This window comes from Chryseobacterium sp. GW821-FHT04C04, from assembly GCF_059420365.1.
In genome coordinates, this window is the sequence record NZ_JBWKTO010000009.1 from 57,672 (window position 1) to 103,147 (window position 45,476).

A 45,476-nucleotide genomic window follows, 5' to 3' on the forward strand; every position below is an offset into this window, starting at 1 on the left:
TATCCAAAGGTACAGAGGACCCGCTGTTTTGGAATGTTATTCTGTTATTTTCAACGATGATATTTAAAGTTCTTTCTTCATTATTATATTTAACTGCATTTTTAAGAAGGTTAGACAACAGAATATCGGCAAGATCCTGATTAAAATCTGCAATAAATTGTCCTTTCTCAATAATGCTGACTTCTACTTTTTTAAAGGCAATAAAATCTTCGTAATTCTGAACCAATTGAGTAATCAGATTATTAAAATCAACATCTGATGTTTTATTAAACTGGCTGTTTTCAATTTTGGAAAGCATTAATAAAGATTTATTTAAACCTACCATTCTTCTCAGATCATTTTTAACCTCAGTAAGAAAAGTAAGGTTCTTTTTATCAAGGTCGTCATTCTGGATCAGAAGATCTATTTTATTGATAACAATAGCCAAGGGAGTCTGAAGTTCATGGGAAGCATTTTCAATAAACTGTTTCTGCTGGTAGAAAACAAGTTCATTACGTTCAATCATTTCATTAATTTCCACATTCAGCTCTTCAAACTCAGTGATCTTGTACTTCTGCTCTTCCTGAGAAAAAGGAATTCCAAACTGATATCTTTTAAGTTTATCCAGGATTAAGTAGAACGGTCTCATGGCTTTGTTAAGCAGATACCCATTGACCGCCACAATACTTACTACCAAAAGGATATAAAGCACGATCAAGGCAGTCGTAAGGTCGTATATCAGCTCGTCTTCTTCTACAGTTGAAGTTCTGATAACAAGGCGCTGATGTTTTTTGAACTGATCGATAAAATCTGCCTCAAGAACTCTGTAAGGCTGGTCCTTGTCGTCATACTCCATGTAGTACATCTTATTGTAAAGACGACTTTTATTTTGATACTCTTCAGTTTTGATTGGATTGATTTTAAATTCATTAAATCCAAACTCATTGTTCTTCAACAGCTGAGGGTTAAGATAAACAGCTTTAATGATCTGTATTTTCCTGTCTCTTAGCCCATCATCCACATTATCATGCACTTCATCCAGGATATATGCATAAAACAGCCCTGCCCACACTGCGATAATGAGCAGAAGGACCATAATGAGGTATTTTATGGTATAATATTTTAATGAACTTTTCATTAGATAAATTTATATCCTATTCCATACACGGCCTGGAAATCAGCTTCTGCATGGAGAGTTTTCAGTTTTTTGCGAAGATTTTTAATCTGTGAATAAATAAAATCCAGACTATCTGCCTGGTCTATATAATCTCCCCAGATCGCTTCTGCTAATGTCGTTTTCTGCAAGGTCTTTTCCGGATGAATGACAAAATAATATAAAAGATCATATTCTTTCCGATTAAGCACAAGCTCTTCGTTGCCTATTTTTACGATCCTATTCTCCGGATCAATGCTTATATTTTTATATCTGATGATATTCTCACCATCCTGGTTCTTCCTCCTTATGACAGATCTGATCCTTGCCATAAGTTCTGCAAGGTGAAAAGGTTTTGCAAGATAATCATCAGCTCCTATTTCCAATCCGGTCACCTTATCATCTACTGAATCTTTAGCAGAAAGTATGATCACCGGATCTTTCTTGTGCATTTTTTTGATTTCTCTCAGCAGATCTATACCATTTCCATCAGGCAGCATAATATCAAGCAAAATACAGTCATATTCATAAGAAATAATTTTCTCCAGCCCGTCACTGTAATTTTCTGCATATTCTACAATGAAATGTTCTGCTTCCAGAAATTTCTGTACAGTATCTTTCAATTCCGGCTCATCTTCTACTATTAAAATCTTCATGCTTTCTCGATCTATATATTCTGCTGCATCATTAATGTATATCAAATATATGAAATTATAAGGAGGGAAGCCGACTTCGAAAGCCTACGAGAAGATCATCAATATAAGTGTAATATGATATATCACTGATACTATATCCAGCATACACCAATAATCTCTGCTCTCTTCCCTCATGTTCATTCTCATCATTAATTAATTTGATTTCACGTAACGGCCGTCAGCATCAAAAACGAGACATAGACCGTTCATAAGTTGGATTTTATAAGCATTATACTTTCTTTCAATAGAATCTATCACGCTGCAAGGATGATTCCTTGTCATAAATGAAACCATATTTTTTCTAATCTGTGCAGAAGAAATCTCTCTTCCGCTGCTGTTTATTAAATTCCAGTTAACCATACTCTTAAGATTTAGTGTTAATTTTTAATTCTGATTTAATCGTCAATTCTTTTGAAATTCCCGTTTCTGTCAAATTCAAGTTCCAGCCCGTTGGAAAGTTCTGTTTTGTAAGACCATCTTTTCTTTTCGATTTTAACGATATAAGTATTCGGGAAATTCTTGGTACTGTAATTTCTGATCGATACAGGAATGAAACCATAAGGTACTTTCTGATGCTTACCATCAATTTCTTTCCAGTTTCCACTGCTGTCGAACTCTATTTTCATTCCATTCGCCAGATATACTTTGTACTCGTCTACCCCATAGATTTCTCTGTCTTCTATTGCTGAGTTTACAGCTATTCCTTTAAAATGGGAAGCAAGAAAGTTTTTGGCTGTTTTGGGTAACTGATTCGCATTGATCGCTCTGTCCTGTGCGGAAATTAATCCTCCCATTAATAAAAACATGATCATCAATACTCCTGTGATTTTCTTTACATTTTTCATAACATTAAGTTTTATTGTCATTATTATAAAGCAAAGGTCATAATCAATTTAGGAAAGAATTGGGAAAAATGATTTCAGTAAAAAAATAATGGGCTTATCTCAGAAGTTTGTGTTTTTATGACGTCTTTTGAAAACAAAAAAGCCATTAAGATGAACTTAATGGCTTGTATATACTGTATTGATGATTTTACAAGTATTCTTTAATCTGCTGAAGATGGGTAATGGCTTTTAAACCTTCTTTCTTCTTGTCTTCTTTATAGACATCAAAAAAAATGGCATCCATTCCAAAGTCTGTTGCTCCCATAGCATCTGCGATCCAGTCATCTCCAATCAGGATACTTTCTTCTTTTTTAGCTTCAGAAAGCCCTAGAGAGTATTCAAAAATCCTTGGATTGGGTTTTCTTACTCCCACTGCATCTGCACTGGTAATCGTCTTAAAATAAGGTGCGATTCCGGACAGCGTACATTTTCTTTCCGTTACCTCCTGAAATCCATTGGAAATAATGTGTAATGTATAATTCTTAGCTTTCAGATATTCAAGAACATCTTCTGCTCCCTCCACCAATTCGTTATAACCCACAATATTATCAAGGAAATTTTCTTCAAAATAAAGGGCAAGCTCTTTATTATCTATTCCAAAATGTTTAAATGAATCATAAAAACGGTGTTCTCTCAAATACTCTTTGCCAATAATTCCGTCTCTGATCTTTTCCCACAACTCTTCGTTGATATCGTGGTAAACAGAATGAAACTCTTCAAAGTCAATATGATACTTTGAAGTAATTTCCTGTTTTTCAAAAAGGTCTTTGATGGTAAGATAGGCATTCCTGCGGTGATCCCAGAGTGTATTATCCAGGTCAAAAAAAACATGCTGCATTTTCATACAGCACAAAGTTAATCATTTTAATTTTTTAAAATAGGGTAATTTTTGCTCTTGCTTTTCACAATTTCAAGACTTTTGGAAAAATTAAGCAAAAAATCAATAGTTTGTTTCTTAGGTTTCAAAGTTTTCACTTTTAAGGAGTCATTTTTTTTCATAAGCGAAGTATGTTTTCCTTAAAACGTGAAATTTTCCGAAATATTATTTATCTGGTTAATATTATGTTGTTTTCATCCATGATTTTTCTCAGGTTTATCAGCGCATACCGTACTCTTCCGAGAGTGGTATTAATGCTCATATCCGTATGATCTGCAATTTCCTTGAAGCTCAGACCATCAAAAAACCTCAGTTTGATTACCTCCTGCTGGTTTTGCGGTAAAAACTGTAACATCCTCAACAGGTCTTCCTGAATCTGGTTGGTGACTAGCTGGTCTTCAATATTTTCCGAAGGCTCTCTGATCAAATCGAAAATAGAATACTCATCGGTTTCAAAAGTAGTTTCTGAAACTTTAATGTTTTTCGCTTTTGATCTGAAATGATCAATAATTAGGTTGTGGGAAATTCTTTTCGCCCAAAGAATAAATTTACCTTCTTCGTTATAGCGTCCTTCTTTCAGCATGACAATGATCTTCATGAATGTATCCTGAAAGATATCGTTGGCCAAATCTTCATCATTAATTTTGTAAAAAATGAATGTAAACAGTTCTCTCTGGTGTCGGTGAATGAGGATTGACAATGCCTCCTCGTCTCCTTTCTGGTAAAGGGAAATTAGTAAACTATCCGATTCTGATTTCATAACTCTTCTCAATATAAATATTTGCAGACAGACATTCCTCCAGATATTTTATCTGGCCTTTGCTGTATAAACAAAACAGTTGTAGAGTAGAGTCTCTTCTATAGGCGGTAGTACAATTATTATGATGTAAATATAATAATTTTTTAATAACTGTTAACCTATTATTAAATTTTCAAAAGAAAAATTTAATAAAAATCACTTAAACATGTCATGAATGAATACAGTAGGGATATTTAATGTAAAATTAATATTTAATCCTTTCATTTCTTTTCCGTTCAATCGGGCATCTCCGATAGGAAAAGCATAGCCTCCTGTAAGGTCCAGCATCCCGAATAGGGTCACTCCTATCTTGGGAGCAATGTATTTATTGGTTCCTTCAGCACCTGCTAAAAAGTAATAGGAGTGATAAAAGTCTACATTTTTTGCAAAATTAAGGAGAATGTCAGCTTGTAGTTTGGGCATAATCGCAAACTTAGAGTCTGCAACTCCCATCATGGCAGATCCTCCTAATCTGTAAATCACATCATCATTTTTAAGGAAAAGCAATTTACCTCCTACTTCACCAAAACTTTGATTCTGGTAAGTATATCCCACACTGATCATCTTATGCATGGTGTATTGTGCTTTTACCAGGGTACTTAGCAAAAATAGGGATAGAACAGCAATTACAGTTCGAAAATTCATCATCTTTCTATATTATTAAGGTGTAAAATTAAAAAAAACTGCCTTACCCAAAGATAAAGCAGCTTATTTATTATTCTCTAAAGGGAAAATTAAATTCCGAAAGCGGTTTTAATCTCCTCTACTTTGTCTAGTTTTTCCCAAGTAAAGAACTCAAGACCTTTCAATGTAAGTTCTTTTTTATGTCCTTTATTGAACGTTTTATCAGCTACATAGTGCTCTTTACCCATATGTCCGTAAGAAGCTGTTTCCTGATAAATAGGATTTCTTAATTTTAAGTTCTGCTCGATAGCATAAGGTCTTAAATCGAAAATTGTAGAAACTTTTTTAGCGATATCACCATCGTGAAGATCTACTTTTGCCGTTCCGTAAGTGTTGATGTATAAACCACAAGGCTCAGCTACACCAATCGCATAAGAAACCTGTACCAAAACTTCATCAGCAATTCCTGCCGCCACTAAGTTTTTAGCAATATGTCTTGTAGCATAAGCAGCGCTTCTGTCTACTTTAGAAGGATCTTTTCCAGAGAAAGCACCACCACCGTGAGCTCCTTTACCTCCATAAGTATCAACAATGATTTTTCTACCCGTAAGACCAGTATCTCCGTGAGGTCCTCCAATGACGAATTTACCTGTAGGATTGATGTGATATTTGATCTGGTCGTTGAATAAAGCCTTGATTTCCTCAGTTTGTTGTGCCACTACTCTAGGAACCAAAATATTTTTAATGTCTTCACGGATCTTGTTCAGCATTTCTTCTTCATTTCCGAAGTCATCATGCTGAGTAGAAACCACGATAGAATCAATTCTAACAGGTTTGTGATCATCAGAATACTCAATCGTTACCTGACTCTTTGCATCCGGACGAAGATAAGTGATTTCCTTATTTTCTCTTCTGATTGCAGAAAGCTCTTTAAGGATGGTATGGGCAAGATCCAATGCAAGAGGCATATAGTTTGCCGTTTCATTGGTAGCATACCCGAACATCATTCCCTGATCTCCAGCTCCCTGTGCATTTGCTTTAGCTTCGAAAGACTCGTCACTTACTGCTCTGTCAACTCCCTGGTTGATATCAGGTGACTGCTCATGGATTGCGGAAATAACTCCACATGAATCTCCATTGAACATATATTCTCCTTTTGTATACCCTATTCCATTGATTACTTCTCTGGCAATCGTCTGTACATCAAGGTAAGCATCGGATTTTACTTCTCCTGCCAATACCACCTGTCCGGTAGTCACAAGAGTTTCACATGCTACTTTAGAATTTTTATCGTATGCTAAAAAATGATCGATAAGTGCATCGGAAATTTGATCGGCGATTTTATCCGGATGTCCTTCTGAAACTGATTCAGATGTAAATAAATAAGACATATAATTCTTTTGTTTTTAAAGATTTAAAAAAATAATTTTGTAGAAAAATATGAAATAAAATTGCCCAGAAAAAAGAATACTATACTGTTTTAGCATTTTTTTATAGAGGTTGCAATCAGGTCAAATTTTTCCTCGTAATAAACGTCAGCAAAGTTAAGTACTATTTTCGTAATACTCAAAAATTTTGTTTATTAATTATGATATTATTTAAATTAATGATTTCTATCACTTTAAAGCATTTTCACTACTGCGGCTTTATGCTTACAAATTCTTTAGGACTTGCATGATAATTCAGTTTAAGTTCCAAAGCAGTTTTGATAGAATGTGACAATTCATCAATAATTTTTTGCTTAAAGGTAGGCTTGTAGTAAATAATACTGATTTCTCTGTATGGGAAAGGCTTTTTAAATCTGAAGACATTTTTCTTCTGCTCTTCAGAAAGCTGGCTCAACGCCAGTTCAGGCAGGATGCTGATTCCCCCTACTTTATCTACCATATGGACCAAAGTCTGGATATTAGAAGCCAGGAAGTCTAAATTTTTAGGTTTCAGTGTATTTTCTTTCAGATGACAGATATTCTCAAACTGATTTCTAAGGCAGTTTCCTTCTTCAAGGAGCCATACCTTTTCTACATTCAGATCTTCAGGAATGATATAAGAATTCTTTTTATTGGCTTCAGTATTGGAGCTGTAGATCATCAGTTCTTCATTGAATAAGAAATCCTGATAAAACTCATCCGCCGTATCATAAGGAGTAGAGATAATTCCCGCATCCAGTTCTCCGGCTTTCAACGCTTTAATAATATTATCAGTAGTCATTTCTTTTACATTCATCTGGATCTTTGGATTGTCCTCAAGGAATTTGAAGATTTCCGTAGGCAGAATAAAAGATGAAACAGTAGGAATGATTCCCAGGTTGATGGTTCCCCCAAGAATATTATTCAAAAGATTGGCTTTGTTTTTCAGCTCATTGACAGATTCTATAATAACCTTAGCCTGATCAATAATCTGCAGCCCTACATCTGTAGTACGAATCGGGTGGGTAGTTCTGTCGAAAACCTTCACATCCAGTTCATCCTCAAATTTCTGTATCATGGCACTTAACGTAGGTTGGGTAATAAAACACGCCTGAGCGGCTTTACCAAAATGTTTATACTTATCAACAGCGATAAGATACTCCAGTTGCTGAATGTTCATTTGATTAATATTATCTATTACAAAGATATAACGTTTTTGCTATTAGCAATTAAAAATTCAAGTAAATTTGACATTCATTACCTTTACACTCGGATTTAGAAAAACAAAAAACATTTATACAAATCATCAATGATATGGATTCTAAAAAATTAACGTTAAGTAACGGCACGCCTTATTTTGAGCATCAGGATTCACAGACGGTAGGACCAAGAGGCCCGGTATTGCTGCAAGATTTTATTCTTCAGGAAAATCTTGCCCATTTCGTTAGGGAAAGAATTCCTGAAAGGATTGTGCATGCCAAAGGAAGCGGAGCATACGGAACTTTTACCGTAACTCATGATATCAGCCAGTACACGAAAGCAAAACTGTTCTCACAAGTTGGAAATTCATGCAGAATGTTTGCCCGGTTTTCTACTGTAGGAGGAGAAAAAGGAAGCGCAGATACCGCAAGAGACCCACGAGGATTTGCCTTAAAATTTTATACAGAAGATGGAAACTGGGATCTTGTAGGAAATAATACGCCGGTATTCTTTATTAAGGATGCAAAAAAATTCCCGGACTTTATTCATACTCAGAAAAGACTTCCAAAAACCAATTTGAAAAGCGCCACCATGATGTGGGATTTCTGGAGTTTAAATCCTGAATCTCTTCATCAGGTCCTTATATTAATGTCAGACAGAGGTACACCTTACGGATACCGACATATGCATGGCTTCGGATCTCATACTTTCTCTATGATCAATGATAAAAATGAAAGAGTATGGGTGAAATTCCACTTCAAAACAAAACAGGGAGTAAAAAATTTCACAGATGAAGAGGCGGGAAAAATGGCGGGTGAAAATCCGGACTTTGCACAGGAAGATCTGTGCAATGCTATTGAAAATGGAGATTTCCCAAAATGGACGATGTATATTCAGGTAATGACTGAGGAACAGGCAAAAGATTTTAGATGGAATCCTTTTGATGTGACAAAAGTATGGTTCCATGATGATTTCCCTTTGATCGAAGTAGGAGAAATGGAGCTTAATGAAGTTCCTGTTAATTATTTTGCCCATGTGGAGCAATCTACTTTCTCACCCAGCAGCCTGATTAACGGAATCAGCTTCTCACCAGACAAAATGCTGCAGGGAAGATTATTCTCTTATCCTGATGCACACCGATACAGAGTTGGAGTGAACTCGCACCAGCTGGAAGTAAACAGATGTCCTTTTGCAGTCAACAATTACCAGAGAGACGGCTATATGGCAGATTCAAGCCAATATCAGGATAAGCCTAATTACCATCCTAACAGCTTTGATGACATCCAAGCGGATTCTAATTATAAAAACTTCGAGTATGAGCTGGATAGTGCTCATGTTGCAAGCTATAACAGAAATGATAACGACAGTGATCATTATACTCAGCCGGGACTTCTTTATTCAAAAGCAATGAATGCAGAAGACAGAGATCATCTGATCAAAAATATCATAGGCAGTATGAAGGGAATCAGCGGGCCAAAAAAAGATGAGATCATTAACCGACAATTATGTCATTTTTTCCGTGCCAATATTGAGCTTGGCATGAAAGTAGCTTCTCAACTAAACGTCAATATTGATGCAAATATGATGAATCATTCCAAATAATCATATTGAACAATAAATAAAAAAAAAGGAAAAAAATCTTATTTTTTTTCCTTTTTTTTGTAAAAAATTCATAATTTGCAAAGGATGATATTTTAAAGTGGAAAAATGAGTTACGAAAATATATTATTAAAAAAAGAAGATAAATTATCTATTATTACCATAAATAGACCTGAAAGTTTAAATGCTTTAAATGCAAAAACAATCCAGGAAATCAGTGCCGCAATGGATGAGCTTAATGCTGATACTTCCTGCAGGGTAATTATTCTTACCGGAAGTGGAGAAAAATCCTTCGTTGCCGGAGCTGACATCAAGGAATTCAGTAATTTCGGACAGGAAAAAGCTGAAGAATTAGCGAGAAACGGACAAAATACATTGTTCAATAAAATTGAAAACATGTCCAAACCTGTCATTGCAGCCGTAAACGGATTTGCATTAGGGGGAGGTTTAGAGCTTGCCATGGCATGCCACATCAGATATGCATCGGAAAACGCCAGACTGGGGCTTCCTGAAGTAACGCTGGGATTAATTCCGGGATATGGAGGAACACAGAGGCTTCCAAAGCTTGTCGGAAAAGGTATTGCCAACGAAATGATCTTCTCTGCCAAAATGATTCCTGCTCAAAAAGCAAAGGAAATCGGACTGGTAAACGAAGTATACTCTATCGAAGAATTATTAACAAAAACGAAAGAATTAGCAAACACCATTGCCTACAATTCACCAATGGCAATATCTAAGGCAATAAATGCCGTAAATTTATCTGATACGGATAAAGGTTTTGAAACTGAAATTAAATATTTTGGAGAACTTTTTGAAATGGAAGATAAGAAAGAAGGAGTTACTGCGTTTCTAGAGAAGAGAAAGCCTAACTTTTAATCTTTCAAAAGATTTTAATCCAAATTATTTCGAAAAAAAACAATGCTGCGGTATGAATAAGTTTGATAAAGCTTATCTAAAAATGGCTCAGGAATGGGCAAAACTCTCCTACTGTAAGAGAAAACAGGTGGGAGCTCTTATCGTAAAAGATAGGATGATTATTTCAGATGGTTACAACGGGACTCCCTCGGGATTCGAAAACTGCTGTGAAGATGGAGAAGGGAAAACACACTGGTACGTATTGCATGCTGAAGCGAACGCTATATTAAAGCTGGCCGCTTCTACTCAATCTGCAAAAGGGGCAACGTTATATCTGACGCTGTCTCCCTGCAAAGAATGTAGTAAACTTATTCTGCAGGCAGGAATTGCAAGACTGGTGTATATTAATGAGTATTCGGATGACGATGGAATATCGTTCCTGAGGAACCATAACATTGAAATAGAACAAATATCGGACTGTGAACTAAAAAAATAAGCACAAATGACTTGGGATGAAAAGATCAAAGATTTTGAAATATTTCTTCGTTTCGAAAGAAATTTTTCAGAAAACACACTCGACGCCTATGTTCGGGACATTAAGAAATTAAAAGATTACGCAGAAGAAGATCTGGCAAACGTCGGTCCAGATTCAATCGATTACGAGAACCTGCAGGAATACATTTTCAATCTTTCCAAACAGAAATTCAGTGAGAGATCGCAAGCAAGATGGATATCTTCCATCAAAGCATTTTTCAAATTTCTGCTGGAGGATGAGTATCGAGAAGACAATCCTGCAACGCTACTTGAAGGTCCTAAATTGGGACTATATCTACCTGATACCTTAAGCCTTACTGACATCAACAAAATTATTGCTGCTATTGAGATGAATACCGATCTCGGAAAAAGAAACCACTCCATTATAGAGGTTCTATATGGCTGCGGGCTTCGTGTTTCCGAACTGATTGATCTGAAGATCTCCAATATCAACTTTAAAGAGCAATATATCAAGGTACACGGAAAAGGAAACAAAACCCGTTTTGTTCCTTTGGCCGATTATACCGCTGATTTGCTTGAAAATTATATCAAAGAGGTACGTTCAAAAGGTAAGATCAACAAGAAATATGAAGACACTCTGTTTTTGAACAGCCGTGGAACATCGATGTCCAGAGTAATCGTATTTCTTATTATTAAAGAACTTACAGATAAAGCTGGGGTTAACAAAAAAATATCTCCACACACCTTCAGACATTCTTTTGCCACTCATTTATTACAGAATGGGGCAGATTTACGTTATATTCAGGAAATGCTGGGACACTCCAGTATTACCACAACAGAAATCTATACGCATCTGAAAACCGAAGAATTAAGGGATGTTATTTTAAGTTATCACCCGAGAAATATTAATATTGCTCAATGAAACTATTGAAATATTGTCCAAGCTGTGGCAAAGAGACTCTACATTGGGACGGCGAAAAAAAATGGAGTTGTCCGGAATGTGGTTTTACCCTGTATAACAACGTGGCAGGCGCTGTAGCGGTTGTCATCAAATGTGGTGATGAAATTTATCTTACCAGAAGAAACAGAGACCCTAAGAAGGGGAAACTTGATCTTGCCGGAGGATTTGTTGACCCTAAAGAAAGTGCAGAAGAAACCTGTAAAAGAGAGCTTTTTGAAGAACTTCAGCTTGATATTGATATTTCAACCCTGAAATACCTTACCAGCCTTCCGAATATTTATCAATACAAAGAAATTGACTACAATACAATCGATCTCTTTTATGAGTATACTGTTTCGGAAAAGTTTCAGGTAAATCTTGAACTCTCAGAGATCTCAGAAGCGGTTTGGATTCCTTTACAGGATCTTAATCTTGAAGATATTGCTTTTGATTCTCAGAAGAGATTTTTTGAGGGGTATTTAAAGAAATAATTTTTGTAATATATTCTCTCGTAGATTTTGCAAATTGAGCAGATTGGAAAACACAATCCCCTGCTGGATCGGCAAAATCTGCGAGAGTTTTTTTATGATGTAAATTAATAGGTTTTATTCTTCAGCATTTCTTCAAAATACTGAATCAGCAATGCTCTTTCCGCCTCTGAAAGGTTGGCTTCTTTATGATAGACAATATATCCAGGCATTGGCATTGTCTTGTTTTGGATAGTCTGAACAATCTTAGTAAGCATACTCTCCTTTAAATCCTTATTATATGTTTCCCAGGTAGAAAAATTAATATGCTCCCGGCCTTCATTCACATGGCTTTTTACAGACCATGATACGGGGGCAATAAAAGCATATTTCGGATAGACTGTTTCATTGGAATGACAGTCATAACATGCATTTTTAAGCAGTGTTGCTATCTTTTCGGGGGTTTTCTTTGCAACAACGAAGTTCTTGGCAGAATCAACAGGCTGATTAGTCCTGTCAATAGGAACAAACTGAATAAGGGCAAAGCCCACTAATATCCAAAATATGATTTTCTTAGCCATCTTTTTCTGCTTACTTTGCCGGAGTTAGAACGGCATTACCGGATTTAAATTCTTTTTTCAGCGGTTGCTTCACTTCAGTAGGTGCAGCAGGTACAGAAGTTTCTGGTACTGAAGTTGAAGTTGAAGACGGTGCTGAATTGGTTGATGTTCCTTTAGGACTATCAAGAGTTCTGGCATCCTTCAAATCCCAATCTTCTCTTGTTTCCCACAATCCTCTGACAACTAATTTTTTATAGAAAATATAGGCATCTTCGGCGAAAATATCATTCGCAAAATCGGCTTCATCCCAATACTTGTTTTCATTGTTATCAACCAGTATTCTTACAATGTATTCTCCTGGCTTCAGAATATCAAATTTTACATTATTTCCTTTTAAGTATTTCTGATACGCTATTTTATCGGAAGAATCTACCAGCTGGATCCAGTAACTGGTGGCCGGCGCATTCTGAATAGAGAATTCAACACTTCCAAACTGATCTACTTTAGCAATATCAAAATCAAAACGTTTTGATTGGGTATTTTTTGCGTAGAATGAAGATACAGTTTCCTTAGGAACAGTAAGTTCATAGCTTTTTCCCATCACAAAATCCGATTGAACATGAATCTGGTAAGGGTTAGTTTCTGAAATTTTAGCGGTGAATGGTAACGTTGTTAAGCTGTCACCTTTAATTTTTAATGTCCACTTTGAAGGATCAATTTTATCTACGATATAGTTTGATGCAATTTTTAAGTCTGCTTTTGGAGCCAATGAAGTTCCGTCGTTATCACTAAAGACATCCATCGCATTTTTCTTATTGTATTTGTAAAATAAAGATACGCTGTAGGCACTATCTTTTTTCACCCCTTTATTATGAGTAAATGTGAGTTTTTCGTTGGCTGTCTGCCCCACATCATCTTTTACCGCATCAAACCATATTCTTACAGAGTCGGATTTTGGATTGTGCATTATTTTGATATCCTTCAATTTTTCATTCAATGACTGAACTTTTACTTCATCAGGATGACCTTCAAATGTCATTAAAATACCCCCTGCAATTTCTTTCATTTCTGAATACTTCACAGCCTTTTTGGAAGGATATACCTTTAATTTTAACCCAGAAATAGACTTTTCAACATCTACAGGATCTTTCTGAAACCCAACCTTTTCTTTTCCAGGATCATACATTGAATTTCCGTTCTCATCATCAAAAGCTATAATTTTATACTTTCCAGGGGTCAGATAATTTAATTCATAATATCCATCTTCATCTACCTTGGTAATATAGTAAGGCTTTTTCTTGTAATCCATCGTATCTTTTACCTGATACAATCCAACTACCAGTTTATTTTCAGTTGTTGTCTTCTTTTTGATATCAAAAGCGTCACTTACCTCACCACTGATATAAAGATCATCCAGTTTATCTCCTGTAGAAAAAGCAAAATTGAAATACCTCAATATGTTCGACTCGTTATTATCTACAATTGAATTTCCGAAATTGAAATTATAAGTCGTATTGGCCTGAAGCGTATCTGTCCATTGGATCAGTACAAATTTATTAGCAATATTGGAAGGAAGAATCCTTGTTATATTTTTAATAGGCGGCGAAATAATCAGATTTTTATTGATATCCTTCAATGTCACATACTCATCAAAATCCAGGCGGAGTTCGTGAATATCTTTTTTAACATTAATTCTTGTGGTATCAATGTTTGCACTTAAAAACCTTGGTGCTAGAGTATCTTTAGGCCCTCCGACAGGAGACCCTACTCTTGCACATGAGTGTACAAGAAAACAGATAACGAATAATAAAAGAAACCTTTTCATGAAAATGTTTAAGCAAAAGTAAACATTATTCTCCAAAAACTTCCTGTCCGGAATTCAAAGTATCTTTATTGTCGTTCATAACTGTATGAAGCTTCTCCTTTTGTAAAGGGAAATCTTCGAATAATCCGGACAATGCAAGGGCTGTATATACTTTGTTTGAATATTTGTTTCCAATCGCAACAATGGTCACTTTAGATTTTAAAAGGTGGGCAAATACCGAGTTGGTCCCATGCCACCATCCATTGTGATAAGTCAGTTTTTCTCCATTATCAAATATTTTCATTCTGAATCCCAGTCCATAATTATTCATTCCCATCTTTTCATTGCTATAAGGCGTAAATACCATCTGCATCAATTCGGGTTTCAGGAAGTTTTTTGAAAACATTGCTTTTGAGAAATTGTACAAGTCTCTTGGTGTAGTGTACACATTTTTATCTCCATAAATAAGATCAAGTCTGTCCAAGGGATAAAGCTTGTTTGCTCCATAATAAAAAGACTGTGAAGCTGTAGGAATATCTTTTTCCTGGAAAATGTAAGTATGAGTCATTTTCAACGGAGTGAAAACCATTTCTTTCATGGCCTGTGGAAAAGGAGTTTTGGTCACTTTTTCAATCAATAAAGCCAATAAAGCAAAGTTGGTATTGCAATACATAAATCCTGTATCCGTATCTCTCGCCAGGTCAGGTTTATATTTGATAATCATATTCAATACATCCTGATTGGTAATAAACGGCTTGGATATTTCTGCCGGAGCGGGCTGTATTTTAGTAATAAAATATTCGTATTTCGGAAGACCGCTTCTTTGATCCAGCAGGGTCTGAACGGTAACATTCGGATAAGGGAACCCTGGAAAAAACTGGGTAAGATGATCGGTAAGTTTTATTTTTCCGGCTTCTACAAGTTTCATCATTGCCATTGCCGTCAAAGTTTTTGAAACTGAAGCTACGTGCAAAGGGGTATTTTTATCAATCGGCATCTGGTTTCCTTCTCTTCCGAAACCTCTGTAATTTTCATAGAGAATTTCATCTCCTTTGGCCACAAGAATTCCACCGCTAAGGTCGCCTCCTTCCCAAATTTTCTTATAATACTGATCTATATAACTTACTGTTGTCTGCCTATTCAAAAGCTGCCCATCACCTTTTGTGAAAACACTTCCGAGGTCCACATCTCCATAGTTAGGAAGATTGGTCGTATTTTCAGCTGAAACATCTTTAGCTTCAGTCTTTTTTTTACAGGAAAATATTGATAAAAGAACAGTTAGGATAAGTATAAAATTACGCGTCGTCATGAGATTCAAAATGAGCGGCAATTTAATAAAACTCGAAAATAAATAATAAATAAGAGGGGGACATTATGAATTATTTAACATAAATAAGAGGAAAAGTAAAATTTTGAAGAGGTGAAACGGCTAAAATGTGAAATAAAAAAGAGGGCAAAGGAAGCCAATAAGTAAACTTACCAATTAACCTCCTCAGCTTTCTTAGCTTGTAAGTCTAGCAATACGAAGCTACAATTTTATCTACAATAAACTGAGCCAGCTTTTCTTTACTCTGATGAGTCCAGCCGGCGATATGCGGCGTTACAATTGCTTTTTCAGATTCGAGAAGGTATTTTAAGTCTTCATTTTCTACTTCAATATTCTCGAAAGAAGATTTTTCGTATTCCAATACATCCAGACAGGTACCTTTTACTTTTCCTGACTTCAAGGCTTCTACTAAACTTTTAGTTTTCACATTCTTTCCTCTTGCTGTATTCACAAAATAAAAGTCGTTTTTCATTTCTGCGATGAATGTCTCATCAATAAGATAATGAGTTTCCGAAGTCAAAGGAATATGCAAGCTTACAACTTCTGCAGACTGCTTCAGCTCTTCCAGAGAAACCTGTGTACCATACTCGTCTGAAAGACCGGGAAGTATATCATGGAAAATCACCTTACATCCGAATCCGGAAAGTCTTTTAGCAGTTGCTTTTCCCATATTTCCATATCCAATCAATCCTACTGTTTTTCCCAGTAATTCATCTCCTCTGTTTTCTTCACGTTTCCAGATGCCGTTTTTCACTTCCTGAGAAGCAATAAAAAGTCTGTTCATGATGACAAGCAGCATTCCTACCACATGTTCTGCCACAGAATCTCTGTTTCCTTCCGGAGAATTGATCAATTGTATACCCAGCTTTTCAGCAACAGGAATATCAATGTTTTCCATTCCGGCGCCTACTCTTGCAATAAACTTCAGGTTCTTCCCTTTTTCCAGAAAGTTTCTGTCTAATGGAATACGGCTTCTGATGATAATCCCGTCGTAATTCTCAATCTTATCACAAACCTCATCATAGGACGACGTAAAATCCTCTTCCAAAATAAAATTTTGAGCCAAAAGCTGCTCGGTAATAAGAGGATGATTTTTATCTAAAAGAAGTATTTTCATTTTTAATTTAAACACAAATGACACAAATTGATTTCACAAATAACACAAGTTATAATATTCCATTAATAACTCTTTTTACACCATTTTTAAATTGAATTGTATTGAAGTTAATCAACATTCCAAGCTTACAATGGCTTAAGCGGAGATAGGTAAGTATTTGTGCTAGGTGAATATCATGTAATGACTCCACAGATTTTATTTCCAGCACAAATTTTTTCTCAATCAGAAAGTCAAGCCTATAACCAACATCCAACTTTACTTCATCGTAGATTAATGGCATTGGCTTTTGCCTTTCTACAAGAAGATCATGCTTATTTAATTCATAAAACAGACATTCTTCATAAGCACTTTCCAAAAGTCCCGGGCCTAAAACTTTATGAACCAAATATCCTGATTCATAAACAATTTTTGATATATCATTTTCTGAAATATCCATTTTAATTATTTTTTCATTGTATGTGGCAGGAACCATTTGTGAAAATTCGTGCCAAACATTTGTGTTTTTTGTGTTTACAAGATTCTTATTTCTTGTCTTTCTTAGACTCCTGTGGTTCCTGGAATAGTTTTTTAAGCTCTACAGATTCCAAAGGCTTCATTCTTCCGGAAAGAATCAATGAAAGTTCTTTTCTACGGAATGCCGCAGCAAATCTTTCTTTTTCCTCTTCTGTTTCAGGAATCATTTCTGGAATAGGAATTGGACGGTTGAATTCATCTACTGCCACGAAAGTATAAATACCAGCATTGGTATGAATTTTCTTCTGATTGATTGGATCATCCAACCATACATCTACATACACTTCCATAGAAGTAGAGAATGCTCTGGAAACTTTGGATTCCAACACCACTACTCCTCCTTCCGGAATCGGATGATTGAAAGATACGTGGTTTACAGAGGCTGTTACTACTCTTCTTTCGCAGTGTCTTGCTGCAGAAATAGACGCACAACGGTCCATTTTTGCTAAAAGCTCACCACCAAAAAGATTTCTTAAAGAATTGGTTTCGTTCGGCAGAACGATATTAGTCATAATAGTCAGAGATTCTGACGCTTTTTTTATTTTTGCCATTTAGTCTTAGTGTTGTTTGGAACAGCCGGAGCAGATTGTGTTGCTTTTGCGGCAGGTTTTACAAGTGAATCTTTTTTCAAAGAATCTGAAACAGATGCTTCAGGGGTATGAGCCATTATCTTAATGGTATCTTTTACAATTCTGTGGGTAGAAGTCTGCACAGAAACCTTATTGAAAGATTTTTTCCCAAAAAGAAGTTCCTGTTGGGTAAATGCCAGATATACAATTCCCAGAACCGGAATTATCAGAAGGAAAATCCATAGAATTGTTTTCTTGAACTTAAAATCTTTTTCGCGGTTGACTGAAGCATTTACCTTTTCCCCATTGTTGATATCTGAAAATCTAATTTCTTCCAATCCATAGAAGTCCGGGTGTCCAGCTTCTATCCTTTTTCCTTTAAAATGGGTATGTCCTTCTTCAATGAAGACCGTTCCAAGATTTTGAATTTCAAGAACCTGCTCGGCCTGAAGTTTTTTCTTCCAAAAATCTGTCTGAATTTTCAGGTCACTTCTGGAAGCTTCCAGGGACATCTGTTTTTGTTCTGCAATAAAAACAGTAAGATCTTCAGTCTTTACTTCGTAGTCTATTGTCAATTCAATCTGACTGGCTGGAGGCAGGATACTCCCATTTTCGGAATTGATAATTGCCTTAGAATTTTTCAGGGAAAACACCCCAAAGCCTGGAACCGTGGCAGTTCCAAATTGTTTTAAATATTCTAAAATGTATGCTGAAATATTCATTTGGCAGCAAATTTATAACTTTTTCATGACTTTTTAAGATATTTAACGGATATAAAAAAAGACTGCCGAAACAGTCTTTTGAGTATTCTATATTAAAATGGGAATACTGTTATTTAAACTTCTTTTTTTAAGCTTAGCAATTAATATGAAAAGAGTAAAAAGACAAAATTATAAATGCACTTTCTGATATCCTTTCTGCTTTCTTGCTCATCTAACTTTCAGTTTATTGAATTTTCCAGCTTATTCCGAACATAAAATTAGTTCCTGCCTGTGAAAAGTATAATGGATTCCCTTCATCATTAATAGAACCATTGTTCACATATTTTTTATTGAACAGGTTATTCACCAACAATTTTAATGCAATATCATTGTTACCAATTTTAAACTGGTACTGCGCATTAAAGTCAGTAAGGAAATAATCTTTAAGCTCTAAGTTTTTATCTTCCGTATTATCTATGTATTGTTTTCCTACATATTGGTTCATTAAAGCAAACTGGAAATTTCGAGTTGGATTAAATTTCACGCCCAAATTAGCAATCATATTCGGAGAAAATGAAATCTGAGTATTTCCCAGACTTACCGGTGCATCTCCAACTTCAATATTAAAATCCTGATTTCTGTTCTGGCTTAACGTTAGATTTCCTGAAACTTCCCATTGTTTAGATAGTTTTGCCAATGCCCCTATTTCAACCCCTCTCCTGTAACTCTTTCCTGAATTGGTTCTGATAAATGCTCCCACATTATTAAGTTGGCCATTCAAAACCAATTGATTAACATAGTACATATAATAGACATTCGCTGTTAAGGATAAAAATCCAAACTGCTTTTCCAGGCCGGCTTCAAAATCATGAAGCTTTTCCGGCTTAACATCATTGTTGGCCATAATATCATCTCTGTTCGGCTCTCTATGGGCATGTGCATAGGATAAGAATATCTTTCCGCCATTGATTTTATAATTCACCCCAGCTTTTGGATTAAAGAACAGCCAGTTTTTATCCAAATCAGCTCCTTCCCCATCTCCTGCCATTAAAATCTTAGTATTATAATTGATGCTTCTAAGCTGCACATCACCGAAGAATTCAAAATTTTCCATTCTGAACAATGCTTTAGCAAAACCAGAAACTTCATTCTTCACAGAGCGATTTCTATAATATTCACTTTCGTCAATCTGCGGATAAAACACTCCGGTAACATTTCCGTAGTGTCTTCCATAATACTGATTGGCAACTGCTCCAAAGTTTAAATCAAGGTTTTCAAACTTACCGTAAAGCGTTGAAACAACACCATAAAAATCATTATTCAGCCATTTTTTTCTGATAAAATCTGATTTTTTAATAGTTTGTCCACCCTCTATAATGTCAGGCAGATTATATTTTGAGAAAGAACTTCTCTGTTTGTAGTTTTCGTAATATCCTTTTCCTTTGGTGTAATGAAAAGTAGTTTCTAAGTTCCAGCGGTCATCAAATTTTTGTTCCCAAAGCAACTGATAATGATTCTGCCTGTAGTTATCTGTTTCGTTATCATAGAAACCTGTAACGTTCCCATTGACATCCCTGATTGCCCCAGAATTATTGAATCTTGGATTTGTTTCCCATACTTCTCTACTGATCCCGTTCCAGGCCTGATAGGTTTTTTCTTTTCCACCAAAAGCCATTAAACGTAATTTGGTTTTCCCCTCTTCAAACAAAGCTGTAAAATTATAAGAATGCAAATCTGACGAAGCTCTGTCTATATATCCATCAGAGTGAATACGGGTATATCTTCCCATTACAGAAAGACGATTCTTCCAGAATTTCCCGGAACCTGCCTCTGCTGAATATTTATAGGTATTAAAAGAACCGTAGCTATCATCCGTTTTAAAATAAAACTTTTCTTCCGGCTCTCTTGAAATCACATTGATACTTGCCCCAAAGGCAGAAACCCCATTATTGGAAGTCCCTACTCCTCTTTGAATAACAATCTGTGATGCAGAGCTTGTTAAGTCCGGAACATTAACGAAAAACGTTCCCTGGCTTTCAGAATCATTGTAAGGAACACCGTTCATCATTACATTAATTGCTGATCCTGATACGCCACGAATTCTAAAACCAGTATATCCTACTCCATTTCCCGCATCTGAAGTGGAAATGATGGAAGTTTGATTTTTTAAAAGAATAGGAAGATCCTGCCCCAAATTTTTTCCGTCTAAATCTTTCTGAACATTGATAATTTCCTTAGCAACAGGAAGTCTTTTGGTAAAATTGACCGCTTCAATTTCCCTGATTTTCAGGGAGTCCTTTTGTTGAGCCTGTATAAAGGCTACAGAGCCTACAGTAAGCCCTAAAAAAAATAATCCTTTCATTCTATAAATCTTTAACATTTAATGAATAAAAGGGGATCGATAAGATATTATACAGATTAGACCTCTAATAAGTCTACGTCCCTAAACAGCATTACCTGTTCCAGGTTCATTGGGTATAATCTCAGCCTGTTAAAGCACCCCTTTATTTCAGCCGCAAAATTACAAAAAATATATGAGATATGAGCGAATGGATATCAACGATAAGATTCGGGCTGTCAGGGTCGTGATATTAGGTTTTTAAGACAGAAAAACATTCTGGAAAATACGAGTTATTAATTTCTTAGTAGGTTTTGTTATTTGCATCAATGTAGTAGTAATTTGCTCCATCTTTCGTCACTTCAAACATTTTACCCAGCTTCCAGCTGAAATTTCTTTTAATATTGGCGTATTCAAAAGGAATGATGACCTTATTATTAACATCTATCACTCCAAATTTATCATTATTGGAGGCGATAATCATTGGATTGGATACATCATCCCCTTCAAGGATGAACAAATACTGATATTGAGGGTAGATTTGAAACTGTCTGTAATCGGCAGCATTGACAAACTTTGACTTTTCAATGATTCCATAAAAGCCATTCAGAATATAGGCTTGAAATAACTGCTGTTTATATTCTTCGAATTTACATTTTCCAAAATCTGCTTCTTTGAACTGGTAAACTCTCTTTCCGGATTGATCTACACGGTAAGAGATCATTTCTTTTTCTACTGTCGCATAGTCTTTTGTCCCAAATTTTCTGATTTTTTCATTGGGAGAGTTCAAAAGATTGCAGTCTTCATAAAAAAATACAGCAATATGATATTCCGGTTGAATGATGAATTTCCCGTTCTGGTTGACATATCCAAAATTAACCCCTTTCTTTTTAGGAATCAAAACAGGGATATCTTTATTGATAATTACCAAATCAGGATTGGGTTTATTTGTCGTAATCCCTTTTTTCATCATGGTCTTAGTCCCCTTTCCCGCGGGTTTTTTCTTCACAGATTTGACCTGTGAGAAAACGAAAACCGAAACAAAAAAGCACAAAACATTCAGGATATTTTTCATATTCACCATATCGTTTACAAAAATACGCCCAAAAATAGATATTATAAAATTCATATTTATAAAGAATCTAAATAATTTCATTCTGATAAAATAGTAAAATTTCGTAATTTTGGGGAACATTTTGAATTGTTTAATAATTTTAAAACTTTTAAAAAAGCGTAGATTATTTTGACTTTAGCCCCGGTTCATGTTGCCCATTAAAATGCAAGAAATCAAAATGTTATTATTGTATTTTTATACAAACCGGTAAAGAAGTCACCTTATAAACAAATATTTTAATCTACCTTTAATATTGAAAGACTTCTATTATGAATATTTATAAGGATTACATCAAAGAAATTGAAGAAAGAAAAACCCAAGGGCTTCATCCAAAGCCAATCGATGGTGCTGAATTACTAAGCGAAATCATTTCGCAAATTAAAGATTCAGGTAACGAATATCGAGCAGATTCTCTTAACTTTTTTATTTACAACACACTGCCTGGAACGACAAGTGCTGCGGGGGTAAAAGCTAAATTTTTAAAGGAAATCATCCTTGGTGAATCCGTAATAGAAGAAATCTCTCCTGCTTATGCATTTGAGTTATTATCTCATATGAAAGGAGGTCCTTCCATTGAAGTATTGCTTGATCTGGCTTTAGGTGACAATCCTGCTACTACAAAAGAAGCAGCAAATGTCCTTAAGACACAGGTTTTCCTTTATGAGGCAGACACTACCCGTTTAAAAGAAGCATTCGAAAGCGGTAATGAAATCGCAAAAGAAATTCTTGAAAGCTATGCACAGGCTGAATTTTTTACAAAACTGCCAGAAGCTGCAGAAGAAATAAAAGTAGTTACTTTTATAGCTGGTGAAGGAGATATATCAACCGATTTACTTTCTCCGGGTAACCAGGCTCACTCCCGTTCTGACCGTGAACTTCACGGTAAGTGTATGATTACTCCTCAGGCTCAGGAAGAAATTAAAGCTTTACAGGCACAGCATCCTGATGCAAGCGTAATGCTTATCGCAGAAAAAGGAACAATGGGAGTAGGTTCTTCTAGAATGTCGGGAGTAAATAATGTTGCTCTTTGGACAGGTAAGCAGGCAAGCCCATACGTACCCTTTGTAAACATTGCTCCAATTGTAGCAGGAACCAATGGTATTTCTCCAATTTTCCTTACAACAGTTGACGTTACCGGAGGTATTGGTATCGATCTTAAAAACTGGGTGAAGAAAGTAGACGAAAACGGAAACCCTATTCGTAACGAAAATGGGGATGTAGTTCTTGAAGAAGCTTATTCAGTAGCTACAGGAACTGTTTTAACAATTAATACAAAAGAAAAGAAATTATATAACGGAGATAAAGAACTTATCGACCTTACGAAGTCTTTCACACCACAAAAGATGGAATTCATCAAAGCAGGTGGATCTTACGCTATCGTATTCGGTAAGAAGCTACAGACATTTGCAGCTCAGCTTTTAGGAATTGAAGCTCCTACAGTATTTGCTCCATCAAAAGAAATTTCTCACGAAGGACAAGGACTTACTGCTGTAGAAAAAATCTTCAACAGAAATGCGGTGGGAACTACTCCAGGAAAAGTATTGCACGCAGGTTCAGACGTTCGTGTACAGGTAAATATTGTTGGATCTCAGGATACAACAGGTTTGATGACTTCTCAGGAGCTTGAATCAATGGCTGCGACAGTGATCTCTCCAATTGTTGACGGTGCTTATCAGTCAGGATGTCACACTGCTTCAGTGTGGGATAAAAAAGCTCAGGCTAATATTCCTAAACTGATGAAGTTCATGAATGAATTTGGTTTGATTACAGCCCGTGACCCTAAAGGTGAATACCACGCGATGACGGACGTAATCCACAAAGTTCTTAACGACATTACGGTAGATGAGTGGGCGATTATTATTGGGGGTGACTCTCACACAAGAATGTCGAAAGGAGTAGCTTTCGGAGCTGACTCAGGAACCGTTGCTCTTGCATTAGCTACAGGTGAAGCTTCTATGCCTATTCCTGAATCTGTGAAAGTAACTTTCAAAGGAAACATGAAAGAACACATGGATTTCCGTGATGTGGTTCATGCAACCCAAGCTCAGATGCTAAAGCAATTTGGAGGTGAAAACGTATTCCAGGGTAGGATTATTGAGGTTCATATCGGAACGCTGCCTGCTGACCAGGCATTTACATTTACAGACTGGACAGCTGAGATGAAAGCAAAAGCTTCTATCAACATTTCTGAAGACAATACTTTGATCGAATCATTGGAAATTGCAAAAAGCAGAATCCAGATTATGATTGATAAAGGTATGGATAACCACAATCAGGTTCTTCAAGGATTAATTGATAAGGCAGACAAGAGAATTGCTGAAATAAGATCTGGCGAAAAACCAGCGTTAACTCCGGATGCAAATGCTAAATATTATGCTGAAGTAGTTGTAGATCTTGACATCATCGTAGAACCTATGATTGCTGACCCGGATGTAAACAACGAAGATGTTTCCAAGAGATATACTCACGATACCATCAGAGATCTTTCTTACTATGGAGGTGAGAAAAAAGTGGATCTTGGTTTCGTAGGATCTTGTATGGTTCACAAAGGAGACCTTAAGATTGTTTCTCAAATGCTTAAAAACCTTGAAAAGCAACAAGGAAAAGTAGAATTCAATGCTCCTCTTGTAGTAGCAGCACCTACTTATAACATCATTGACGAGCTAAAGGCAGAGGGAGACTGGGAAGTATTAGAGAAATATTCAGCTTTTGAATTTGATGACAATACTCCAAAAGGAGAAGCTCGTGTTGAATACAAAAACGTAATGTACTTAGAGCGTCCCGGATGTAACCTTTGTATGGGTAACCAGGAAAAAGCAGCTAAAGGAGATACTGTATTGGCAACTTCTACGCGTCTTTTCCAGGGAAGAGTGGTTGAAGATTCTGAACGTAAAAAAGGAGAATCTCTGCTTGCTTCGACTCCGGTAGTTGTTCTTTCTGCTATCATTGGAAGAATCCCTAGCATCGATGAATATAAAGCGGCTGTTGAAGGTATTGACCTTACAACGTTTGTACCTTCCATTAAAGAATTGACAAGTACAAGCGCTCACTAACAGAATTAATTGATAAGTCGCAAGACTATTGAATGTTATATAAATGAAAGATTTTAGTCCTTTAGGATTTAAAATCTTTCATTTTTTTGTTTAGAATGTTTCTATTTTAAGAGAAATACATTTTTTTTTCGACAAAACCGAGAAAATAGAATCTATTTTTTCTTAAATTGAAAGTTATAAAATCTCTCGGTTTTATAATCAAAACCATCCCTATTTATGGATTATAGGAACGTTTTTTGATGTATAAAAAAATGATTTTTCTTTCTCAGCATAAGAGAAAGAAGCATTAACGGAAAAAGAACAAAACTAAAATACGATATGACTTTTGATATTGATATGATCAAAAAGGTGTACGAGCGTTACCCGGAAAGAATTGCTGCGGCAAGAAAAATCGTGGGAAAACCTCTTACCCTTTCAGAAAAAATCCTTTATACCCACCTTTGGGAAGGAAATGCTACACAAGAATATGAAAGAGGAAACTCTTATGTAGACTTTGCACCAGACAGAGTAGCAATGCAGGATGCCACTGCGCAGATGGCACTTTTACAGTTCATGCAGGCAGGAAAAACTAAAGTTGCTGTTCCTTCAACGGCACACGCGGATCACCTGATCCAGGCGAAAGTAGGTGCTGATAAAGATTTACAGGAAGGTATTAACAAAAACTCTGAGGTATTCAACTTCTTAAGCTCAGTATGTGATAAATACGGCATCGGATTCTGGAAACCAGGGGCAGGTATTATTCACCAGGTTGTCTTGGAGAATTATGCTTTCCCGGGAGGAATGATGATTGGTACCGACTCTCACACCGTAAATGCAGGAGGACTAGGAATGGTTGCTATTGGTGTAGGAGGTGCTGATGCAGTAGATGTAATGGCAGGAATGGCATGGGAGCTTAAAATGCCTAAACTTATCGGGGTAAAATTAACCGGTAAAATGAATGGATGGACGTCTGCAAAAGATGTCATCTTAAAAGTTGCAGGAATTCTTACCGTAAAAGGAGGTACAGGATGTATCGTAGAGTATTTCGGTGAAGGGGCAGAATCTCTTTCCGCAACCGGTAAAGGGACTATCTGTAATATGGGTGCTGAGATCGGAGCTACGACTTCTACTTTCGGATACGATGATTCTATGAGAAGATATCTTGCTGCGACAGGAAGACAGGATGTGGTAAATGCCGCTGATACTATTGCAGAACACTTAACAGGGGATGCTGAAGTATACGCAAACCCGGAACAATATTTTGACCAGTTAATAGAAATCAACCTTTCTGAACTGACTCCCCACCTAAACGGACCTTTCACTCCGGACTTGGCAACTCCAGTTGCTGAATTCAAAGCTAAAGCTGAGGCTAACGGATGGCCGCTAGAAGTTGAGTGGGCTCTTATCGGTTCTTGTACTAACTCTTCTTATGAAGATTTATCAAGAGCTGCTTCCATTGTAGAGGACGCGGTTTCAAAAGGAGTAAAACCTAAAGCAATCCTAGGAATCAACCCAGGTTCTGAGCAGGTGAAATTCACTGCGGAAAGAGACGGTTTCTTAGACTCTTTCAGAAAATTTGAAAACGCAAGAATCTTTACCAATGCTTGTGGACCATGTATTGGACAGTGGGACAGAGAAGGTGCTGAAAAAGGAGAGAAAAACTCTATTATTCACTCTTTCAACAGAAACTTTGCCAAAAGAGCGGATGGTAACCCGAATACTCACGCCTTCGTAGCATCTCCTGAAATGGTAGCTGCTGTGGCAATCTCAGGTAGATTAGACTTTAACCCAATTACGGATACTTTAACCAACGAAGCTGGTGAGCAGGTAAAACTGGACGAACCTAAAGGTTTCGAACTTCCTGCAAAAGGTTTTGCAGTAGATGACAACGGATACCAGGCTCCATCAGAAGATGGTTCCCAAATCGTTGTTAATGTAAGCCCTACCTCAGACAGGCTTCAGTTATTAGAAGAGTTCCCTGCTTGGGATGGTAAAAATATTGAAGGGGCTAAAGTATTGATCAAAGCTTTTGGAAAATGTACAACCGACCATATCTCTATGGCTGGACCATGGCTGAAGTACAGAGGTCACTTAGACAATATATCAAACAACATGTTGATCGGAGCTGTAAATGCTTACAACATGGAAACCAATAAAGTTAAAAACGAATTAACCGGTGAATACGGTGAAGTTCCAGCTGTACAAAGAGCTTACAAAGCAGCAGGCGTTCCAACTATCGTTGTAGGAGACCAGAACTATGGGGAAGGTTCTTCAAGAGAGCACGCAGCTATGGAGCCTAGACACCTTGGTGTGAAAGCTGTATTGGTAAAATCATTTGCGAGAATCCACGAAACCAACCTTAAGAAACAAGGGATGTTGGGAATTACTTTCGCTAATGAGGCTGACTATGACAAAATCAAGGAAGATGACACGGTTAACTTCTTAGATCTTGATCAGTTTGCTCCAGGCAAGCAATTGACTTTAGAATTCGTTCATGCTGACGGAACTAAAGATATCATCATGGCCAACCATACTTACAACGATCAGCAGATTGATTGGTTTAAGGCTGGTTCTGCCCTGAACCTGATCAAACAGCAGGAAAAATAAAATTAATTGTTAGATTAATTAATATAAAGACGGCTTCATTGGAAGTCGTCTTTTTTATTTTCATACCAAAAATTCCTGCTAATAAATTCAATAGGAGCGGACTTTAGTCCGCTTTTAAAATTATAAAATACATCTGGCTTTAGCCAAAACTTTCAATTTTCTTACTTTAATCTATCCAGAAGATTTGTTCTATAGCTTTCCCCGATAGGAATTTCAAACTCAGGAAGAACAACTTTTTTGGCCCCAATACTATTGACTTTATCAAGATTGACAATGAAAGACTTATGAATCCTTACAAATCTTTCAGAAAGCTGGCTTTCCATTGATTTAAGGGTATCCAGGACGATATACTCATCAGTTTCCGTCCGGATATTGACATAGTCTTTGATACTTTCTACATACAGAATCTCATTAAAGCCGATGCGATGCCTTTGTCCCGAGGATTTTACAAAGAAATGGGTATTTTCTTCCTGTGGAAAAGAAAAACGTTCCTGAGCCTTCAATAGACTTTTATGAAATCTTTCGAAAGAAATTGGTTTCAGAAGGTAATCAACAACATTATGTTCATAGCCTTCCAAGGCATATTCCGAATAAGCAGTAGTTAAAATATACTTTTGATCAGCTCCTACAATTTTCATAAAATTGATTCCCATAAGCTCAGGCATCTGAATATCCAGAAAGATGAGGTCACAATCGTTCTTCTGAAGATATTCCAACGCAAGAATTGGATTCTCTGTAGAAAAAACCAGCTCAAGAAAATGTATTTTCTCTACATAATGCTCCAAAAGAGATATTGCCAGAGGCTCATCATCTACAATGATACATTTTATCTTTCTCATCCTTTAAATCAATTTTTAAATAAACCATAAATTCTTTCTCTGAATCCTTGATCTCAAGCTGATGTTTGGGATACAATATTTCCAGCCTTTTTTTCACATTCTGAATTCCTATCCCGGATACTGTATCTTTCATTTTCTGTGTTTTAAAATTTAAAAGATAAAAACGCAGTATTTTATCCCGATCTGAGATTTTCATTTCAAAACCTTTATCACGGAAATCGCCATGTTTAAAAGCATTCTCCACAAAAGGAACCAGCAGCATCGGTGAGATCTTCAGGTGAGGATGCTGAATATCTTTTTCTATGAGCAGCAACTCCGGGTTTCTGATTCTGAGCTTCTCCAGAGCAATCAAACTGTCAATATATCCAATTTCCTTATCCAAAGAAATAGAATCTTTCTCCAGGTCTTTTGTACTGTACCTTAACAACTGGCTAAGTTCTTCAATGGCAGGCAGTGCTTTATCAGATTTCTGATAAACCAGCGAGTAGATATTATTCAATGAGTTAAAAATAAAATGAGGATTGATCTGGGTTTTCAATGCCTGAAGCTCTGCCTGTTTCTTTTCGATCAAAAGTTGTTTTTTATCATTTTCCGACACTCCGTATTTCTCTAGTATCCATAGGATTCCAGCAATGAAAACGGTCAATGAAGCGTTGTAAATATTATCGGTCAAATAATACAAAAGTCCGGTATCTTTATTATAATTCCTGAACCCAAGGGTAAGAGGAAGCAACACCTCTTCTATTCCATACCGAATTACTCCAAAGCTTAAAATAGAAATCACAAAAACCAAAACAGCAGAGTAAATTTTATCCAGATTTAATATTTTCGGAATAATAACCAGATACAAAAGATAAAAAGTAGAAATTTCAGTAATAAAATAAGTGACGTTCAATACATACCATTCAAATCCCCTCCTTTCAGGGAAAAAGAAATAAGGGGTAATGGTATTTCCTATAAAATTGAAACTCCAATAAAAAACCTGCAGCCAGATTATTTGTTTTTTATTCATATTCAAATATAAATCTATACAGGGATACTTCATTAATCCTTTTCGATAAAATCCTGTTTTTTTCCGACGAAAATTTTTTTATATGCACAATCATGCCTTTCATCTAAATGCTATTTCATCTCCAAAAACATCCCTCTAATTTTGTCAGAGAAATACAACATAATCTGTCAATTATAAACCATGAAAAACTTTATTTTCTTTATAGCTGCCCTAATCTCCTCTTTTGCAGCGGCGCAAACTAAAGATACCGTCAATGTCAATAAAATCGAAGCGGTTACGATGAATGGTAAAAAAGTTCTGGTAGAGCGTAAAGTGGATCGTCTTGTTTACAATGTTCAGAATTCTATGCTTTCACAGGGAAGTTCCGGGATTGAAGTTCTGGCTGGTACTCCTCTATTGCAGGTGGATGAAAACAAGGGTCTTCTTTCCATTGCCGGTAAAAATGGAGTTTCTGTAATGGTAAATGACCGTATGCTTAATCTTTCCGGATCTGAACTGATCAATTATCTGAAAAACCTTCGCTCTGAAAATATATTGAAAATTGAAGTGATTACCACTCCACCCGCCAAATATGAAGCACAGGGAAACAGTGGGATTATTAATATCCTTCTCAAAAAGAATCAGAATCTTGGATGGAACGGCTATCTGACGACCAATTATACTCAAAAAACATATGCCGGTTTCAGTAGTGTGGCAGGAATCAATTATCAGAATGAAAAAATTAAAAGTTCCATAAAGCTTATGGGTTATGATGGAGATAAAAGATCAGTAGAAAATTATAATATAATTGGCCAGAACTCCTCAATCAGCAGGGATGAAAGACGGGATATGAATGACGGGCTTGGTGTAAATGCCAATTTTGATTATTCCCTTTCTAAAACCACCAATATTGGGTTAGTATATGATATAACAAAGGGGCATACTAATATGGATATCTATTCCACACAAAACTATTTCACCGGAAGCACTTCCACTTTACAAACGGATACGGATTCTAAACACCGTTCTTCTTTCACCTCACAAATGCTGAACCTGTATTTTGATCAGAAATTCGGGGAGCATAAGCTAAGCTTCGGAGCCAATTATTATGGAACTCTTCCTGCTACGGAAGTTAATTTTACAACAAGAAATCTTGCCAACAATGCAGCGCAGATCGTGAGAAATCTTTCTTCTGTAGATTATAAGATCTACTCCGGACAGGGGGATTTAACATTAAATTTCAAAAAAGTTCAGCTGGAAACCGGGGCAAAATACAGCCAGTTTTCCAATAATTCAGATATCGGGTATTTTAATCTTACGAATGGAAATTATACCATAGATCCTTCTAAGAGTAATCTTTTTGATTATCATGAGAAAAACTATGCAGTTTATATCAGTGCCAGCAAAGACCTTGGTGAAAAATGGTCTATCAAAGCGGGACTTCGTTATGAATATTCACAAACCAGCGGTTTCTCTCCTACTACACAGTCTAAATCTGAGAACAATTATGGGAAGTTTTTCCCAACAGCTTATTTGTCATATAAAGCCAATGAGAACAATCAGTACAGCATTAATTATTCCCGAAGAATCAACCGTCCCTATTTCCGGGCTTTAGATCCGTTTCGATGGTATTCTAATCCGAACACTTACTATTCCGGAAACCCAAGCCTGCAGCCGTCTTTTAATCATAATATAGAGTTCAATTATATCTTTAAAAGTAAATTTTCCGCCAATTTGTATTACCAGAGAACAACCAATAATTTTGACCAGATTTCATTCCTGAACGGAATTGACCTTACCAGCACGTTTGAGAATTATTATAATCAGGATAATTATGGGATCAATTTCAATTATACGGATACTTTTTTCAAAATATGGGAAAGCAATATCTCAACTTCATTCAGCTATAATGAGACTCAAATTACAAGATTTAACTTGGTTCCTAAAAGCGGACAGTCATTCTATTACTCCCTCAACAATACTTTCCAGCTGAACAAAGCTAAAACATTCCTCTTATTTGTCAACTACTGGAATAATCTTCCTTCCAGAGATGGATTTTCTTCTTCAAGAAACAGGGCTAGCCTGGATGCAGGAGTGAAAATGAATTTTGTGGAAAAAGCACTCCAGGTCAATCTTTCAGTGAGTGATATTTTTAAACAGTCCGGATATAAAGGAGAGATGTATTTTACGGATAACACCCAGACATTTGACAACTATTGGGATGCCAGGAGAATGACACTCAGCATTACTTATACCTTTGGAAATCAGAAAGTAAAAGCAAATAACAGAGCGGTCAATTTTGAAGAAAAAAACCGTGCACAATAATTTTTAAACCAAAAAAAAAAAAGCAATACTATGAAAACCTTTATTTATATTTTCTTACTATGTTTATCAGCATCCATTTTTGCTCAGAAAAAGGCCTCCGATTATTTTCAAAATCCAAAGACTAAAGTCCTGGTGGTAGGTTCTTTCCATTTTGAGTATCCTAATCTTGACGCTCATAAAACAAAAAAAGAAGACCAGATAGACGTGTTGTCTCCCAAAACAGCAAAGGAAGTTACTGAACTTGTAGAGTACATCAAAAAGTTTAAGCCTACAAAAATTGCGATAGAAGCCTGGCCAAACTGGAATGCAAATCAAAAACTGAAGGAGTACAGTGAAGGAAAACACCGAGAAGAAAGAGATGAACGTTATCAGCTTGCTATGCGAATAGCCAATGAACTAAAAATCAAAGAACTGTTCAGTATAGATGCAGAATCGATCTGGAATGATCTCCAGACAAAATTTGGAAAAACAGATTCTACATTTTTTAACAACCTCAGCAAAGATTATGATTTTAGCAGTGATGACCTGATCTCCAACCAGTTTAATGCTTTCTTTAAAAGCTCTGAACCGAAAAATTTCAAATCGCTTTTAGACACATTTACGTACATGAATTCTAAAGAAAGTCATCAGTATGGATATGGAGCGTACCTAAGTGGAGATTTTAAACTTAGAGAATTTGATGGGGCAGACATGCTTGCATTGTATTGGTACAGCAGAAATCTGAGAATGTTCCGCAATATTCAAAAAATTCCTCATAACAGCGAAGACCGAATTCTTGTGATAGCAGGAAATGGTCATGCAGCAGTACTCAGACAGCTTTTCTCTTCTTCCGCCGAATATGATTTTATTGAATTTTCTTCACTGAAATAAATAAAATTAAAATAATCACTCTCATAGAAAATTCATTCTTTATGGTGTAATAGAATAAAAAAACAGAGATAAGCTCTCTGTTTTTTTATTAAGATATTTAATCTTTATCTATCAGAACTTAAATTCGATTCTTGCAAACAAGAACCTTCCTCCTATCCCATACTGGGAAACCTGTCTGGAATATACAAACTGGTTATCGGCCGTTAATGAACTGATGTTCGGACTTTTAGACGGCAGAATATTCAGGATGTTATTGCTTCCGATCGTTGCGGAAATATTTTTATTAAAATCATATCCTACGGATAAATCTGTTACAAAGCGGCTATTAAGAATAAAATGCTCTGTACTTCCTGTCACACCATCAAAATTAGCATCTAAAACATCCGCATCAGTCACTTTACCAAAGAAAGAATTACGCAGCAGGAAGGTAAAACCGGAAGCTCTTAAAATATTGGATAAGGTCGCTTTTACGCGAGGTACCGCCTCTTCAAAATATACTCTGTTCGGTTCTGAGAAATAATTATCAATCTGGCTTACCAATTTAGGCGACGCATGAATATCTCCGATTCTTTTGGTCTGATTAAAATTGATTCCCAAATTATTCTCCAAAGAAACCCCTGATGAAATCTTTGAATTCTGAGAAATAGTAATATCCAGCCCTTTCGTCTGAGAATCCACCGCATTGGCAAAAAAGTTGGCAGCGCTAGCCCTTGCCAGATCAAAAGCACTTTGCAAAACTGCCTGATCTGAACCTGGCGTAAAATTACCATCAGGGCGGAAGAAAAGATCTGTCAGCACCACTCTGTCCTTAATCTTTATTAAATAAGCATCTGCTGTGAAAGTAAGACTTAATGCCGGAATTTTCCATGTGATTCCTGTGCTGTAGGATTGTGAAGTTTCCTGTTTTAATTTTGGAATACCCAATGCCTGTGCTGCTTCAGAATTATTTCTGAAAGTTCCCACCTGTGTAGTTTTTCCCTGCTGAATCAATGTAGAAGTGGAACTATAATAAATTTGGGCTAAAGAAGGCGCTCTAAATCCTGTAGAAACAGCACCTCTCCAGTTTAGATTGGGAGCCAGCTTTACATTGGTGGCCACTTTATAATTGAATGTAGACCCGAAGTCTGAATAATTCTCATATCGTAAGGCTCCTTCCAGCAGCCATCCGTCCGTAACTTCCAGCTCTGCATCGGCATATGCGGCAACGCTGTTTCTGTTTCCTGAAACAGCATTTTCAGGACTAAACCCAGGAAAAACCTGTGCTCCTGCAGGTCTAATATTTCCGAAGAAGTCGGTTACTTTTTCATTTTCAGGGGTTTTAGCCGTTACCACACGCCCATAAATATCATAAGAAGCATAAGAGTTTTCTTTTCCGACATTCACTTTATAGTTTTCATGTCGGTATTCAGCACCAAAGGCAAGGTTTAATCCTTTCAGCACATCATATTTTTTGGAGAAATCCAGATTAACGGTATTTTGTGAAAACTCAGATCCTCCGGCATCAAAAGTTCTTGGAGAGCTGTCTGTAAGTGAAGCGTTAAATGTATTCACAACTCCAAAACCAAAGGTATTTTTTCCAAAAGTATTGCTGAGATCCACATTCCAGCCATTCCATTTCCCTTTAATTCCGGCAGCAAGAGAATAATCATTTACTGTTGCTTCAATCTGAGGAAGATATCCATTGGGAGTAACAGCATTGATGTTTCTTTCTGTATTCGGAAGTCTGTAAAATCCTCCGGCATTTCCAAGACGGTAACTGTAGCCACCGAATGAGTAAACTTTCCAATCATCATTCACAGGAATTTCAGAATTGAAAAAGAGCTGCCCCGACTGTAATTTGGACTGCCCCGCTCTGAGGCTGAAATCTTTTCTCTCCAATCCTCTGTAATTAAGTTCCTGTGATGTAAAATCTTGACCCAATATTTTTTGAAGATCGGAAATGCTGTTTGCTCCCGAAATTTGAGATTGAAAAGCAGTTCCAAAATAATTTACCTTAGCGGCATACTGTTTAACGGTATTAATAATCTGCTGAGTATTGGAAGTATTGGTGATATTTTTATACAGACCGTCAATATTAACGCCATCCTGCAATGCTCTGTAATTAATGGCATTATAAGCATTGAAAATATCACCTTCCCTTACTCCCGCTCTGGAATAAGGATCTCGGTATTGTGCAGAACCTGTAATATTAATAAATCCTGTTTTTCCAATTTTAGCACCATAGTTAAGGTCTACAGAAATAGTCTGCCCATCTACTCCTCCGGAAAAATTATTGGTAACAGGAGAAGCATATCCTCCCAGAAATACCTGTCCGGAAAGCCCCAGTCTCTTTTTTAGTCCGAGATTAACGACTCCTGCAATGGCATCAGAACCATATTGAGCAGAAGCTCCATCTCTTAAAACCTCTATTTTTTCCAAAGCAAAAGCCGGAATAGCATTTAGATCGGTTCCCACAGATCCTCTTCCTGGTGTAAGGGTAACATTAATCAATGAAGACTGATATCTTCTTTTTCCATTGAGTAAAACCAACACCTGATCCGGACCCAGTCCTCTTAAAAGGGCTGGATCTACAAAATCAGTTCCATCGTTCACCGTATGAGAGGTGGATGAAAATGAAGGTACAATATAATTTAAAGCCTGGCTGATATTGTTAGTTGGACTTTGTTTTAAAATTTTAGAAATATTAATGATATCCACCGGAACGGGTGTATCGGTCAGTGATCTTCCGGAACCTCTTGATCCAAGAATAACCACATCATCTATTTTCTTAGATTGTAAAGTATCTGTCTGCGCATAATAAAATGTAGAGATAAGCGCAATAGAAGGAACAAAGATTTTTTTCTTGAAATTATGCATTTTGTTGTTTATTTTTTGTTGTTAAAAATTGTTTTTTGAGCAAAAAAATCCTGTAGCCTTAAATTGTAAGGTTACCATAGATGCTCGAAATGTTTGTATTATTTTTTAGAAATAGAAAAGACTAGAAACAACAACACATGCGCATATAGAAATGGCATGAGAACATATCAGAATAATGAAGACTCACTTCATGATCCGAGGCATAAAAAATAATTGATGTAAGGTGATTTCCCTTGTCTTTAAACATTTGATTTTAACTTTAAAACAAAAATTCAAGATGGGGTAATGATAGAATGATAAACATTTTTTCCGGAAGATCCGGCTTATCGATTGCAGCACCTTGCTTGTTTTTGCAGGTTGCTATCCCATCTAGAGATTCTTGATAATTACCTGACAAAGATATAATTATTTCGTAAATAAAAAAATATTTGGCTTAATTTTTCGATTTTCAACATTTTAGCGTAACAATTTATCTTTTTCAGCGTCTAACCGGATATCAGTAAAAAACATTATGAAAAAAACTATCTTCGCTTTATCATTGGTAAGTTCTATGCTGGTCTTCTCACAAGAAAAGAACAATACTGCTGATAAAGAAAAGCAAATTGAAGGTGTAGTCATCACCAAAACTAAAAAAGCCGTTGAGCAAAAAGCAGACCGTACAATTTTTGATTTTTCCGAACAGCCACAGCTGAATAATGGAAACGTTTTGGAAGGAATCAAAAAACTTCCGGGGCTTGTATCAACAGATATTGCAGGGATGATGTATCAGGGAAAAATCCTGGATGTATATCTGAACGGAAGACCTTTGAATATCACCTCTAATGAATTGAACTCTTTTCTTGAAGGAATGCCAGCCAATTCTGTAGAAAGAATTGAAGTGATCACCCAGCCCGGTGCTGAATTTCCAGCGACTTCCGGAGGTGCCATCATGAATATCATTACCAACAAAAACGCTAATAAATATTTAACCGCTACGTATTCAGGGAATTACTCTTTCACGAATTACGATAAATATAGAAACAGAACAACGAATTCTGTTAATTTAAATGCCAGAAATAAATATTTCGGATGGCAGCTGAACGTAGGGCAGAATTACCGTGAAAGTATGCTGAACGGCCAGCAGGATGAACTGTTAACAAGTCATACCGACAGATATGGGCGTGGATATTTTGCAAAATCAGGATTGACTTTTGATTTAGGGCAAGACAGATTATTAGTAAACTACGATATTTATCACAATAATAATGACAACTACACTTTAAGTAACGGTCATGGAGATTTACCTTTTCAGAATAATCCAAAAGATTTAAAAGAAGCTTTTTATACTTCTTCGGATGTAGCTCATACCAATAGCTTGAGACAGGAAGCGGTGGTTACCTATCAGAAGCGTTTTGCAGACAAATCTCAAAAACTGGACTTCCAGTTGGGGTATACAAGATCTGACAGTAAGTTTGCTCAGGACAATTTCTTTCAGGATGGGACATTTGCAGCAGCTCCAAACCTGCCAATCAATAGTCCTACGAATGGATTAAAAGATATTCTGAACAATAAATCCGTGATGAATATTACCAACTTCAAGGTAGATTATGCTCAACCCATTAAGCTTCTTGATGGTGGAAAAATAAGCCTGGGAGGCCTATATGAAAGGCAGGATTATGATACGGAAAGTTTTGGGCTAACCAATCTTGAATATCAGAGACAGACGGCTTCAACCTATTTAGAATTTCAGGCTAAACTGAAAAAGTTTGACTTCACATTGGGTACTCGTGCTGAAAATTATGATATTACAGGAGTAACAAGATTCTTCGACAAAGATGCAAAGCTGGTGGAAGCTAATTTGATTCCTTTCAATAAATTTAAGCTTTTCCCAAATGCAAGCGTACAGTATAACATGATGAACCAGGTTTATATTGCTGCGAATTACAACAAAAAAATCAGTTTACCAAGTATTTCTGCCTTGAACCCCAATAACGTGACATTCTCCGGGCCAAGTACGGAAGTGAACGGTAACCCGAATCTACAGCCGACTATTTTTGATAATTATGAATTAAAAATATCAGCTTTTGATTATGCATTCATTGGCTATAGCGTAAGTTCAGCAAGCAATCAGGTAGCACAGATTATCAGAAAAGACGGAAGAAAACTCTTCAATGAACAGGTAAATATTTCGAATATGAAAATTCACAACTTCAACGTTGGATTACCGGTTCCTTTTATGATTTTCAGCAAGCCTTTTAGCGAAATCATGAAATTTAATTTTAATCCCGATAAAATTAACTTCATGTACCTATATGCTGGATATCAGAAACATGAAATTGACAACCTGAACAATAAAGGGTTCTGGATTTTCAATATCATGACGCAGATTATCTTGCCTAAAGACATCAAACTGACAGCCAATTATAGCTATCTGACTCCAAAAGCAGGATATTTCTACTTCACTGCCGAAAAACCGTTCAACAACTCGCTTGATCTTACGTTGACGAAGAAATTTATGAACAACCGTCTGACGCTTTCTATTTTTGCGAATGACATCTTCAACGGACAGATGATGCAGGTGCGTTCTAATCCGCCATCAGGAACTCCGGTATTGATCAGCAGCAAATATGATACAAGAAATTTCGGATTTTCCATCAACTATAAAATTCCAACAAGAAATAAACTGGCAAAAGAGGATCCGAATATCCTGAACCAGACTAAAAAAGAAGATAACGGAGGTGTAATGCAGCAGGCACAATAATTCTTCTTTGTAATAAAATAAAAATAGGCGTAAAATGATTTACGCCTATTTTTATTTAGATAAGTTTTGGCTAAAGCCGAAGGATGGTTTTATAAAAGTAAAACGGGCTAAAGCCCGTTCCTATTGATATTAAAATGGTGTTATTTGTGAAAATAGTAGTGATATTACCATTTATATTTACATCAAAAATCTATCGTCTGAAATCTCCAGTTCAGCGTATCTACCAAAGTCAGCTGATTAACACTCACAGGAAGATTCGTGATAATTTTTAACGTCTGAAGAGCCATCATACTGCCTATCATTCCTGGAAGAGCTCCCAGCACACCAAGGCTGTCACAATCTGGTATATCCTCATCGAAAGGCGGTTCAGGGAAAATATCTCTCAGATTTTTACTTCCGTTATGATTAAACACAGAAACCTGTCCTGAAAATCCTAAGATACTTCCGTAAACCAAAGTTTTCTTTAGCTTCATGCAGGTATCATTCACCAGATATCTTGTAGAAAAATTATCTGAACCATCAACAATAACATCATAATGAGAAAGGATTTCTTCAACATTTTCTTCATTGATTTTTTCTTCAATTCCGATGAATGTAACCTGATGATTGAGTTCTTTCACAAATGTCTCTGCACTTTTTACTTTGTATAAACCTACTCTATTTTCAGTGTGAATAATTTGTCTGTTCAGGTTATGAAGTTCCACCTCATCAAAATCTGCAACGCCTAAAGTACCCACTCCCGCAGCAGCCAGATATTGTATAACAGGACTTCCCAATCCTCCTGCACCAATAACGAGAACTTTGGAATCTATTATTTTCTTTTGTCCTTCCAGCCCTATTTCTTCGATAAATATCTGCCGGCTGTACCGTGAAAAATGATCTTCTTTTTTCATACTTTATGATAATTGAACCATTAAGATTCTTTAAGTTTTAAGGAAAGTTAAGTTGAGCTTCGCTTCAAAAAAAGATAGTGTCTTAAAAATCTTCGATTTTTCTTAAATAACCTTCACCTCTTCAAATTTCTTAATGGTTTAAAAATTTTAAAATCCACTATACACAGAATCCCAGTCTTTCATCACAGGATCGTAACCCGATTTTTTGATCATGAGCCTGATTTCCTCCATGCTACGTTCGTCACTGGTTTCAAACTGTTCCAGGGATTCTTTATCTACAGCATAGCCTCCCGGGTTTGTTTTCGATCCTGCACTCATAGCTGTTGCTCCCAGTGATATAATATTATTTCTGAAAACTTCATTTTCTCTCGTAGAAATAGAGATTTCCAGGTCTTCATTCCAGATTCTATAGGCACAGATCAGCTGAAGCAGATCTTTGTCTTTCATAATAAAATTGGGTTCTATAATTCCTTCTGCCGGTCTGAGCCTTGGAAAGGAAACGGAAAACTTACTTTTCCAGTACTGTTTCTGAAGATAATCAATATGTAAGGCGTTGAAAAAACTATCGACCCTCCAATCTTCAAGTCCAAGGAGAACTCCCAGCCCGATTTTATGAATCCCTGCACGTCCTATACGGTCCGGAGTTTCCAGCCGGAAATGGAAGTTCGATTTTTTACCTTTCGGATGGTATTCTCTGTAAACGTCCTGATGATAAGTTTCCTGATAAACCAACACGGAATGTACTCCTTCTTCATGAAGCAGCCTGTATTCTTCTTCCATTAATGGCTGAACTTCAATGGAAATATGGGAAAAATGAGGTTTTAACAATCGGACAGCATTCTGAAAGTAGGGAACTCCTACAATTTTATTGGCTTCTCCGCTTACCAGCAATACATGATTCACTCCCATTGATTTCAATACTGATGCTTCAATCATCAGTTCCGTATCAGAAAGCGTTTTTCTCTTCAGTTGGTTATCAAGACTGAATCCGCAATAGGTACAGATATTCTGACACTCATTACTGAGATACAGCGGGGCATAGAGCTGAATGGTTTTTCCAAATCGTTTTTGGGTAAGCATCTGCGTCATTCTTGCCATCAGCTCCAGTTCCTGAGAAGCGGCTGGTGACAGGAGATTCAGAAAGTCATCAAGCGTCTTATTCTTTTTCTGAAGACTATAACTTACATCAGACAGACTTACTTTTTCAAGCTTATTTTTTACCTCATCCCATTGATAGTTTTCAAAAACATCTTTAAAGCTTTTCATGATTTTGTTTTATTCAAATAAAAATGACGTGAGGGGACTTGAAGCTTCGGCATGGTTGGCTATTGCTCCCAATCCAGACTCAAAAGCTCTTCTTCCGGCAATAACTCCTTCTTTAAAAGCTACCGCCATATTCAATGGGTTTCCGGCAACGGCAATTGCTGTATTCACCAACACTGCATCTGCTCCCATTTCCATTGCTTTAGCCGCATCTGATGGTGCTCCGATTCCGGCATCTACTACTACTGGAACATTACTTTGGCTGATGATGATTTCCAGAAAGTCAAGGGTTCTTAATCCTTTATTGGTGCCAATGGGTGCTCCCAAAGGCATTACTACTGCTGTCCCGGCATCTTCAAGACGTTTGCACAGGACAGGATCGGCGTGAATGTAAGGCATCACGACAAATCCTAGTCTGGCCAATTCTTCGGTGGCATATAGGGTTTCAATAGGATCTGGTAATAAATATTTCGGATCTGGATGGATTTCCAGTTTCACCCAGTTTGTTTCCAATGCTTCTCTGGCTAATTGTGCGGCCAATACTGCTTCTTTGGCTGTTCTCGCTCCGGAAGTATTGGGCAGAAGATGAACCTTGGTTTCTCTTAATGAGTCGAGCAGATCATCTTCATTAGACTGAGCATCTATTCTTTTCAGAGCCATAGTTACCATATCGGTTTCTGATGCGATCACAGACTTTACCATATCTCTTAGACTTCCGAATTTTCCTGTTCCTAAAAACAGTCTTGATTCAAAAGTTCTTCCTGCGATTTCTAAATTCTGATTGTTCATATCATTATTTTGTTTAGTTCTTTAATAATGGCGGGCTGCTTTGTAATGAGCCCGGATACGGCCACACCATAAATCTCAATCTCCTGTAACGGTAAAATATCTTCAAGGCCAACGTTTCCGATTGCAAATATTTTGGGAATGTCTATTGATTTTTCTCTTAATCCATCAATGATATCCTGATACCCTTCAAATCCAAGCACAGGACTTAGCTTTTCTTTAGTGGTAGTAAATCTCAATGGTCCCAAACCAATATAATCACAGGATTCTTTGATTCTTTGAATGACATCTTCAAGGGTATTCGCTGTTCCTCCAATGATTTTATTTTCACCTAAAATCAGTCTTGCTTCTTCGATAGAACTGTCATTTAATCCCAAATGCACACCATCAGCATCTATTTCTTTTGCAAGCTGTACATGGTCGTTGATGATACAAACTGCATAATATTCTGAACAAAGCTGTTTTGATATTTCACAGAGACTGATCAATTCATTTTCCGGAGCATTTTTCCATCGAACCTGAACCCATTTGATTCCATTGTCCAGGGCTTTGCGGATATGAAGCTCCTGTTCCTGTTTTGTATTTCCCTGTGATATGTATTGTAATTTTTCCATGTTTACGATGAATGTGTTCCCAGTAAAGAGGGATTGCTTTTTAAAAATTTTTCAATGTATAATTTCCCTTTCCGACAGGCTGTTTCCCTATTTTCACCTTTGGCGAGCTCTGCTGTAATGGCGGAAGATAAAACACAGCCCGAACCATGTTTGGGAAAATAGATCTCATTATCATCACTTGGTTTTAAAAATGTTTCTGTACCATTTTCAACTAAAACATCTGTTCCCAAAAGATCTTTTCTATGCCCTCCTTTGATCAGCAATGAACATGTATTGGTATCCGGCAAAAGATTATTTTCTTTTAAAACCCTATATTCATTGTAATTGGGAGTCATTAAGCTGATATCGTTTACAATATGCTTCAGCTGTGGAAGTGTTTCAAGGTCAAAAAAGGTAAATTCAGAAGTGCTTCTCAGAACCGGATCCCAAACGATTTTTACTTCAGGGTTACCAGCCTTTACTGCTTTTATAATTTTACCCAGAAATTCCGCATCTTTCACAATTCCGATTTTCACAGCTGAAATGAGATAATTTTCCATCAGCACCTGAATCGCTTCAACCACTTCATCCACGGGACGCCATTCTAAGCTCAGGCATTTGGCAGCAGTTTGCACTGTCAAAGCTGTACATACTCCCAGCCCCATCACTTTCGACTGTTCAAAGGTTTTACTATCTGATAATAAGCCTGCTCCGCCACTCGGATCAAAGCCCGCAATACTCATGACATAAGGACGTTCCGGCATTTTTTAAATACTTTTAAGGGTTCTTCACTTTCCCAGATCGCCCCTAATAAAGCGGCTCCATCTATGTCTGTTTCGAAAACTTCGTGAATATTATCCTGATCAATTCCTCCCAGAGCAATCAACTTTACATCCGGATTATTGCGATATTTTATTTCTTCTTTAATCGTAGAATCTATTCCATATCCTTTTTTGGATATACTTGGAAAGAACGGGCTTATGAAAGCATATTCCCATTCTTTGTCCAACGTATTGTATGTTGTGATATCGTGCACCGAAGTTGAAATTGTATTTTCTATTGCAAAAGGTTTATACGTTTCTTCTTTCCTATCAATTTCCCTGAAATGAAACCTTGAAATATCATACTCCTTTCCAAGATCATAATGGGTATGGAGTACCAACTGTGGATAAAAATTTTCATCAATCTGGCTGATCAATTCAATCATTTCATCGCGAGTGATACATGGTTTACGAATGTGAAGCCAATCAAGCCCTTCCTGAAACATCTGATTAATAGTATCAGTTTCTTTCGGAACAATTAATTCAGGAGTGATTACAAGGATCATATATAAATTTCTTTCCCTTTTTCGATAAACTCCTGCGATTTATCCAACATTCCCTGTTCTGCAGATTCACGGATTTCCTGAGTAATTTTCATAGAACAGAATTTTGGACCGCACATAGAACAGAAATGCGCAATTTTAGCTCCTTCTGCGGGCAATGTTTCATCGTGATAAGCTCTTGCTGTTTCAGGATCTAATGAAAGGTTGAACTGATCTTCCCATCTGAATTCAAATCTTGCTTTGCTTAACGCATTATCCCGGTACTGCGCGCCCGGATGTCCTTTTGCCAGGTCTGCCGCATGAGCTGCCAGTTTATAGGTAATAACCCCCACTTTTACATCGTCTCTATTTGGAAGTCCTAAATGCTCCTTGGGTGTTACATAACAAAGCATCGCACAGCCAAACCAACCGATCATTGCAGCCCCGATTCCGGAAGTAATATGATCATAACCCGGAGCGATATCTGTCGTTAAAGGTCCTAAGGTATAGAAAGGAGCTTCATGACATTCTTCCAGTTGCTTTTCCATGTTTTCTTTGATCATGTGCATAGGAACGTGGCCAGGTCCTTCAATCATCACCTGTACATTGTGCTTCCATGCTATTTTTGTCAGCTCACCTAAAGTTTCCAGTTCAGCAAACTGAGCTGCATCATTGGCATCTGCAATAGATCCCGGACGAAGACCGTCTCCCAGAGAGAAAGCTACATCATACTTCTTCATGATCTCGCAAATCTCCTCAAAATGAGTGTACAGGAAACTTTCTTTGTGATGAAATAAACACCATTTTGCCATAATAGATCCTCCTCTGGATACAATTCCAGTGACTCTTTTCGCTGTTAAATGAATGTATCTCAACAAAACTCCGGCGTGGATGGTGAAGTAGGAAACTCCCTGTTCTGCCTGTTCAATCAAAGTATCTCTAAAAATTTCCCATGTCAGATCTTCAGGAACGCCTTTTACTTTTTCTAGTGCCTGATAGATCGGAACAGTACCAATCGGAACCGGACTGTTTCTGATGATCCATTCTCTTGTTTCGTGAATATTTTTCCCGGTGGAAAGATCCATAATCGTATCTGCTCCCCATCGGCAAGCCCATACTGCTTTTTCTACTTCTTCATCAATACTGGATGAAACAGCACTGTTTCCGATATTGGCATTGATTTTAACCAGAAAGTTTCGTCCGATGATCATGGGTTCACTTTCCGGGTGGTTAATATTATTGGGGATAATTGCTCTTCCTTCTGCAATTTCGTCTCTCACAAATTCCGGAGTGATTTTGCCTTTCGGAGTATTGGCTCCAAAGCTGTGTCCCGGATGCTGGAAAGCCATTTCTTTTGATACAGAATCAAGCTGTTCTATTCTTTGATTTTCTCGGATCGCCACATATTCCATTTCCGGAGTAATGATTCCCTGTTTTGCATAGTAAAGCTGTGTAACTTCTTTTCCTTCCTGTGCTACTTTAGGCTTATGATCATAGGAAAATCTTAATTCATCAAGACGAGGATCTGCTAAACGGGCTTTTCCGTATTCAGATGTAATTCCGTCCAGGATATTCACATCATTTCTATCCAGAATCCATTGTTCTCTGATTCTTGGAAGTCCTTTCTGGATATCAATGATTTCATTTTCATCGGTATAAGGACCTGAGGTGTCATAAATGGTTACCGGAGCATTATCTTCAAAGCCCCCATTGCTAAGTTTGGTTGGGCTAAGCTGTATTTCACGCATTGCTACCTTGATAGGATGAATTGTTCCTTCAACATAGATTTTCTTTGAGTTCGGAAATGGCGAACATGTAATGGAGTGAGCCATAAGTATTGGGATTAAGTATGAGAATTAACCGCCTTGAGTGGCAGTAATGATTAAAATAGAATCGTTATTATTGAGGATGGTTTCCGCCCAGACCGACAGCGGAATAATGCGATTGTTGAGGGCTACCGCAATACCCTTTTTCTTTCCGGGTAGTTCAATAGCCAATAATGCTTCCAGTGTTTCAGGAAGTATATCAAATGTTTTTCGGGTGTGGTTGATTATAAGTTCCATTCCTAATATTTTAAATATACTTTAGGAATGGCCATTATTGTACAATAGAATGTACAGCAAAAGTCACCTACTTTTCCCTACGCTGGTATGATCCAGATCAGGTTCAAAGGGTAAAGTCTCAGTCTGTTGATAACAGACACCCCTAAAGTATGGGACGAAGTTAGACATTTTTTTAGAATGGGCAAAATCTGAAATGATTTTAAATAAAAAGTCCATCTCAAATTAGAGTGCACCCAAAAGTTTAGACAAAATTAAATAATCTTTTGATAATAAAGAGTTCGATATTCTATCGGACTCTT

39 protein-coding genes and 2 riboswitches (1 of these 41 only partly in view) are annotated in these 45,476 nt (G+C 36.7%); of the genes, 10 read left to right on the forward strand and 29 right to left on the reverse strand.

What is annotated here, in order from left to right; translation table 11 throughout:
- The 9 genes from AC07UM_RS23205 to AC07UM_RS23245 form a co-directional block, all read right to left on the reverse strand.
- Positions 1 to 1,117, reverse strand: partial view of a sensor histidine kinase gene (locus AC07UM_RS23205; protein ID WP_494685125.1) — the 5' portion only. The gene continues 176 nt to the left of window position 1, outside the view; the window shows 1,117 of its 1,293 coding nt (coding positions 1–1,117); its start codon is at positions 1,115 to 1,117; its stop codon lies beyond the left edge, outside the window.
- On the reverse strand, positions 1,117 to 1,788 hold the full coding sequence (locus tag AC07UM_RS23210; protein ID WP_494685126.1) for a response regulator transcription factor: 672 nt from the start codon (positions 1,786 to 1,788) through the stop codon (positions 1,117 to 1,119). Before AC07UM_RS23210 ends, AC07UM_RS23205 begins: the two co-directional genes overlap by 1 nt.
- A 192-nt stretch (positions 1,789 to 1,980) precedes the next feature.
- Positions 1,981 to 2,187, reverse strand: a complete 207-nt coding sequence (locus tag AC07UM_RS23215) for a PepSY-like domain-containing protein (RefSeq protein ID WP_494685127.1) — start codon at positions 2,185 to 2,187, stop codon at positions 1,981 to 1,983.
- A 35-nt stretch (positions 2,188 to 2,222) separates the two neighbouring features.
- Positions 2,223 to 2,672 (reverse strand): PepSY-like domain-containing protein, encoded by a 450-nt coding sequence (locus AC07UM_RS23220; RefSeq protein ID WP_494685128.1) that lies wholly within the window; start codon positions 2,670 to 2,672, stop codon positions 2,223 to 2,225.
- 187 nt (positions 2,673 to 2,859) lie between these two features.
- Positions 2,860 to 3,555 (reverse strand): YjjG family noncanonical pyrimidine nucleotidase, encoded by a 696-nt coding sequence (locus tag AC07UM_RS23225; protein ID WP_124535747.1) that lies wholly within the window; start codon positions 3,553 to 3,555, stop codon positions 2,860 to 2,862.
- Between the two features lie 202 nt (positions 3,556 to 3,757).
- Entirely contained in the window at positions 3,758 to 4,348 is a 591-nt protein-coding gene (locus AC07UM_RS23230) for an RNA polymerase sigma factor (protein ID WP_109739134.1), read from the reverse strand.
- 195 nt (positions 4,349 to 4,543) lie between these two features.
- Positions 4,544 to 5,035: a hypothetical protein gene (locus AC07UM_RS23235; RefSeq protein WP_124535749.1), complete on the reverse strand. Its 492-nt coding sequence runs from the start codon at positions 5,033 to 5,035 to the stop codon at positions 4,544 to 4,546.
- An 86-nt stretch (positions 5,036 to 5,121) separates the two neighbouring features.
- A complete protein-coding gene (metK, locus tag AC07UM_RS23240) occupies positions 5,122 to 6,402 on the reverse strand; it encodes a methionine adenosyltransferase (protein ID WP_494685129.1) in 1,281 nt (426 codons plus the stop codon).
- Positions 6,403 to 6,646: 244 nt separating this feature from the next.
- The gene (locus AC07UM_RS23245; protein WP_103234933.1) at positions 6,647 to 7,597 is read right to left on the reverse strand and encodes a LysR substrate-binding domain-containing protein; all 951 of its coding nucleotides are present in this window, start codon (positions 7,595 to 7,597) and stop codon (positions 6,647 to 6,649) included.
- A 134-nt stretch (positions 7,598 to 7,731) separates the two neighbouring features.
- On the opposite strand from AC07UM_RS23245, the gene AC07UM_RS23250 reads away from it, so the two are divergent.
- The 5 genes from AC07UM_RS23250 (at position 7,732) to AC07UM_RS23270 (ending at position 11,997) form a co-directional block, all read left to right on the forward strand.
- The gene (locus tag AC07UM_RS23250) at positions 7,732 to 9,219 is read left to right on the forward strand and encodes a catalase (RefSeq protein WP_494685130.1); all 1,488 of its coding nucleotides are present in this window, start codon (positions 7,732 to 7,734) and stop codon (positions 9,217 to 9,219) included.
- A gap of 105 nt (positions 9,220 to 9,324) precedes the next feature.
- Positions 9,325 to 10,092, forward strand: a complete 768-nt coding sequence (locus tag AC07UM_RS23255) for an enoyl-CoA hydratase/isomerase family protein (RefSeq protein ID WP_494685131.1) — start codon at positions 9,325 to 9,327, stop codon at positions 10,090 to 10,092.
- A 52-nt stretch (positions 10,093 to 10,144) separates the two neighbouring features.
- Positions 10,145 to 10,567 carry a deoxycytidylate deaminase gene (locus AC07UM_RS23260; RefSeq protein WP_076356921.1) on the forward strand — a complete coding sequence of 141 codons (423 nt, stop codon included), beginning with the start codon at positions 10,145 to 10,147 and terminating at the stop codon, positions 10,565 to 10,567.
- Positions 10,568 to 10,573: 6 nt separating this feature from the next.
- A complete protein-coding gene (gene xerD, locus AC07UM_RS23265; RefSeq protein ID WP_494685132.1) occupies positions 10,574 to 11,488 on the forward strand; it encodes a site-specific tyrosine recombinase XerD in 915 nt (304 codons plus the stop codon).
- Positions 11,485 to 11,997, forward strand: a complete 513-nt coding sequence (locus AC07UM_RS23270; protein ID WP_494685133.1) for an NUDIX hydrolase — start codon at positions 11,485 to 11,487, stop codon at positions 11,995 to 11,997. Before xerD ends, AC07UM_RS23270 begins: the two co-directional genes overlap by 4 nt.
- Before the next feature lie 104 nt (positions 11,998 to 12,101).
- On the opposite strand, the gene AC07UM_RS23275 is transcribed toward AC07UM_RS23270, so the two are convergent.
- The 9 genes from AC07UM_RS23275 to AC07UM_RS23315 all read right to left on the reverse strand — a co-directional run bounded on the left by AC07UM_RS23275 (position 12,102) and on the right by AC07UM_RS23315 (position 22,031).
- Positions 12,102 to 12,554, reverse strand: a complete 453-nt coding sequence (locus AC07UM_RS23275; RefSeq protein WP_494685134.1) for a heme-binding domain-containing protein — start codon at positions 12,552 to 12,554, stop codon at positions 12,102 to 12,104.
- Between the two features lie 10 nt (positions 12,555 to 12,564).
- A complete protein-coding gene (locus tag AC07UM_RS23280; RefSeq protein ID WP_494685135.1) occupies positions 12,565 to 14,358 on the reverse strand; it encodes an Ig-like domain-containing domain in 1,794 nt (597 codons plus the stop codon).
- A gap of 25 nt (positions 14,359 to 14,383) precedes the next feature.
- Entirely contained in the window at positions 14,384 to 15,646 is a 1,263-nt protein-coding gene (locus AC07UM_RS23285; protein WP_103232645.1) for a serine hydrolase domain-containing protein, read from the reverse strand.
- A gap of 205 nt (positions 15,647 to 15,851) precedes the next feature.
- On the reverse strand, positions 15,852 to 16,781 hold the full coding sequence (locus AC07UM_RS23290; RefSeq protein ID WP_494685136.1) for a 2-hydroxyacid dehydrogenase: 930 nt from the start codon (positions 16,779 to 16,781) through the stop codon (positions 15,852 to 15,854).
- A 49-nt stretch (positions 16,782 to 16,830) separates the two neighbouring features.
- Entirely contained in the window at positions 16,831 to 17,217 is a 387-nt protein-coding gene (locus tag AC07UM_RS23295) for a GxxExxY protein (protein WP_494685137.1), read from the reverse strand.
- A gap of 85 nt (positions 17,218 to 17,302) precedes the next feature.
- Positions 17,303 to 17,845 (reverse strand): acyl-CoA thioesterase, encoded by a 543-nt coding sequence (locus tag AC07UM_RS23300; RefSeq protein ID WP_034692538.1) that lies wholly within the window; start codon positions 17,843 to 17,845, stop codon positions 17,303 to 17,305.
- Positions 17,833 to 18,585 carry a hypothetical protein gene (locus AC07UM_RS23305; RefSeq protein WP_494685138.1) on the reverse strand — a complete coding sequence of 251 codons (753 nt, stop codon included), beginning with the start codon at positions 18,583 to 18,585 and terminating at the stop codon, positions 17,833 to 17,835. The genes AC07UM_RS23300 and AC07UM_RS23305 overlap by 13 nt, the downstream gene beginning before the upstream one ends.
- Positions 18,586 to 18,808: 223 nt before the next feature.
- The gene (locus AC07UM_RS23310; protein ID WP_494685139.1) at positions 18,809 to 20,926 is read right to left on the reverse strand and encodes a TonB-dependent receptor; all 2,118 of its coding nucleotides are present in this window, start codon (positions 20,924 to 20,926) and stop codon (positions 18,809 to 18,811) included.
- 280 nt (positions 20,927 to 21,206) lie between these two features.
- On the reverse strand, positions 21,207 to 22,031 hold the full coding sequence (locus AC07UM_RS23315) for a WG repeat-containing protein (RefSeq protein ID WP_494685140.1): 825 nt from the start codon (positions 22,029 to 22,031) through the stop codon (positions 21,207 to 21,209).
- Positions 22,032 to 22,285: 254 nt separating this feature from the next.
- On the opposite strand from AC07UM_RS23315, the gene AC07UM_RS23320 reads away from it, so the two are divergent.
- Together AC07UM_RS23320 and AC07UM_RS23325 are read left to right on the forward strand one after the other, a co-directional pair.
- Positions 22,286 to 25,069 carry a bifunctional aconitate hydratase 2/2-methylisocitrate dehydratase gene (locus AC07UM_RS23320; RefSeq protein WP_494685141.1) on the forward strand — a complete coding sequence of 928 codons (2,784 nt, stop codon included), beginning with the start codon at positions 22,286 to 22,288 and terminating at the stop codon, positions 25,067 to 25,069.
- A 318-nt stretch (positions 25,070 to 25,387) separates the two neighbouring features.
- Positions 25,388 to 27,655: an aconitate hydratase gene (locus AC07UM_RS23325; protein ID WP_494685142.1), complete on the forward strand. Its 2,268-nt coding sequence runs from the start codon at positions 25,388 to 25,390 to the stop codon at positions 27,653 to 27,655.
- A gap of 161 nt (positions 27,656 to 27,816) precedes the next feature.
- Here AC07UM_RS23325 and AC07UM_RS23330 read toward each other — a convergent pair whose 3' ends face one another.
- On the reverse strand, positions 27,817 to 28,494 hold the full coding sequence (locus AC07UM_RS23330) for a LytR/AlgR family response regulator transcription factor (protein WP_494685143.1): 678 nt from the start codon (positions 28,492 to 28,494) through the stop codon (positions 27,817 to 27,819).
- On the reverse strand, positions 28,463 to 29,506 hold the full coding sequence (locus AC07UM_RS23335) for a sensor histidine kinase (protein ID WP_494685144.1): 1,044 nt from the start codon (positions 29,504 to 29,506) through the stop codon (positions 28,463 to 28,465). The genes AC07UM_RS23330 and AC07UM_RS23335 overlap by 32 nt, the downstream gene beginning before the upstream one ends.
- A 180-nt stretch (positions 29,507 to 29,686) precedes the next feature.
- On the opposite strand from AC07UM_RS23335, the gene AC07UM_RS23340 reads away from it, so the two are divergent.
- Both AC07UM_RS23340 and AC07UM_RS23345 read left to right on the forward strand, forming a co-directional pair.
- Positions 29,687 to 31,810, forward strand: coding sequence for a TonB-dependent receptor domain-containing protein (locus AC07UM_RS23340; RefSeq protein ID WP_494685145.1), 2,124 nt, complete (start codon positions 29,687 to 29,689; stop codon positions 31,808 to 31,810).
- A 30-nt stretch (positions 31,811 to 31,840) separates the two neighbouring features.
- Positions 31,841 to 32,680, forward strand: a complete 840-nt coding sequence (locus AC07UM_RS23345) for a DUF5694 domain-containing protein (protein ID WP_494685146.1) — start codon at positions 31,841 to 31,843, stop codon at positions 32,678 to 32,680.
- A 111-nt stretch (positions 32,681 to 32,791) separates the two neighbouring features.
- Here AC07UM_RS23345 and AC07UM_RS23350 read toward each other — a convergent pair whose 3' ends face one another.
- Positions 32,792 to 35,536 carry a TonB-dependent receptor plug domain-containing protein gene (locus AC07UM_RS23350; protein ID WP_494685147.1) on the reverse strand — a complete coding sequence of 915 codons (2,745 nt, stop codon included), beginning with the start codon at positions 35,534 to 35,536 and terminating at the stop codon, positions 32,792 to 32,794.
- Positions 35,537 to 35,829: 293 nt separating this feature from the next.
- Positions 35,830 to 35,927: riboswitch (SAM-I-IV-variant riboswitch) on the reverse strand.
- A 120-nt stretch (positions 35,928 to 36,047) separates the two neighbouring features.
- Here AC07UM_RS23350 and AC07UM_RS23355 point away from each other — a divergent pair.
- Positions 36,048 to 38,276 (forward strand): outer membrane beta-barrel protein, encoded by a 2,229-nt coding sequence (locus tag AC07UM_RS23355; RefSeq protein WP_494685148.1) that lies wholly within the window; start codon positions 36,048 to 36,050, stop codon positions 38,274 to 38,276.
- Between the two features lie 182 nt (positions 38,277 to 38,458).
- Here the strand turns inward: AC07UM_RS23355 and AC07UM_RS23360 are convergent, their stop codons facing one another.
- The 8 genes from AC07UM_RS23360 to thiS form a co-directional block, all read right to left on the reverse strand.
- Complete coding sequence (locus AC07UM_RS23360) at positions 38,459 to 39,169, reverse strand: HesA/MoeB/ThiF family protein (protein WP_494685149.1); 711 nt, start codon at positions 39,167 to 39,169, stop codon at positions 38,459 to 38,461.
- A 147-nt stretch (positions 39,170 to 39,316) separates the two neighbouring features.
- Positions 39,317 to 40,435, reverse strand: coding sequence for a 2-iminoacetate synthase ThiH (gene thiH, locus AC07UM_RS23365; protein ID WP_494685150.1), 1,119 nt, complete (start codon positions 40,433 to 40,435; stop codon positions 39,317 to 39,319).
- Between the two features lie 9 nt (positions 40,436 to 40,444).
- Complete coding sequence (locus AC07UM_RS23370; protein WP_494685151.1) at positions 40,445 to 41,221, reverse strand: thiazole synthase; 777 nt, start codon at positions 41,219 to 41,221, stop codon at positions 40,445 to 40,447.
- Positions 41,218 to 41,832 (reverse strand): thiamine phosphate synthase, encoded by a 615-nt coding sequence (locus AC07UM_RS23375; protein WP_494685152.1) that lies wholly within the window; start codon positions 41,830 to 41,832, stop codon positions 41,218 to 41,220. The genes AC07UM_RS23370 and AC07UM_RS23375 overlap by 4 nt, the downstream gene beginning before the upstream one ends.
- A gap of 2 nt (positions 41,833 to 41,834) precedes the next feature.
- A complete protein-coding gene (locus tag AC07UM_RS23380; RefSeq protein WP_494685153.1) occupies positions 41,835 to 42,575 on the reverse strand; it encodes a hydroxymethylpyrimidine/phosphomethylpyrimidine kinase in 741 nt (246 codons plus the stop codon).
- Positions 42,551 to 43,138: a thiamine phosphate synthase gene (locus tag AC07UM_RS23385; RefSeq protein WP_494685154.1), complete on the reverse strand. Its 588-nt coding sequence runs from the start codon at positions 43,136 to 43,138 to the stop codon at positions 42,551 to 42,553. Before AC07UM_RS23385 ends, AC07UM_RS23380 begins: the two co-directional genes overlap by 25 nt.
- Complete coding sequence (thiC, locus tag AC07UM_RS23390; RefSeq protein ID WP_494685155.1) at positions 43,135 to 44,946, reverse strand: phosphomethylpyrimidine synthase ThiC; 1,812 nt, start codon at positions 44,944 to 44,946, stop codon at positions 43,135 to 43,137. Before thiC ends, AC07UM_RS23385 begins: the two co-directional genes overlap by 4 nt.
- Positions 44,947 to 44,970: 24 nt before the next feature.
- Positions 44,971 to 45,177 carry a sulfur carrier protein ThiS gene (gene thiS, locus AC07UM_RS23395; protein WP_236852644.1) on the reverse strand — a complete coding sequence of 69 codons (207 nt, stop codon included), beginning with the start codon at positions 45,175 to 45,177 and terminating at the stop codon, positions 44,971 to 44,973.
- 57 nt (positions 45,178 to 45,234) lie between these two features.
- A riboswitch (TPP riboswitch) is annotated at positions 45,235 to 45,331 on the reverse strand.
- Positions 45,332 to 45,476 lie beyond the last annotated feature (145 nt).

Coding starts and splice junctions, on each gene's coding strand:
- AC07UM_RS23210 (WP_494685126.1), bottom strand. CDS start 1,788: ATGAAGATTTTAATAGTAGAAGATGAGCCGGAATTGAAAGATACTGTA.
- AC07UM_RS23215 (WP_494685127.1), bottom strand. CDS start 2,187: ATGGTTAACTGGAATTTAATAAACAGCAGCGGAAGAGAGATTTCTTCT.
- AC07UM_RS23220 (WP_494685128.1), bottom strand. CDS start 2,672: ATGAAAAATGTAAAGAAAATCACAGGAGTATTGATGATCATGTTTTTA.
- AC07UM_RS23225 (WP_124535747.1), bottom strand. CDS start 3,555: ATGAAAATGCAGCATGTTTTTTTTGACCTGGATAATACACTCTGGGAT.
- AC07UM_RS23230 (WP_109739134.1), bottom strand. CDS start 4,348: ATGAAATCAGAATCGGATAGTTTACTAATTTCCCTTTACCAGAAAGGA.
- AC07UM_RS23235 (WP_124535749.1), bottom strand. CDS start 5,035: ATGATGAATTTTCGAACTGTAATTGCTGTTCTATCCCTATTTTTGCTA.
- metK (WP_494685129.1), bottom strand. CDS start 6,402: ATGTCTTATTTATTTACATCTGAATCAGTTTCAGAAGGACATCCGGAT.
- AC07UM_RS23245 (WP_103234933.1), bottom strand. CDS start 7,597: ATGAACATTCAGCAACTGGAGTATCTTATCGCTGTTGATAAGTATAAA.
- AC07UM_RS23250 (WP_494685130.1), top strand. CDS start 7,732: ATGGATTCTAAAAAATTAACGTTAAGTAACGGCACGCCTTATTTTGAG.
- AC07UM_RS23255 (WP_494685131.1), top strand. CDS start 9,325: ATGAGTTACGAAAATATATTATTAAAAAAAGAAGATAAATTATCTATT.
- AC07UM_RS23260 (WP_076356921.1), top strand. CDS start 10,145: ATGAATAAGTTTGATAAAGCTTATCTAAAAATGGCTCAGGAATGGGCA.
- xerD (WP_494685132.1), top strand. CDS start 10,574: ATGACTTGGGATGAAAAGATCAAAGATTTTGAAATATTTCTTCGTTTC.
- AC07UM_RS23270 (WP_494685133.1), top strand. CDS start 11,485: ATGAAACTATTGAAATATTGTCCAAGCTGTGGCAAAGAGACTCTACAT.
- AC07UM_RS23275 (WP_494685134.1), bottom strand. CDS start 12,554: ATGGCTAAGAAAATCATATTTTGGATATTAGTGGGCTTTGCCCTTATT.
- AC07UM_RS23280 (WP_494685135.1), bottom strand. CDS start 14,358: ATGAAAAGGTTTCTTTTATTATTCGTTATCTGTTTTCTTGTACACTCA.
- AC07UM_RS23285 (WP_103232645.1), bottom strand. CDS start 15,646: ATGACGACGCGTAATTTTATACTTATCCTAACTGTTCTTTTATCAATA.
- AC07UM_RS23290 (WP_494685136.1), bottom strand. CDS start 16,781: ATGAAAATACTTCTTTTAGATAAAAATCATCCTCTTATTACCGAGCAG.
- AC07UM_RS23295 (WP_494685137.1), bottom strand. CDS start 17,217: ATGGATATTTCAGAAAATGATATATCAAAAATTGTTTATGAATCAGGA.
- AC07UM_RS23300 (WP_034692538.1), bottom strand. CDS start 17,845: ATGGCAAAAATAAAAAAAGCGTCAGAATCTCTGACTATTATGACTAAT.
- AC07UM_RS23305 (WP_494685138.1), bottom strand. CDS start 18,585: ATGAATATTTCAGCATACATTTTAGAATATTTAAAACAATTTGGAACT.
- AC07UM_RS23310 (WP_494685139.1), bottom strand. CDS start 20,926: ATGAAAGGATTATTTTTTTTAGGGCTTACTGTAGGCTCTGTAGCCTTT.
- AC07UM_RS23315 (WP_494685140.1), bottom strand. CDS start 22,031: ATGAATTTTATAATATCTATTTTTGGGCGTATTTTTGTAAACGATATG.
- AC07UM_RS23320 (WP_494685141.1), top strand. CDS start 22,286: ATGAATATTTATAAGGATTACATCAAAGAAATTGAAGAAAGAAAAACC.
- AC07UM_RS23325 (WP_494685142.1), top strand. CDS start 25,388: ATGACTTTTGATATTGATATGATCAAAAAGGTGTACGAGCGTTACCCG.
- AC07UM_RS23330 (WP_494685143.1), bottom strand. CDS start 28,494: ATGAGAAAGATAAAATGTATCATTGTAGATGATGAGCCTCTGGCAATA.
- AC07UM_RS23335 (WP_494685144.1), bottom strand. CDS start 29,506: ATGAATAAAAAACAAATAATCTGGCTGCAGGTTTTTTATTGGAGTTTC.
- AC07UM_RS23340 (WP_494685145.1), top strand. CDS start 29,687: ATGAAAAACTTTATTTTCTTTATAGCTGCCCTAATCTCCTCTTTTGCA.
- AC07UM_RS23345 (WP_494685146.1), top strand. CDS start 31,841: ATGAAAACCTTTATTTATATTTTCTTACTATGTTTATCAGCATCCATT.
- AC07UM_RS23350 (WP_494685147.1), bottom strand. CDS start 35,536: ATGCATAATTTCAAGAAAAAAATCTTTGTTCCTTCTATTGCGCTTATC.
- AC07UM_RS23355 (WP_494685148.1), top strand. CDS start 36,048: ATGAAAAAAACTATCTTCGCTTTATCATTGGTAAGTTCTATGCTGGTC.
- AC07UM_RS23360 (WP_494685149.1), bottom strand. CDS start 39,169: ATGAAAAAAGAAGATCATTTTTCACGGTACAGCCGGCAGATATTTATC.
- thiH (WP_494685150.1), bottom strand. CDS start 40,435: ATGAAAAGCTTTAAAGATGTTTTTGAAAACTATCAATGGGATGAGGTA.
- AC07UM_RS23370 (WP_494685151.1), bottom strand. CDS start 41,221: ATGAACAATCAGAATTTAGAAATCGCAGGAAGAACTTTTGAATCAAGA.
- AC07UM_RS23375 (WP_494685152.1), bottom strand. CDS start 41,832: ATGGAAAAATTACAATACATATCACAGGGAAATACAAAACAGGAACAG.
- AC07UM_RS23380 (WP_494685153.1), bottom strand. CDS start 42,575: ATGCCGGAACGTCCTTATGTCATGAGTATTGCGGGCTTTGATCCGAGT.
- AC07UM_RS23385 (WP_494685154.1), bottom strand. CDS start 43,138: ATGATCCTTGTAATCACTCCTGAATTAATTGTTCCGAAAGAAACTGAT.
- thiC (WP_494685155.1), bottom strand. CDS start 44,946: ATGGCTCACTCCATTACATGTTCGCCATTTCCGAACTCAAAGAAAATC.
- thiS (WP_236852644.1), bottom strand. CDS start 45,177: ATGGAACTTATAATCAACCACACCCGAAAAACATTTGATATACTTCCT.